This is a genomic window from Caldimonas sp., assembly GCF_046291045.1.
Lineage (GTDB): Bacteria > Pseudomonadota > Gammaproteobacteria > Burkholderiales > Burkholderiaceae_C > Caldimonas.
The window spans coordinates 1-55,386 of sequence record NZ_JBKBSL010000008.1; the positions used below are offsets into that span (position 1 = coordinate 1).

Here is a 55,386-nt window from a genome sequence, read left to right on the forward strand (position 1 = left end):
TCGGCCCAGATGTTCTGCGCCCAGTTCCAGGCGTAGATGCCTTCGAGTTCGGTGGGCCCGGTGGACACGCCGCCCGAGCCGGCCACGGTCTTGAAAGTCTTCTCGGCCGCCACGTACTCGTGCACGCTGGCCACGTGGATGACGTTCTTGCCGTCCACGAAGCTATAGCAGGTGTTGGTGAGCATGGGGGCGGGGTTGACCGGCCAGCCGCGCAGCTCGGCCACGATGGCCGCCGCTGCCACCTTGGCATGCGAATTGGCCATGTGGCCGCTCTTGGGCATCAGCGGGGCGGTCTGGATGGCATCGCCCAGCACGTGGATGTCCTTGACCGCGGTGGACTCGAAGTTGAGGAAGTTCACCAGGCACCAGCGCGCATTCGCATTGGCCAGGCCGGTGTCCACGGCGATCGTGCCGGCGCGCATCGTGGGCAGCACGTTGAGCACGTCGGCCTTCACGTCGTCGTTGACCTCGAACTTGATCGTGCGGGTCCTGGCGTCCACCGCCACCGCCTTGTGTTGCGGACGGTACTCGATGATGCCCTTGTACTGCTCGGCCCAGATCTTCTTGAACAGCGGGCCCTTGGAGGTCACGTCGGGGTTGGCGTCGAGCAGCAGCACCTTGGAGCGCGGTTTGGCGCGCTTGAAATAGTCGGCCACCAGGCACACCCGCTCATAGGGCCCGGGCGGGCAGCGGTAGGGCGCCTCGGGCACGGTCATCGCGAAGACGCCGCCATCGGGCATGGCCTCGAGCTGGCGGCGCAGCGCCACGGTCTCGGGGCCGGCCTTCCAGGCCTGCAGGATCTGGCCCGCGTCGTGGGCGGCCTTCAGGCCCTGGATGCTGTCGAACATCAGGTCGATGCCCGGCGAGAGGATGAGCTTGTCGTAGGCGATGGTGGGACCGGAGGCCAGCACCGCCACCTTCTTCGCCGGATCGACGCGGGCCACCGTGTCGCGCACCAGGCGCACGCCGTGGCGGCGCACGAGGTTGTCGTAAGGGGTGGTGATCTCGGCCATCGTGCGGTGGCCGCCCAGCACCAGGTTGGAGATGGGGCAGGACACGAAGGCGCCGTTGGGCTCGACCAGCACGACCTCGATCTGGTAGTCGGACAGCAGGCGCACGTACTTGGCCGCCGTGGCGCCGCCGTAGCCGCCGCCCACCACCAGCACGCGGGCCTTGGACGGCACGCCGGTGGTCGCGCAGGCGCTCAGGCCGAGCACGCCCGCGGCGGCGGCGCCTTGCAGGAAGGAACGTCGTTGCAACATCGCGGGCCTCCTCACTTCTTCTGCGCGGCAAAGTAGGCCGCAATCTGTTGGATCTGCTCGTCGCTGTAGCCCTTGGCGAGCTGGTGCATCACCGTGGCCGTGCGCGTGCCGGCCTTGAAGGCCTTCATCTGCTCGACGATGTAGACCTGCGGCATGCCGGCCAGCGTGGGCACCTGCGAGCCCTGCACCGCACGGCCGTCGGTGCCGTGGCAGTTGGCGCAGGTGGCCGCGAGGCTACGCACGTACAGGGCCTGCGCATCCTGCGCGGCCGCACCGCCGGCGGCCATGCAGGCCAGCGCCGCGGCAATCAAGGGTTTCGGGCTCATCGTGCTTGCTCCTTCTCGTTGTTCCCATCAAGTCACTTCGATGTACTGGTCGGCCAGCGCCTGCGGCAGCGGCACGCCCAGCAACACGGCAGCCAGCCTCAAGGCGTCGGCCGCTTCGTCCGCCAAACGCGCAGTCCCGGCCTGACGCACCGCCGCATCGACCCAAGCCCGCAACAGCACCGGCCGCTGCATGGCCGAGAGCTGCGCGAGCCGCGCCCAGGCATGGGCCACCGCGTCGGCGTCGGGCGCCACCCACATGGGCACGGCCTGGGAAGTCCACAGCCCCTCCATCACCACGAGGTACCACGCCGGTGGTTGGCCGCTCGCACAGGCGGACGCAGCGACCATTCTCGCCAGAAAGGCGGTGGCCGTGGTCACGTCTTTAGCCAGATGCGCAATATCGTTATCACCCGCAGGCGGAGGAAGTCGTTGCGCGGCCCCGCTGAGCAGATGGCGCATCACCAGCCAGCGCAGGCGGTCCATGGGGCTGACCTGGCCGTCGGCCTTCATGATGCGGCGTGCCGCCTCCACCAGGCTCCGACGCTCGGCCAACGGGGCCTTGGCACTGCGACGCAGCATCGCCTCCCACACCGGCAGCCGCGTGGCATGGGTGAGATGGGCAAGCTCGGCGCGCACGGCCGCAGCCACGGTCAGCCCGGCGGTCTCTTCGGCCCAAGCCTGCCATTCGCGCTCCTGCCCGGGCGTGACCAGCAGCCCCAGCACCGCGGCGCGGCGCTCGCCCGGGCCCTGCCAGCGCGCGATGCGGGCCAGGGCCTCACGTTCACGCTGGGCGGCGCCGGCCAGGGCCGGGGCCTGCATGGCATCGTGGCGCGAGGCGTCGGACCCCTCGCCCGCGGCCGGAGTCTCGACGGGCAGCACGAGATCCACCGCGCCGTCGCCGCCGTCCGCGCCGGCCGCAGCGTCTGTGCCGATGGGCACCAGACCGGCCATCGGCTGAGTGAGCGGGGCGTCATCGTCCTCGGGCGGCAGCACGCGCGCAGCCAGGGGCACCACCTCGAAACCGTAGATGCGGCGGATGCGCTCGGCCAGCGGCGGGTGGGTGGCGAACAGATCCCAGCGCACACGCGAGACGAAGAACAAGTGCGACAAGCTCTCGGCCTGGGCCTGGTGGATGCGGTCGCTGCCGCGCCAGGCCTGGTCGGCGACCTTGCGCAACGCCCCGCCGATGCCCTCGGTGCTGCGCGTGTACTTCACCGCCGAGGCATCGGCCAGGAACTCGCGCTGGCGCGACACCGCGGCCTTGAGCACGCGCCCGGCGATCCAGCCCAGTGCCCCCACGACGATCAGGGCCAGACCGAACAGGACGGCCGCCCCGCGCCGACCCCGATCATCGGGCTCCACCAGCGAGCGGCCGAAGTTGTAGATCATCTGTAAACCCCACACCAGGCCGATCAGGCGCATGTTGAGCCGGGTGTCGCCGTGGAAGATGTGGCTGAACTCATGGGCCACGACGCCTTGCAGCTCGTCGCGTGTGAGCCGCTCCAGCGCCCCGCGGGTGACGGCAATGACCGCATCGTCGCGGTTCCAGCCCGCGGCGAAGGCATTGATGGCCTCCTCGCGTTGCAGCACGTAGACCGCCGGTGGCCTCATGCCCGCTGCCAGGGCCACCTCGTCGACCACGTTGCGCAGGCGCTTTTCGTACAGATCACCCACCCGGCCCTCGGGCGGATCGATGGGCGTGCCGCCGGCCAGGCGGGCCACATGGGCGCCGCCCTCACGCAGGCGCAGCATCTCGAACCAGCAGCCCCCCAGCACGAACAGCAGGGTCAGCGCGGTGTTGGTCTCGAAAAACAGGTGTGGAAAGCCCTGCATCCAGGGAAAGCTCAGCCGGTAGATCAACGCCAGGGCGCCGTTGATGGTCAGCACCAGCAGCACCAGCACGAGAGCGAACAGCCACAGCAGGCGCCGCGAGGCGGCCTGCGCCGCCTCCTGGTGTTCGCGAAAGCGCATCGCCATGGGGTCAGCGCCTCAGGGCGGGAACCCGTTCAGAACTGGACACGCAGTGTCTTGCGTTCCTCGTCGCTGGCGGTGGACTGCAACATGCCCGCCTCCTTGAAGCCGAAGATCCGGGCGATGAGGTTGGTGGGAAACTGCTGCGCGGCGTTGTTGTAGTCCAGCGCAGCATCGTTGAAGGCTTGGCGCGCGAAAGCCACCCGGTTCTCCGTGCTGGTGAGTTCCTCGGACAGCTCGCGCAGGGTCTGATCGGCCTTGAGCTCGGGGTAGTTCTCCACCACCGCCATCAGGCGCGCGAGCGTGCCTTCCAGGGCCTGCTCGGCCACGGCCAAGGCACCGACCGATCCGGCGCTGGTGGGTCGCACGCGCACGTGCTCGGCTGCGGTGCGGGCTTGGTTGCGCGCGGCGATCACGGCCTCGAGGGTCTCGCGCTCGTGGGCGATGTACTTGCGCGCCGTCTCGACCAAGTTGGGGATGAGGTCGTAGCGCCGCTTGAGCTGCACGTCGATCTGGGCAAAGGCATTGCCGATGGCGTTGCGCAGCCGCACCAGCCGGTTGTAGGCCCCGACGGCCCAGAACACCAGCACGGCGACGACCACCCAGCCAAGGATTTGTGTCGTGCTCATCCGCAACCCCCCAAGGCCTGACTTGACCCCCGCGACTCTACTACGACCCCGCCGCACAGGGCGCGATGATGGCGCCGACACGGATCCCGGCGCCTGCGCCACGCTCACGGCCCATGGAGCCGCCACGCCTCAGCCCTGCGTTGCGTCTCAAGCCAATGCAGCGGCAGGCGAGCCCGCGGCATACTCGGCGTGCCCGCGTGCGCGCAGCTCGCAGGCCGGGCAGTGCCCGCAGCCCCAGCCCCACCGATGGCGCAGCACCCGCTCGCCCAGGTAGCAGGTGTGGGTGTGCTCGATGATCAGATCGACCAGCGCCACACCGCCCAGCCGCTCGGCCAGGGTCCAGGTCTGCGCCTTGTTGAGCCACATCAGCGGCGTCTCGACCGTCATCGGCGTGTCCATGCCGAGGCTGAGCGCCACTTGCAGGGCCTTGAGGGTGTTGTCGCGGCAATCGGGGTAGCCGGAGTAGTCGGTTTCGCACATGCCCCCCACCAGCACGCTGGCACCGCGGCGGTAGGCCAGCGTGGCGGCGAAGGTCAGGAAGAGCAGGTTGCGGCCGGGCACGAAGGTATTGGGCAGGCCGTTGGCCTGCATCTCGATGGCCCGTGCCTCGGTGAGCGCGGTGTCGCTGATCTGACCCAGCAGTTGGAGGTCGAGCACATGGTCGTCGCCCAGGCGGTCGGCCCAGGCCGGGAAAGCCCGGCGCAGTTCGTCGCGCATGGTGTGGCGACAATCCAGTTCGACACGGTGACGCTGGCCGTAGTCGAAGCCGATCGTCTCGACGCGCTGGAATCGCGACAGCGCCCAGGCCAGGCAGACGGTGGAGTCCTGGCCCCCGCTGAAGAGGACCAGGGCGGTGCGGGGGGCGGTCATGGATGGATAGTAGAGGCTTTCGTCTGATCAGGGGAGCACAACGAAGGCTCTCTAGTCGAAGTTCCCTTCGTTTTCGCGGTCCGCTTGCGTCACCTGTTCACCGTGCGGCTGCGCCGCACGAAACAGTTCCGCCAGCAAGTCAAGCTTTCCACGTATCTCGTCCTCCGCCGCAGCCGTGAGTTCAGCAAGCGGGACCAAACGATGCAATTCGCCCTTACTCAGAAGCATTGGTACGCCAAGCCTCTGCGCCAGCTCTCGAAAGAACGCCTCGGCGATCTCACTCAGTTTGCGTCTCTCTGTCTTTGCCTCCCACACCAGCCGAGCAGCCTCGCTGGGCAACTCACACCATGCACGGTAGTCCACCTCGCTGCCGTCGAAAACATCTCTTGTCAGCACGGCGCCGAGCGCTTCATCCACAACCGCATAGGTCTGCGAGGCAAACAGGTCATCGGCCGGATACTGCTGGATTGCATAGCGTCGCAAAAGATCCGGCGTGATGAAGTAGTTCTCTGTCTCATAGCGGCGCCAGTAGCGAATCTTCAGTGCGCCTTCATCGCGATCCTGGCGATTCCGCCCGTCGTTGTCCAGAATGGCCAAGCCCTTCAACCCAGGTAGCAGATTGCGCAAGCCGCTGAAGTGCTCGCGTGGCGTCACACCGAAGCCTCCCTCGACGCGCTCCAGTTCCGCATCCGCATCTTGCTGTGGGTAGTTGTTTTGCACGTAAAACGTGTTGATACGTTCGTCCCAGATTGCCGCTGCGGGATGCCCCAGGCGATCGGCCAGCGCCCGCAACATAGTGACGTCCGTTCCGCCCTCCACGTACAAAACGTAGCCCCGTTCGCGAGCCTTCACGTAGTGCTCGGCGCCAAAGTGCTTGAGCGCGTTGCGGATGTCCTGCTTCTTGGCCAAATCATCTGCCTGACCTTCCAGGAGAAGGGTCAAATTGTTGTCAAGAGCCTCGTCAAGGATCACCTCCGAATGCGTCACCATCACCACCTGGGATCCGTTCTCCGTGGCGATATCGCGCAGCAAGACGTAGACCTGCTTCTGGCGCAGGATCTCCAAGTGAGCGTCGGGCTCATCCACCAGGAGCACACTGCGCTTGTGCGAGTAGAGGTATGCGAACACGAGCAGCATCTGCAACATGCCTCTCCCCGCCGATGAGATGTCCAGCGCCTCCTTGACGCCCGGCTGGCGGTAGGCCAGCATGATGCTGCCGCGAGTAGTTTCTTCAGGGACGCTCAGATCCACATTGAAGAGCCGCTTCATCAGGCCAACGATTCGCTTCCAGTCGTCGGACGAGGCCTTGGCGACGGTCAAGCACAGGTTGCGCAGCACATCTGCGGTGCGCCCCTGCCCCAAGAGTACGTCGACGCGGCCAGGCTGCAAGATAGGCTCCTCCGTGTCCAACCCGGACATCGGGTAAAGCAACTCTACGTTCAACTTCGCGGCATAGGCGATCAATTCCATGTCTGTGATCACCGACTCGTCAGGCGTGCAATACACCAACTCGTCGCCTTGGTTACGGAAGCGCATGGGCAGCGGACGCACCTGCCCCTTGAACGCGACGCCTACGGTGATGACCAGAGGGATATCCTTGTTGCCTTTGCGGACCTGGGTGTTATGCCAGAAGAACCGGGTGCGCTGCACTGGCACTGCAACGATGTTGAGACGGTTCATCGAAGTGGCAGTACGCTCTTTCCCCGCAGAATCGTGCCTGGCGTCGAACCAAGCCTGCACCGCCTGGGCCCACAAAGCCAGCGCCTGGATGGCACTCGTCTTGCCACAGTTATTCGGACCGATAAGAACCGTCGGGTGATCCAGTTCGATCCGCTGGCGAGAACCGAACCGCTTGAAATTCTCGATTTCTAGGTAATGCAGCAAGCGCATGCTCGTGCCCCTCGCTTCTCTCGTTCTCGTTGGGTTGCGACCGACAACGATCCGAACACAGACGCAGGCCGAGAGGCAGTCAGCCGCGGGTCTCGCCTTGCCCTAGAACGATGTACTTGAGCGACGTCAGCCCCTCCAGCCCCACCGGTCCGCGGGCGTGGAACTTGTCGGTGGAGATGCCGATCTCGGCGCCCAGGCCGTACTCGAAGCCGTCGGCAAAGCGCGTGCTGGCGTTGACCATCACGCTGGCCGAATCGACTTCGCGCAGAAAGCGCATCGCGTTGGGGTGGTGCTCGGTGAGGATGGCGTCGGTGTGGTGCGAGCCGTAGCGGTTGATGTGGGCGATGGCCTCGTCCACGTCTTTCACCAGCTTGATGCTGATGATGGGCGCCAGGTATTCCTCGGCCCAGTCCTGCTCGGTGGCATCCGCGAGCTTCGCGCCCGGGACGGCCGCCAGAAGCGCCTTGGCGCCAGCGTCGCAGCGCATCTCCACCCCCTTGGCGGCAAAGATCGCGCCGATACGGGGCAGAAAGGCCGGGGCGATAGCCTCGTGCACCAGCAGCGATTCGGCCGCGTTGCAGGGGCTGTATTTCTGTGTTTTCGCGTTGTCGGTGACGGTGACGGCCAGGTCGAGATCGGCCGACGCATCGACGAAGACGTGACAGTTGCCGTCCAGGTGCTTGATCACCGGCACCGTGGCCTCGCGGCTGATGCGCTCGATCAGCGACTTGCCGCCGCGTGGGATGATGACGTCCACGTACTCGGGCATCGCGATCAGCCGGCCCACGGCCTCGCGGTCGGTGGTCTCGATGAGTTGCACACCCTCGGGGGGCAGGCCGGCCGCCTGCAGGGCCTGCTGCACGAGCTTCCACAGCGCCAGATTAGAGTGCAGGGCCTCGGAACCGCCGCGCAGCAAGCAAGCATTGCCGCTCTTGATGCCCAGCGAGGCCGCCTCGATGGTGACGTTGGGACGGCTCTCATAGATCATGCCGAACACACCGATGGGCACGCGCATCTGGCCCACCGTGATGCCGGTGGGGCGGCGGCGCAGGTTGATCATCTCGCCCACCGGGTCAGGCAACGCGGCCACCTGCTCGCAGTTCTCGGCCATCTGCGCGACGACCTTGTCGCTGATGCGCAGGCGATCGACCATCGGCGCGGCCAAGCCGCGGGCTTCGGCAGCCGTCAGATCCTTGGCGTTCTCGGCCTGCAGGCGCGGGCCGTGTTCGCGGATCAGCGCGGCCAGGCGGCGCAGCGCGTCGTTCTTGGCGGCCGTGGAGGCCGCGGCCATGCGCGTGGCGGCCGCACGGGCGGCGGCGCCCACATGGGCCATGTAAGCCTGGAGGTCGGTGGCGGTCATGCCCGGAATTGTCGCAAATCCGGGCCCCGGCCGCTCAGATCACAGCCGCGACACCAGGGTCAGCCACAGCGGCGCCGTGAGCACGAAGACCAGGGTGGACAGCACCACCGTGGCCGTGGTCTCGGCCTCCTGGCTGCGGTAGCGCTGCGAGAACATCAGCGCATTGGTGCCCGAGGGCAGTCCCGCGCACATCACGATCACCGTGAGCGGCAGGCCCGACAGCCCGAACACGAAGTACCCCATGGCCAGCACCAGGGCCGGCTGGGCCACGAGCTTGGCCGCCGTGAGCCAGCCGGCGCCGCGCAGCGAGCCCTGCAGGCCGTAGTGGGCCAGCGACATGCCGATGGCCACCAGGCACACCGGCACCACGGCCTGGCCCAGCATCGACAGGATCTCGTCGGCCGCGGGTGGAATCGGCAGGCCGGCGACGTTCCAGCCCATGCCCGCGAGCACCGGCAGCACCACCGGGTGGATCAGGGTGTTGCGCACCGTGAGCTTGAGCGTGGTGGCCAAGCGGGGCCGACCGGCCTCGGTGCGCGAGGCGGCGCGCGCCAGATCGAGCTCCACCAGCACCGTGAGCAGGCTCAGCAGGATCAGCGCATGCAGGCTGACGATGGCCAGGTGGATGGACAGGCCGGCCTCGCCGAACAGCGCCATCGCGATCGGGATGCCCAGCTGCACCGTGTTGCTGAAGGTGGCGGTGATGGCCCGCACGCTGGGCTCGGCCGGAGAGCCTTCGGCCGGACGGCTCTGCCGGCGCCGCCACCCATAGATGCCCAGCAGCAAGCCCACCACCGGCACGAAATAGGCCACGATCACCGCCCAGGGCAAGGAGGCGAAGTCGATGCGCGCCGTGGTGCGGAACAGCAGTGCCGGCGCGAACAGGTAGAAGGCGGCGTTCGACAGCGCCCGCGCCGTCTCGCCCCCGCCGAAGAACTTCGCCCGTCCGGCCAGCCAGCCGATCGTGACGACGGTGAAGATGGCCAGCAGCTTGAGGAAGACGGCGGGAGTCATTCCTTGGCGGCCACCTTCTTCGCAGCGGCCTTCTTGGCGGCCGGCGCCTTGGCCGCGCGCGGCTCGAACTCGAAGCCGACCTTGCCTTCCTTGTGGTCCCAGACCAGGAAGGCCTTGAACTTACGGCGCGTCTTGTTGGAGACGAAGTTCTCCAGCAGGTCGGTCTTGCCGGTGGCCAGCAGCTTGCTCATCTGCTCGCGTGCCACCGGTTGCTGCAGGATGATCTTGCCGCTCTTGAAGTCGCAGGTGATGTGCGAGCCCACCGCGTGTTCGCAGACATAGCTGGTGCCATGCTCGTAGACACGGCCTTTGCACTTGGGGCAGGCCCCCAGCGACTCCTGGCCGCTGAAGTCCACCGGCTCGCCGTCCTCGGCCTTCTTGGCGTCGTCGCCAAAGTCGAACTCGAGCTTGTAGTTGCGGATGTCCTCGTCGTAGGCCAGCTTGAGTTCGGCCGAAAACGGCCAGCCCGCCTTGGATCGGAAGCCCTCCAGCGGGCCGATCTTCTTGTGGGCCAAGAACTGCTCGACCTCGTGCAGCTCGAAGCTGCGCCCGCCCGGAATCTTGCTGATCGAAAAGCCGCAGCCCTCCTCGTCCCCGGTTTTGCCGGTGCAGGTGAAACGACGGTAGTTCTCTTTGACCACACCGCCGCAGTTGGGGCATGGGGTCTTGAGCGTGGCGTAGTCGCCAGGAATGGTGTCGCGGTCGTATTCCTTGGCTTTTTGCACGATGCGCTGGGTCATCGCGGCGATCTCGGCCATGAAGGTGTCGCGCGAGAGTTTGCCCTTTTCCATCTGTGCGAGCTGGAACTCCCAGTTGCCGGTGAGCTCGGGCTTGGTGAGGTCTTCCACGTCCAGACCGCGCAGCAGCGTCATGAGCTGAAAGGCCTTGGCGGTGGGAACGAGCTCGCGCCCCTCACGCACGATGTACTTTTCTTGGATCAGGCCCTCGATGATGGCCGCCCGCGTGGCCGGCGTGCCCAGGCCTTTGTCCTGCATCGCGGCCTTGAGTTCCTCGTCGTCCACCAGCTTGCCCGCGCCTTCCATGGCCGACAGCAGCGTCGCTTCGGTGTAGCGCGCCGGCGGGCGGGTCTTGGTGGCATGGATCGCCACGTCCTCGGTGCGCACGGTCTCGCCCGGCGCGACCGCCACGAGGCTGGCGTCGTCTTCCTGGGCCTCCTTGCCGTACACGGCCAGCCAGCCCGGCTTGACCAGCACCTTGCCGTTGGTCTGGAAGCTGTGGGACTGGCCCTTGGCCTTCACCGTGGTGATGCGCGTGGTGACCAGGTACTCGGCGGCGGGGTAGAACACAGCCAGGAAGCGCTTGACCACCATGTCGTACAGCTTCGCCTCGGCCTCCGTGAGGCTCTTGGGCGCCTGCAGCGTGGGGATGATGGCAAAGTGGTCCGAGACCTTGGTGTTGTCGAACACCCGCTTGTTGGGCTTGATGTAGCCCTCCCGTATCGCCGTGGCCGCATGCGGCGCCAGCTCGCGCAAGGGGCCGGGCAGATCCTCGCCGGCGATCATCTCCATCGTCTTCTTGACCACGCCGAGGTAGTCTTCGGGCAGGGCACGCGAGTCGGTCCGCGGGTAGGTCAGCACCTTGTGCTTTTCGTACAGGGCCTGGGCAAGCGCGAGCGTGGTCTTGGCCGAAAACCCCAAGCGCGAGTTGGCCTCGCGCTGCAGCGTGGTCAGGTCGTAGAGCAGCGGGCTGCTCTGGGTGCTGGGCTTGGCCTCCTCGGTGACGGTGCCGGCCTGGCCACGCACCGCCTCGGCAATGGCCTGGGCTTGGGCGGCCGTCCACAGCCGGTCGGCACGCAGCTCGGGGTCGGTCTCGTTTTTCTTCCAAGCCGGGTCGAACCACTTGCCTTCGTAGGTGCCGGCCTGGGCACCGAAGGTGGCGCGCACCTCCCAGTAGTCGCGCGGCACGAACTTGCGGATCTTCTCCTCGCGCTCGACCACGATGGACAGCGTGGGCGTCTGCACCCGGCCCACGGTGGTGAGGAAAAAGCCACCGTCGCGTGAATTGAAGGCCGTCATCGCGCGCGTGCCGTTGATGCCCACGAGCCAGTCGGCCTCGCTGCGACTGCGCGCGGCTTCCGACAGGCCGCGCATCTCCTCGTCACTGCGCAGCCGTTCGAAGCCCTCGCGGATGGCCTGGGGCGTCATGCTCTGCAACCACAGGCGCCGGATGGGCTTGTGCAGCCCCCCCTTGGCCGGGGTGGCGTACTGCACGATGAGGCGGAAGATCAGCTCGCCCTCACGTCCCGCGTCGCAGGCATTGATGAGTTCGGTGACGTCCTTGCGGCGGATGAGCTTGACCAGGGCATTGAGCCGGCCCTTGCTCTTGTCGATGGGATGGAGATCAAAGTGCGGAGGGATCACCGGCAGGTGGGCGAAGCTCCACTTGCCGCGCTTGACGTCGTATTCCTCGGGCGCCTTGATCTCGACCAGGTGGCCCACGGCGGAACTGACGATGTAGTGCTCGTTCTCGAAGTACTCGTCATGCTTATCGAACTTGCCGCTCGAGGGCGTGAGCGCGCGCACGATGTCCTGTGCGACGGACGGCTTCTCGGCGATGACCAGGGCTTTGCTCATGGATCTCGGTTGGGTCAGGAAGGGTGGGACACCGGGACGCCGCGCCCGCGCGGCCGGGCGGCCCCTACAATGCCGCTGCCTCGCGCGTGCGCGCACGCACGCGCGCGCTCCCATTTCAATGTACCCAAAGTCGACCATGACGCAAGCTCGGCCCTCCCGTTCCCCCCGCACCGCCGCGGGGTCTGCTGCTCCGTCCCGGGGGCGGCGCATCCAGGTGCGCCGCTCAGGAGTGCACGGCAAGGGCGTGTTCGCGGTGGCGCCGATCCGCTGCGGCGAGCGCATCATCGAGTACAAGGGCGAGGTCATCACCTGGGCCGAGGCCCTGCGCCGCCATCCGCACGACCCGACGGACCCGCACCACACCTTCTATTTCCACATCGACGACGGCCACGTGATCGACGCCAAGTACGGCGGCAATGCGGCGCGCTGGATCAACCATGCCTGCAACCCCAACTGCGAGGCCGACGAGGTGGACGGCCGGGTGTTCATCAAGGCCCTGCGCGACATCGCCCCGGGCGAGGAACTGTTCTACGACTATGGCCTGGTGATCGACGAGCGCTACACGCCCAAGCTGAAGAAGCAGTACGAATGCCGCTGCGGCGCCCCAAACTGCCGGCGCACCATGCTCGCCCCGAAACGATGACCGCCCTGTCCTGGCCTGCCGAAGACCTCTGGGAACGGCTCGAGCCCCAGTTGCCGGGCTTGAGTGTGGAGGTGTTGGCCGAGGTTGACTCCACCAACACCCGGCTGCTGGAGCGTGCACGCCAGGGCGACACCGCCCCCTGCCTGCTGGTGGCCGAGCGCCAAAGCGCAGGACGGGGCCGCCAGGGGCGTCCCTGGCGGTCGGCACCGGGGGCATCACTCACCTTCTCGCTAGGCCTGCCGATGTCGCCGCAGCGCTGGGGCGGGCTGTCGCTGGCCGTGGGCGTGGCCCTGGCCGAGGCGCTGCACCCGCAGCTTCGCATCAAGTGGCCCAACGATCTGTGGACGGCCGACGCCGGCGATGCACCGGCCGGCAAGCTCGGAGGCATCTTGATCGAGACCCAGGGCCATGCCGGCCCGAGCCGCCATGTGGTGGTGGGCGTGGGTTTGAACATCGATGCGCCCCCGGCCCTGCCCGACCCGCGCAACCCGGTGGCCTGGCTGCGCCAGCTCGACCCAGCCGCCACGGCCGCCGGCACACTCACGGCAGCGGCCACGGCCCTGGTGGGGGCGCTCAGGCTGTTCGAGCTGCGCGGCTTTGTGGCCTTTGCCCGGCGCTTCGAGGCGCGTGACCTGCTGCGTGACCGGCCGGTGACGACGACGAGGCCCGACCTGCCCGAGGGCCGGGCCCAGGGGGTCGATGAGGACGGGGCCTTGCTGCTGCGCGATGCGCGCGGCCTGCACCGCGTGGACAGCGGCGAGGTGAGCGTGCGCCCATGCTGAGGCTCCTGGTGCTCGTGCTGCTGCTGGCCAATCTGGGCTACTACGCCTGGACCGCCGGCCATCTGGAGGGGCTGTTGTCGATCCCTCCCTCCTCGCGTGAGCCCGAACGCCTGCAACGCCAGGTGCGGCCGGAGATCGTGCAGATCGCCCCCCCTGCGGACTCGCCGCGAGTCCCCTCGCCCGCGGCGACCTCGGCCCCCACCCCGCAAGAAGCGCCAGCCTCGCCAGCCTCGCCAGCCTCGCCGGCATCGGCCCTGCCGGCCAGTGCGGTCGCGGCCGCCCCGGCGGTGTGCCTGGAGATCGGCCCCTACACCGAGGCCGAGTACGCGGGGGTGGAAGCCACCGTCACCCAGGCATTGCAGGGGGTTGATTGGAGCGTGCGCCGCCAGGAGCGCGGCGGGGTCTTCCTGGTCTATCTGGGCAAGTACCCCAGCCGGGAGGCGCTGCTGCGCCGGCAGGAGGAGCTGCGCGCAGCAGGCATCCGGGCCGAGGAGGTGCGCAGCTCGCCGCAGCTGGAGCCGGGGTTGTCGTTGGGCCGTTTCACCTCGCGCGACAGCGCCGAAAGCCGGGCGCTGGACCTGGCCAACCGCGGCGTGCGGGCCGCGCGGGTGATCACCATCACACCGGCCGCCGTGCGCGTGCAGGTGCGCATCCCGGCAGCCGATGCCGCATTGCACAGCCGCCTGGACAGCCTGGCGCCGCGCCTGCTGGGGCGTCAGGCCTCCCCCTGCAGCGCCGACACCGGCGCAAGCACCTGAGCCCTGCAACAAAAAGGGCTCCCGCGGGAGCCCTGGCGTGCGCGGCCGACGTCGATCACTTCGCGGCGACCACGCGGGCCATCTCCAGCACCTTGTTGGAGTAGCCCCACTCGTTGTCGTACCAGGACACGAGCTTCACGAAGGTGGGGTCCAGTGCGATGCCGGCCTCGGCATCGAAGATGGAGGTGCGGGGGTCGCCGCGGAAGTCGGTGGCCACGACCTTGTCCTCGGTGTAGCCGAGCACGCCCTTGAGCGCGCCTTCGCTCTGGGCCTTCATCTCGGCGCAGATCTCGGCGTAGGTGGCGGGCTTTTCCAGTTCGCAGGTCAGGTCGACCACCGACACGTCGGAGGTGGGCACACGGAAGGACATGCCGGTGAGCTTCTTGTTCAGCTCGGGAATCACCACGCCCACGGCCTTGGCCGCGCCGGTGCTGGAGGGGATGATGTTCTCGAGGATGCCACGGCCGCCGCGCCAGTCCTTGTTCGACGGGCCGTCCACGGTCTTCTGCGTGGCGGTGGCGGCGTGCACGGTGGTCATCAGGCCGCGCTTGATGCCCCACTTGTCGTGCAGCACCTTGGCCAGCGGCGCCAGGCAGTTGGTGGTGCACGAGGCGTTGGAGATGATGGCCTCGCCAGCGTATTTGGTGTGGTTGACGCCATAGACGAACATCGGCGTGTCATCCTTCGACGGCGCCGACATGATCACTTTCTTGGCGCCGGCGGCCAGGTGCTTCTGAGCGGTCTCCTTGGTGAGGAACAGGCCCGTGGACTCGACCACGATGTCGGCGCCGACCTCGCCCCACTTCAGCTCGGCCGGATCCTTCACGGCGGTCAGGCGGATCTTCTTGCCGTTAACCACCAGGGTGCTGCCCTCGACGGCCACCTCGCCGTCGAAGCGGCCGTGCACCGAGTCGTACTGCAGCATGTAGGCCAGGTAGTCGGGCTCGAGCAGGTCGTTGATGGCCACGACCTCGATGTCCTTGAAGTTCTTCACCGCCGCGCGGAACACCATGCGCCCGATGCGCCCGAAGCCGTTGATGCCGATTCTGATGGTCATGATTGCGCTCTCCTAGGGAAAAGTCGGTAACGGAAATCCATGGACGAGCGGGAGCCCCGGCAGGCTCCCGTCAGCGGGGTCAGTGGCCAAGCACAGCGCGCACGGTGGCAGCGACGTTCTCGGGCGTGAAGCCGAAGTGGCGGAACAGCACGCCGGCCGGGGCCGATTCGCCGTAGGTGTCGATGCCCACCACTGCGGCGCAGCCATACTTCCACCAGAAGTCGGTGACGCCGGCCTCCACCGCGATGCGTGGCAGCCGCGCGGGCAGGACCTGGGTCTTGTAGGCCGCGTCCTGGCGATCGAAGACGGTCGTCGACGGCATGGAGACCACACGCACGGCGATGCCCTGCACCGCCAGAAGTTGCTGCGCGTGCAAGGCGAGCTGCACCTCCGAGCCGGTGGCGATGATCACGGCCTGGGGCTTCTTGTGCAGGCCCACCTCGCTGGGCTCGGCCAGCACATAGGCCCCGCGCGCGATGTCCTCCAACCCGGCCTTGGGCGCATAGGGCAGGTTCTGGCGCGACAGCAGCAGCGCGCTGGGGCGGTGTTTGCTCTGCAGCGCACAGGCCCAGGCCACGGCAGTCTCGGCGGTGTCGGCCGGACGCCAGACGTCCAAGTTGGGGATCAGGCGCAGGCTGGCGGCATGCTCGATCGACTGGTGAGTGGGGCCGTCCTCGCCCAGGCCGATGGAGTCGTGCGTGAAGACGTGGATCACGCGCTGCTTCATCAGCGCGGCCATGCGGATGGCGTTGCGCGAGTAGTCGCTGAAGGTCAGGAAGGTGCCGCCATAGGGAATATAGCCACCGTGCAGCGCGATACCATTCATGATGGCGGCCATGCCGAACTCGCGCACCCCGTAGTTGATGTGCCGCCCGCCGTTGGGCTCGCCGGTCGCAGCGTCGAAGCGCAGCGCAGGCGTGCTCTTGGTCTGGGTGAGGTTGGAGCCGGTCAGGTCGGCCGAGCCGCCCAGCAGCTCGGGCAGCGCGGCCGTGAAGGCCTCCAGCGCGATCTGGCTGGCCTTGCGGGTGGCCACGGTCTCGGCCTTGGTATGGGCCGCCACGGCCGCGTCCACCGCCACCTGGGCGAAGCCGGCAGGCAGCTCGCCGCGGATGCGGCGCTCGAATTCGGCGGCCAGCTCGGGATGCTCGGCCCGGTAGGCCTCGAACCGCGCCTGCCAGTCACGCTGCAGCGCGGCACCGGCCTCGCGGGCATCCCAGGCGGTGTAGGCCTCGGCCGGGATCACAAAGGGGTCGTGCACCCAGCCCAGGGCATCGCGGGTGGCGCGAATCTCCTCCACGCCCAGGGCCTCGCCATGGACCTTGGCCGTGCCGGCCCGGTTGGGCGAGCCCTTGCCGATCGTCGTCTTGCACACGATCAGGGTGGGCCGGTCGGTGCTGCGTTTGGCCTGGGCGATGGCCGCATCCACGGCCTGTACGTCATGGCCATCCACGTCGTCGATGACGTGCCAACCGTAGGCGGCGAAGCGCCGGGGGGTGTCGTCGATGAACCAGGGATCGACCTGGCCGTCGATGGAGATGCCGTTGTCGTCGTACAGCGCGATGAGCTTGTTCAGCTTCCAGGCGCCGGCCAGGGCGCAGGCCTCGTGGCTGATGCCTTCCATCAGACAACCGTCGCCCAGGAACACGTAGGTGTGGTGATCGACGATGCGGTGCGCGCCACGGTTGAATTCGTGCGCCAGCAGCTTCTCGGCCAAGGCCAGTCCCACCGCATTGGTGAGGCCCTGGCCCAGCGGGCCGGTGGTGGTCTCCACCCCCGGGGTGATGCCCACCTCGGGATGCCCCGGGGTCTTGCTGTGCAACTGGCGGAAGCGCTTGATCTCGTCGAGTGACAGGTCATAGCCGCTCAGGTGCAGCAGCGCATAGATCAGCATCGAGCCGTGGCCGTTGGACAGCACAAAGCGGTCGCGGTCGGCCCAGTGCGGGTCGGCCGGGTTGTGGCGCAGGTGGCGGCCCCATAGGGCCACGGCGATCTCGGCCATGCCCATGGGGGCGCCGGGGTGACCGGAATTGGCGGCCTGCACCGCATCCATCGCAAGCGCGCGGATGGCGTTGGCCATCAAGGTGGTGTTCTGGGAGGTGGAGAGGGTCGTGGCGCTCATGTCCATGAGGAAACCTGCCGCTGCGGCTGCATCCCGGCGCCGCAGACGGCGCGCGCAGGCGGGATGGGGGGTTGGAATCGGGGAACCCCGGATTGTAAGTCGGCGCGGATAATCCCCCCGTCAGGGGCCGCCGGGCCCCGAAGCCCCTTGGTGCGCATGGACAACCTGAAAGCCCTGATCCTGGCGGCCGGCCGCGGTGAGCGCATGCGCCCGCTGACCGACCGCACTCCCAAGCCCCTGCTGCCGGTGCGCGGCCGGCCGCTGATCGAATGGCACCTGGAGGCGCTGGCGCGCGACGGCGTACGCGAGGTGGTCATCAACACCGCCTGGCTGGAGGAGCAGTTCCCCGCCACGCTGGGCGACGGCTCGCGCTTCGGGCTGAGCATCCGCTATTCGATGGAAGGCCGCGACCACGGCGGCGCGCTGGAGACCGCCGGCGGTATCGCCAAGGCCCTGCCCTGGCTGGGCGAGTGCTTCTGGGTGGTCTCCGGCGACATCTTCGCCCCGGGCTTCCGCTTCGACGCCGCGCGGGCGCGGGCCTTTGCCGCAGGCTCGCGCCTGGCCCATCTGTGGCTGGTGCCCAACCCGCCCTACCACCCCCGGGGCGACTTCGGCATCGGCCCGGACGGCCTGGGTCTGAGCGATCCGCCCGAGACGGTGCCGCGGCACACCTACGCCAACCTGGCGCTGATGCGCGCCGGGCTGTGCCGCCACCTGCCGGTGGGCCGACGTGCCGCCCTGGGCCCCCTCTTGCACGAAGCGATGCACCGGCGCCAAATCAGTGTCGAGATGTATACGGGGCCCTGGGAAAACGTCGGGACGCCCGCACAATGGGAGGCATTGTCATCCCCCCCTTCGACCGGGAGGATGGCTGCCCAGGAGGACGCAACATGACGCAGCTGCTCGTCGGGGCCCTCGCCGCCGTGGCGGTCGGGGCCGTGCTGGAGGTGGGTGTGGTCAAAGCCCTGCGCGGGGTGCAGCTGGCGGCCGCGCCGCTGTCGGGCGACGCGCTGGACTCCTTCGTCTACGAACGCTCACTGCTCACCCCCGAACGGGATCTGGCGATCGTCTGGGCGGGGCTGGTTGCGGCGGGCAGCTTGTGCGCCGCGGCGTGGTCGCTCGACCTGCCCTGGCTGTGGGCGCCGGCGGTGCTCGCCTGGCTGGCCGCCCTGGGCTGGGACTGGTGGACCTGGGAGCGCGTTGCCGCCAGCGTCAAGTACGTGAGCTGGCGGCGCGGCTGGCGGCATTCCACCCGCCAGGTGCCGGTTTCCCATGTGGCCGAGGTGCACGTGGTGGAGAAGAGCCTGCTGGGCCCGCTGGGCACCTGCTACATCGCCCTCACCTTGGCCGACGGCAAAGCCGTCAAGCTGCCGCGCACGGCCACGCTGGGCAGCCTGGGTCGCGTGGAGGACGTGGCCAACTTCATCCGCCTGCAGATGCAGCAGGTGCGCGAACTGCGCGAGCGCCGCGCCAACGAGCGGCGGCGCGAACGGGCCCGCCGCGAGCCCAAAGACCCGGTGGAGCGGGAGCTGCGCCGCAAGCTGATCGCGCTGCGGCGCGCACGCGACCCCAAGGCCGAGGTTCCGCATTGACCGCGGCCGCCGGCACGCCCCCCTGGACGAGGACTGCCGCCCGGTCTATCTGAACATTGAAGATCCTGATGACCGCGCCGGCGCCCGTCGGCCTTGCCCCGGCGTGACACCGCCGCATCGACACAGTCTAGACTGTATCGATGAGCCTGCTCCCCCCCCTGACCGCCGACCCGGAGGCCCCCCGCCAGCGCCGTGCGCGGCTGGCCGAGGCGCTGCGTGCCGCCGGCGGCGGCGTGGCCGTGCTGCCCACCGCCCCGGAGCGTGTGCGCAACCGCGACACCCACCACCCCTACCGGCCCGACAGCCACTTCCACTACCTCACCGGCTTCGACGAACCCGAGGCCTGGCTGGTGCTCGACAGCAGCGGGCGCAGCACGCTGCTGTGCCGGCCCCGCCACCCCGAGCGCGAGGTGTGGGACGGCCACCGGCTCGGCCCCGAGGCCGCCCCGGCTGCATTGGGTGTGGACGAGGCGCTCAGCGTCGAGGAGATCGACCACCTGATGCCCGGGCTGATCGGGGGTCACGCCATCCTGTGGTTTCCCTTCGGGGTGCACGAAGGCCTGGCCGCCCGGGTGGAACGCTGGCTGGACGTGGTGCGCGCTCGCGAGCGCCAGGGCGTGACTTGCCCCACACAGTGCCGCGACCTGTCGGCGCTGCTCGACGAGATGCGCTTGGTCAAGGACGCGCACGAACTGCAGTTGATGCGCCGGGCGGGCACGATTTCGGCGCTGGCGCATGTGCGCGTGATGGAGCGCTGCGCACAGTGGGCGCGCGAAGGCCGCCTGGACGGACGCCGCGAGTACCACCTCGAAGCCGAACTGCTGCATGAGTTCCGGCGCCAGGGCGCCGCCGGCCCCGCCTACCCGAGCATCGTGGCCGCCGGCGCCAACGCCTGCGTGCTGCACCATCCGGCCGGCGATGCGCCGCTCAAGCCGGGCGAGCTGTGCCTCGTCGACGCCGGCTGCGAATACCTCGGTTATGCCGGCGACCTCACCCGCACCTTCCCTGTTGGTGGCCGCTTCAGTGCGCCGCAGCGCGAGCTCTACGAGATCGTGCTGGCGGCTCAGGCCGCCGCGATCGGTGCCCTGCGGCCGGGGGGGCGCCTGCGCGAGGCCCATGACGCCGCCCTGCGCGTGCTGTGCCAAGGGATGCTGGACACCGGGCTGCTCGACCGCAACCGCCACGGCGACGTGGACGAAGTGATCGGCACGGCCGCCTACCGTCCCTACTACATGCACGGCACCGGCCACTGGCTGGGCCGCGACGTGCACGACGTGGGCAGCTATCTGCAGGAAGACGAGCCCCCCATCGAGCAGCCCGACGGGGCGGGCGGGTGGGTGGTGAGAAAGCCCTCGCGCGTCCTGCGCCCCGGGATGGTGACCACGGTCGAGCCCGGCCTGTACGTGCGCCCGGCCGAGGGCGTGCCCGAACGCTACTGGCACATCGGCATCCGCATCGAGGATGATGCCGTCATCACCCCCACGGGCTGCGAGCTGCTCACCCGCGACGCCCCCGTGCACCCCGACGAGATCGAAGCCCTGATGCGAGGCAAGGCCCCATGACACACAAAGACGCCTTGGAAGCCCAGGCCTACGCCGACATGTTCGACCTGGCCCCCGTCTCGCTGTGGCTGGAGGACTACAGCGGCGTGCGCGCCCTGTTCGCGCAATAGCGCAGCGAGGGCGTGCACGACCTGCGCTCGCACCTGCGCGCCGACCGCAGCCGCGTGGTCGAATGCTCGGGCCGCATCCGCCTGCTGCGCGTGAACCGGCGCACACTGGAGCTCTTCGAGGCCGACAGCCAGGACCAACTGGCCGCCAATCTCGGCCATGTGTTCCGCGACGACATGTTCGACCAGCACGTCGAGGAGCTGCAGGCGCTGTGGGAAGGCCGGGGCGGCTTTGGCGGCCCCACCGTCAACTACAGCCTGACCGGCCGGCGGCTGGACATCTGGCTGCGCGCCACCGTGCTGCCCGGTCACGAGCAGACCTGGGAGCGCGTGCTCGTGGCCATCGAGGACATGACCGAGCGCAGCCGCGCCGAGCGGGCCCTCAAGCGCAGTGAGCAGTACGCCGTGGGCCTGTTCGAGCACTCGCCGGTGTCGCTGTGGGTCGAAGACTTCAGCAACGTGAAGTTCCTGCTCGACGGTGCGCGCGTCCAGGGCATCCGCGACCTGCGCACCTTCATCGACGTGCACCCCGAGTTCGTCGAGCGCTGCATGCAGGAAATCCGCGTCATCGACGTCAACCGTCAGACGCTCACGATGTTCGGCGCGTCCGACAAGTCCACGCTGATGCGCCGCCTGCACGAGATCTTCCGCGATGACATGCGCGAGCACTTCGCCGAGCAGCTCATCGAGCTGTGGGAGGGCAAGCTCTTCCAGCAGCGCGAGACCATCAACTACGCGCTCGACGGCGAGCCGGTGAACGTGTACATGCAGTTCTCGGTGCTGCCCGGACACGAGGCCGACTGGAGCCTGGTGCTGGTCTCGCTCACCGACATCACCGCGCGCAAGAAAGCCGAGGCCTACCTCGAGTACCTGGGCAAGCACGATGTACTGACCAAGCTGCGCAACCGCTCTTACTTCGTCGACGAGCTCAACCGGCTGGAGCGCAAGGGCCCGTGGCCGGTGACCGTGGTGATGGCCGACCTCAACGGCCTGAAAGCCGTCAACGACCAGCAAGGCCATGCCGGCGGCGACGAGCTGCTGCGCCGTGCCGGCGAGGTGCTGGCCAAGGCGGTGGACAAACCCGCCAGCGCAGCGCGCATTGGCGGCGACGAATTCGCCGTGCTGCTGCCCGGCACCGACGAGCGCGGCGGCGAGCAGGTCGTCGAGCGCATCCACTCGCTGTTGGAGCTGAACAACCAGTTCTACCCCGGTGCCGCCCTCAGCTTTTCGATCGGCGTGGCCACCTGCCCGGCCGGCCAGCGCCTCGAAGCGGCTGTGCACCAGGCCGACCAACGGATGTACGAGGCCAAGCGCGCCTACTACGCCGCCAGCGGCCGCGACCGGCGACGCCCCTGATCCGCGCCGCCCTCAGAACCCCGCCGCCTGCGGGAGCTGCGGCGGTGTCCAGCCGCCGCCCAGGGCCTTGAACAGGTCCACGGTGGCGGCCAATTGGGCGCGGCGGTTCTCGACCACCTGCAGCCGGGTGGCATTGGCGCTGCGCTGGGCATCGAGCAGCTCCAGATAGGCCGAGTAGCCGGCCTCGTATCGCTGCTGAGCAGTCTGCAGCGCCCTTTCGCTGGCCTGCGCGGCGATCTCCACGTCGGCCTGCGCGGCCCGGGCGGCTTCGAGGTTGGTCAGGGCATCGCCCACGTCGCGGAAGGCAGATTGCACCGCCCCTTGGTAGGCCGCCAAGGCCTCGCGCTGGCGGGCTTCGGCCCGGGCCGTCTGCGCACGGCGCCGTCCGGCATCGAAGATCGGCAGATCCAGGCCCAAGCCCAGCGACCACGCGCGCGCGCCGCCCTTGAGCAGATCGGACAGCTCGGCACTTTGGCCGCCAAAGGCGCCGGTGAGCGAGATGCTGGGGTACATCGCCGCCCGGGCCACGCCGATCTGGGCATTGGCCGCAGCCAGCAGCGCCTCGGCCTGGCGCACATCGGGGCGGCGCTCCAACAAGGCCGAGGGTAGCCCCGCCGGCGGAGGCGGCGGCACAGGCAGATTGCGCACCGCCCCGGGCGCGAGGTTCAGGTCCGGCTGACCGGTCAGCAGCGCCAGTTGCGAGCGTGCCAGCTCGCGCTGGCGCTGCAACTCGCGCAATTGCAGCGCTGCTTGCGCGCGTTCGGCCTCGGCCTGGTCCACCTCCAGGCGCCCGGCCGCGCCACCCTGCAGGCGCAGGCGCAGCAGGCGCAGACCCTCCTCGCGCGACGCCAGGGTGTCGCGGCTCAGGGCGATCTGCTCGTCGAGCATGCGCAGGCTGAAGTAGCCCTGCGCGACCAGACCACTCACCGTCTGCCACACCACCTCGCGGGCATGGTCGGTGGCCAGGGCCTGCGCTCGGGCGGCCTCCGAGGCCCGCCGCAACCGCCCCCAGAAGTCGATCTCGAAACCGGTGGTGGCGGCCAGCTGGAAGGTGTTGAAGGTGGCGCCGTTGCCGGCGGCCGAGAGGTCGCTCGTGCGTTGGCGCGAAGCGGTGCCGCTCACGCCCACGGACGGCCAGCGCAGCGCGTCGGCCTCACGCAGCAAGGCCTCGGCCTGCTCGACACGCGCCACGGCCGCCTGCAGGTCGGTGTTGTTGCGGCGCGCCGCCTCCACCAGGCCGTCGAGCGTGGCATCGCCGAACAGCGTCCACCACGTCGCCGAAACCTCCGGCGCCGAAGTCGTCGGCATCGGCACGGCGTACTGTGTGGGCAGGTTCACCGCGGGGCGCTCGTGGTCGGGGCCCACCGCCGCGCAGGCACCGAGCAGGGCCGCACCCCACAGCGGCAGCAGCCGCAAGAGCTGGGACGGGTTCAGGTCGGTCATACCGGCACCTCCTCAGTCGAGCCGGGGGCATGGCTGTGCTGGGGCCGCGGCTTGCGGGCCAACAAGGTGAAGAACAGTGGGATGAAGATGGGCGCGACGAAGGTGGCCACCAGCATGCCGCCGAACACCCCCGTGCCCATCGACTGACGCGCGGCCGCACCAGCGCCGGTGGCCATCATCAGCGGCACCACCCCCAGGCCAAAGGCCAGCGAGGTCATCACGATCGGGCGAAAGCGCAGCCGCGCCGCCTCGCGGGCGGCTGCCACCGCCGACAGGCCGCGCTCCATGCCTTGCATCGCGAACTCGGCGATCAAGATGGCGTTCTTCGCGGCCAGGCCGATCAGCACCACCAGGCCGATCTGGAAGTAGATGTCGTTTTGCATGCCGCGCAAAAACACCAGCAGCAAAGCGCCGGTCACGGCGAACGGCACGGCCAACAGCACCGCCATCGGCACCCCCCAGCGCTCGTACAGCGCCGCCAGGATCAGGTAAACCATGATCAGCGCAAAGCCGAAGGCGAACACCGAGGCATTGCCGGTGCGCTTTTCCTGGAAGGCCTGGCCCGTCCACTCGATGCCGTAGCCGGGCGGCAAGGTTTCGCGCGCCACCTGCTCGACCGCGGCGATGGCCTCGCCCGAGCTGTAGCCCGGTGCGGCATTGCCAAAGATCTTGGCCGCGATGTAGCCGTTGTAGCGCTCCACCTGTTCGGGACCGACGATGTCATCCACGCGGATCAGCGCTTTGAGCGGGATCATCTGCCCGCTGGTTTGCGAACGCACGTACAGGCGACCCAGATCCTCGGGCTTGGCACGGTAGGCGGCATCGGCCTGCAAGGTGACGCGGTAGGTGCGCCCCTGGCGGTTGAAGTCGTTCACATAAAGCGAGCCCATCTGAGCCTGCAAGGCCGCGAACACCTCGTTGACCGGCACGCCCAGGGCCAAGGCCTTCTCACGATCGACCTCCACCCGCAGTTGCGGCACCGTGGGCCGGTAGAAGGTGTTCAGGCCCGTGAGCGCCGGATGCCGGCCCAGCGCGGCGATGAAGTCCTGCGTGACCTGCGCGAGCTTCATCGGATCGGGCTCGGTGCGACCTTGCACAAAGACCTCGAAGCCGCCAGCCTGGCCCAAACCCAAAATGGCCGGGGGATTGAAGGCGAAAGCGATGCCGTCGGGAAGCGCCATGCCCATGCCGGAGACGGCCTGGGCCAGCGCCTGGGAGCTTTGCTGGCGCTCCTCCCAGGGCTTCATCGGGATGAAGATGGTGGCCGCGTTGGCCTTGGCCCCACCGCCGATGAAGTCGAAGCCGTTGATCGCGAAGAAGCTGTGGATGGCCGGGTTGTCGGCGTTCATCTGGCGCAGCGTTTCGGTGGTGCGCTCGGTGCGTGCGAGTGTAGCGCCATCGGGCAGCACGGCCGAGGCGATGATGTAGCCTTGGTCTTCGTCGGGCACGAAGCTGCCGGGCACGGTGACCAGCAGCCACAGCGCCCCGCCGATCATGAGCACGAAGGCGACGAGCGCAGCCATGCGGCGCTTGAGCGCCAGGTCCACACCACCCAGGAAACGGGTCGTCAGCCAGTTGAAGCCCCGGTTGAAGGGCGCAAAGAAGCGCTCGCTGCGCGTGGGGCCGTCATGCTCGTGGGGCTTGAGCAGCAAGGCGCACAGCGCCGGTGTGAGTGTGAGCGCCACCACACCGGACAGCACCACCGAGATGGCCACCGTCACCGCAAACTGGCGATAGAGCTGCCCCGCGATGCCGCCCATGAACGCCACCGGGATGAACACCGCGCACAGCACCAGCACGATGCCCACCACCGCGCCCGAGACCTCCCGCATGGCCTCGATGGAGGCCGCCAGCGGGCTCATGCGCTCCTCGCGCATCAGGCGCTCGACGTTTTCGATCACGATGATCGCATCGTCCACCACGATGCCGATGGCCAGCACCATCGCAAACAGCGTGAGCGTGTTGATCGAAAAGCCCAGCAGCCACAGGCCGGCGAAGGTGCCGATCAGCGACACCGGCACCGCCAGCATCGGGATGAGCGTGGCGCGCCAGGTCTGCAAGAAGACGAACACCACCACCAGCACGATCAGCGCGGCCTCGATCACCGTTTTGGCCACCTCGCTGATCGACGCCGACACGAACAGCGTGGTGTCGTACGGGATCAGGTAATCCACATCCTCGGGAAAGCGTTCTTTCTTCAGCTCGGCGAGCTTGGCCTTGACCGCGTCGCCCACGTCCAGCGCATTCGCACCCGACTGCAGGAACACGCCGATGGCGATCGAGGGCATGCCGTTGACGCTGCTGGACTGGTCGTAGCTCTGTGCCCCTAGCTCCACACGGGCCACGTCCTTCAGGCGCAGCACACCTCCGGGGCCGCCCGAGCGCAGGATGATCTCGCCAAACTCCTCGGCGCGCAGCAAGCGGCCGCGCGCCGTGACCGTGTAGCCGATCTCCTGGCCCGGCGGCGCGGGCTCGGCGCCGATCTTGCCAGCCGCGTACTGCGCATTCTGAGCGCCGATGGCCGCGGCCACGTCGGCCGGCGTCACGCCCAGTTGCGCCATGCGGTCGGGGTTGAGCCACACCCGCATCGAATAGTCGCGCGCGCCGAACACCAGCACATCGGCCGCGCCGGGAATGCGCTTGAGCTCGTCGAGGATGTTGAGCGTGGCGTAGTTCGACAGGAAGAGCTCGTCGTAGGTCCGATTGGGCGAGTTCAGCGCGATGACCAACAGGAAGTTGTTCGAGCGCTTGGCCACCACCACACCGTTGCGACGCACCTCGTCGGGCAGCCGCGGCGAGGCGAGCTGCACGCGGTTGTTGACATTGAAGGTGGCCTTGTCGATGTCGGTGCCCACCTCGAAGGTGGCCGTGATCTCCACGGTGCCGTTGGATGACGCGCTGGAGTTGAAGTACTGCAGCCCCTCGATGCCCGAGAGCTGTTCCTCGATCGGCGCGGCCACCGTGGTGGCCAAGGTCTCGGCCGAGGCGCCCGGGTAGGACGCGGTGATGGTCACCGTGGGTGGGGCGATCTCGGGGTACTGCGCGATCGGCAGCGAGCGCATCGAGACCAGCCCGGCCAGCACGATGATGATGGACAGCACGGCCGCGAAGATCGGCCGTTCGATGAAGAAGCGGGAGTTCATGCGGACTCCTTCAGTTGCCCGAGGCCGGCGCCGAAGCGGCCGCAGCGGAGGCAGCCGGCGCCTGAGGCGTCACCGGCGCACCTGGCCGCAGCTTCATCAGGTTGTCGACGATGACCTGATCGCCCGCCTTCAGTCCCGCGGTCACCACCCAGTCGCTGCCCGACCAGCCGGCCGTCTGGATGGGAGCGGGCTGGGCCTGACCGTCGCGAACCACCCAGACCATGCGGCCCTGCTCGTTTTGCATCACGGCGGCCTGGGGCACCAGGAAGGCCCGGGCCTGCCCCGCCACCACCTGGGCCTTGACGAACTGCCCGGGCAGCACGCGCAGCCGCGGGTTGGCAAACTCGGCACGCAAGGGCACCGTGCCCAGGGCCGGGTCCACGGTGGAGCCGGAGAAGTTCAGCTTGCCCTGATCCAGCAGCGGCTCCCCTTCGGCGCTCAGCAGCCGCACCTGCGTGCCGCCAGCGGCCCGCAGGCGGGCCAGCTCCGATTCGGACAACGCAAAGCGCACCCAGATCGGATCCGTCTGGGTCACCGTGGTCAGCAAGCTGTCAGTGCCGGGGTTGACCAGCGCCCCTTCGGACTTCAGCGAACGCCCGCTGATGCCCGAAATAGGCGCCGTCACCGTGGTGTACGACAGGTTCAGCTCGGCTTCGCGCACCTGAGCCTGGGCCAGGGCCACGGCGGCCTGCGCGAGCTGCAGCGCCGACTGGGCGTTGTCGGCCTCACGCCGGCTGATGGCCTGGGCCTCGGCCAGCGGACGCAGCCGCTCGTGCTCGCGACGGGCCTGCTCGAGTTGGGCCTGTTGCTGGGCCAACTGGGCCCGCGCCTGCTGCAGCGCAATCTCGAAGGGAGCTCGCTCGATCTGGTACAGCGCAGCGCCCGCGCGCACCGGCTCACCTTCCTGATAGCGCTGGCGCTCGATCAGGCCAGTCACACGCGCGCGCACCTCGACCTGCTTGGAGCCCTCGGCCTGGCCCACAGCCTCCAGCGTGATCGGCAGCACTTGCTCTTGCATGTGCCGAACCTGCACCGGCAGCGCCGGCATGGCGTGGTCCGGCCCGGGGGCCGTTTGCGCAGGGCCGCAGGCCGCCAGGACCAGCCCCCCTGCGCCGAGCAGGGCAGCCAGCGCGGCACGCCGCCAGAGCGCGGGGCCGGCTTCGGCCGCACCGGTACCGGTCGGATGGGAGGAAGCGGACGAAATCGCCTGAAGGGAAGCTCGCATGTCGGGGCTCGCAACGAAAAGGGCGGGGCGCCCCTCTTGAGGGCTCCCGTCCGGACACGAGAGATCGACGAGGACAATCGCACGGAAAGCATGCCTCTCCTCGTCAACCCGGGGTTGAACGCTGGAATGCGGCGCTATCATACATACATTCTTGAATGTATGCTTGTCATGGTTCGACGCACCAAAGAAGAAGCCGAACAGACCCGCTGCCTGATCCTGGCGGCCGCGCGCCGCTGCTTCCATGCCCGCGGCGTCTCGGCCACCAGCCTGGAGCACATCGCGCAGGAGGCCGGGGTCACGCGCGGGGCCATCTACTGGCACTTCGCCAACAAGGAAGAGCTGTTCAAGGCCATGTGCGACGAAGTCGAGTTGCCGCTGATCGACCGCACCGATTTCACCTTGCTGCAGGACAAGGCGACCGACCCTCTGCAGCGGCTGCGCAACTTCATGGTCGAACTGGCCGAAGCCGTGCTGCAGGCCTCACCGCTGCGCCAGACAGTGGAAATCCTGAACTACAAGTGCGAGCTCGTCGGCCCGATGGGCCACGGGCTGGACCAACACCGGGCCGAGCTGCGAGAGTTCCGAGATAAGCTGCAGCGTGTCTACCGAGACGCCGAGCGCGCCGGCCAATTGCGCGCCGGGCTGGAGCCCAGGCTGGCCGCGATGGAATCGATGTATTTCCTCATCGGGCTGCTGCGCGTGGCGCTGATCGACGAGCAAGGCGACCTGGTGCGCCGAGACCTGCGCGCCCTGATCGACGCGCACGTGCAGGGGCGGCGCCCCACCGCCTGAACCGCATCAGCTCCAAGCCCCCGCCAGACGCTCCACCTCGGCGCGGTCGCGGCCGCTGCGGCGAGCCAGATCCTCGATCTGGTCGGGGCCGATGCGGCCGACGTTGAAGTAAGCGGCCTGCGGATGGGCCAGGTAAAAGCCGCTGACGCTGGCCGCCGGGGTCATGGCCAGGCTGTCGGTCAGGCCCATGCCGATGTCTTGCGCGCCCAGCACGCGGAACATCTCGCGCTTGACGCTGTGGTCGGGGCAGGCGGGATAGCCCGGCGCAGGGCGGATGCCGCGGTAGCGCTCGGCGATCAGCTCCTCGTTGGACAGCGCCTCGTCCGGGGCATAGCCCCACAGCTCGGTGCGCACGCGCTGGTGCATGCGCTCGGCCAGGGCCTCGGCCAGGCGGTCGGCCAAGGCCTTGAGCATGATGGCCGAGTAATCGTCGTGATCGTCGAGGAAGTACTGCTCCTTCTTCTCGACGCCGATGCCAGCCGTCACCGCGAACAGGCCCACGTAGTCGTTGTTGAGCGGCGAGACGAAGTCGGCCAGGCAGCGGTTGGGACGGCGCACCCCGTCGACCACCGGCCGCTCGGTCTGCATGCGCAGGCCGTGCCAGGTCATCAGCGGCTGGGTGCGCGCCTCGTCGGCATAGAGCACGATGTCGTCGTGGTTCACCTGGCAGGCCGGGTACAGGCCGATCACCGCGTGCGCGGTGAGCCAGCGGCCCTCGATCAGCCGCTTGAGCATGCGCTGGCCGTCGCTGTAGACGCGCCGCGCCGACTCGCCCACGACCTCGTCGGTGAGGATGGCCGGGAAGGGGCCGGCCAGATCCCAGGTCTGGAAGAACGGGCCCCAGTCGATGCACTGGGCGATCTCGGCAAGATCGTAGTTGCGAAAGACACGTCGGCCGAGGAACTTGGGTTTGGGCGGCACATAGGAGGCCCAGTCGATGGGAGTCTTGTTGGCGCGAGCCTGGGCCAGGCTCACCAAGGGGGTCTGCTTCTTGCCGGCATGCTGCTGGCGCACCCGCTCGTAGTCGGCGCGCAGCTCGTCCAGGTACTTCGCCGCGCGCTCGTCGGACAGCAGGTCCGAACACACGCCCACGCTGCGCGAGGCATCGGGCACGTAAACCACCGGGCCCTCGTAGTGCGGGGCGATCTTGACGGCGGTGTGCACGCGACTGGTGGTAGCCCCGCCGATGAGCAGCGGGATCTTCTTCAGGCGGAAGTACTCGTCACGCTGCATCTCCGAGGCGACGTACTGCATCTCTTCCAGGCTGGGCGTGATGAGCCCCGACAGGCCGACGATGTCCGCCCCTTCGACCTTGGCGCGGGCGAGGATGTCTTGGCAGGGCACCATCACCCCCATGTTGACCACCTCGAAGTTGTTGCACTGCAGGACGACGGCGACGATGTTCTTGCCGATGTCGTGCACGTCGCCCTTGACGGTGGCAATCACGATCTTGCCCTTGGGCTTGACGTCGCCTCCGGCCGCCTCGAGCTGGCGCTTTTCCTCCTCGATGTAGGGCACGAGGTGCGCCACGGCCTGCTTCATCACGCGCGCACTCTTGACCACCTGAGGCAAGAACATCTTGCCCTGCCCAAAGAGGTCGCCCACGACGTTCATGCCGGCCATCAGCGGGCCTTCGATCACATGCAGCGGTCGCCCTCCCCCGGCACGGATTTTCTGCCACATCTCCTCGGTGTCTTCGACGATGAAGTCGGTGATGCCGTGCACCAGGGCATGCGACAGGCGCTCTTCCACCGGCAACGCGCGCCAGGCCAGGCGGGCGCTGTCGTCCTTGGCCGAACCCTTGACCTGCTCGGCAATCTCGAGCAGCCGCTCGGTGGCATCGGGGCGGCGGTTGAGCACCACGTCTTCCACGCGCTCGCGCAGCTCGGGCTCGAGATCGTCGTAGACACCGATCATCCCCGCGTTGACGATGCCCATGTCCATGCCGGCCCGGATGGCGTGGTACAGGAACACGGTGTGGATGGCTTCGCGCACCGGCTCGTTGCCGCGGAAGGAGAAGCTCACGTTGGACACGCCGCCCGAGACCTTGGCGCCAGGCAGGTGCTGCTTGATCCAGCGGGTGGCTTCGATGAAATCGACGGCGTAGTTGTTGTGCTCCTCGATGCCGGTGGCGATCGCGAAAATATTGGGGTCGAAAATGATGTCCTCGGGCGGAAAGCCCACCTCGTCGACCAAGATGCGGTAAGCCCGCTCGCAGATCTCGATCTTGCGCTGGAAGGTGTCGGCCTGCCCCTGCTCGTCGAAGGCCATCACCACGGTGGCCGCGCCGTAGCGCTGGATCAGCTTGGCCTGCCGCTTGAACTCCGCCTCACCCTCTTTGAGCGAGATGGAGTTGACGATGCCCTTGCCCTGAATGCATTTCAGGCCGGCCTCGATCACCTCCCACTTGGACGAGTCGATCATGATCGGCACGCGCGCGATCTCGGGCTCGGAGGCGATGAGGTTCAAGAAACGCACCATCGCGGCCTTGCTGTCGAGCATGGCCTCGTCCATGTTGACGTCGATGATCTGCGCGCCGTTTTCGACCTGCTGGCGCGCCACCGCCAAGGCCTGCTCGAACTGGCCGTTGAGGATCATCCGCGCAAACGCCTTGGAGCCGGTGACGTTGGTGCGCTCGCCGATGTTGACGAACAGCGTGCCTTCGCCGATCAGCACGGGTTCCAGCCCCGACAGTCGCATCGGGGCCACGGGGGCAGCAGTGAGGGGGGCAGAGGTCATGGCCGGTCCGACAGTGGGCCACGGCTCACCCGTGGCGCGGGTGAGCGTCGTTGCGAAAATAATCCAAGCCTGACACACGACGCCCGATGCGCCGGTGCTGCAACGCTCCTTGGAGGGAACGCATTTTACGCCAAGCCCCTCCAAACATCGGTGAGCCGGCGGATGCACTGTCGGCGGACCGGGCCATCGTTACATTTTTCAACGCCCTGGCCTTGCCAGCCGGCCACACATCGGCTCGAATCAGTACTTTAACCTTTGTCGCAGTAAGGAACGATCATGAAACGCAAAGTCGTGGCTGTGTGCGCCCTGGCCTTGGCGGCCGCGGGCTGCGCCAACATGAGTGAAACCCAGCAAAACACCGCCAAGGGCGCCGGCATTGGCGCGGCCGCCGGCGCGGTGATCGGCCTGGCCACCGCCGGGGGCAACAAGGGCCGCAGCGCGGCCACCGGCGCGGCCGCTGGTGCGGCCGTCGGCGCCTTGGGCGGCTACATCTGGTCCAAGCGCATGGAGGAGCAGCGCGCCAAGATGGAGCAAGCCAGCGCAGGCACCGGCATCGGCGTGGAGCGCACCGCCGACAACCAGATCCGCGTGCAGATTCCGTCCGACGCTGGCTTCGACGTGGGCCGATCGGCCATCCGGCCGCAACTGGCCGGCGTGCTCGACAAATTCGCCCAGAGCATGCGCGAGCATCCGGCCACCGAGATCCGCATCGTGGGCCACACTGACAGCACCGGCTCCGATGCGGTGAACAACCCCTTGTCCATCGAGCGAGCCGCCAGCACGCGCGACTACCTGGTGGCCCGTGGCGTGGCCGTCTCGCGCATCGCGATCGACGGCCGCGGCAGCCGCGAGCCCGTGGCCAGCAACGACACGGCCGAGGGCCGCGCCAAGAACCGTCGCGTGGAGATCTACGTGGCCGAGCGCGAGCAGACCGCCCAGGCCCGCTGAGCCCGCCCCCTCTCCCAGCCCGCCCCGGCACCGCGCCGGGGCTTTTGTTCGTCAACACAACCGATCTCAGGAGGAACTGACATGATGCTGCGCCCCCATCGACTCTGGCCCTGGGTGGCCGCAATCGCCCTGCTCGGCGGATGCGCCACCCCCCCCTCGACCGAGCCGCCACCGGCGCCGCCCAGCGCTTCGGTGGCCCCACCGCCACCGCCCGCCCCGGCCGCGCCCGCCGTCTCAGTGATCGACGGCCATGCCTGGACGGCCTCGATGGAGGCCCTGGCCCAGCGCCTGCTGGGGGCAGCCCAGGCCGGCCAGGTGGACGTGCGCCGCACCGAGGACAACCGGCTGCTGGTGCGCGCCACCGGCGACAATGCCTTCGAATCGGGACGCAGCGCGGTGTCGGCGGGCTTTCGTCAGACGCTGGACCTGGTGGCCGCCGCCTTGCTCGAAGCCCCCGATGCCCGGGTGCTCATCCTCGGACACACCGACAACCGGGGCTCGGAGGCGCTGAACAACCGCCTGTCGAAGGAACGCGCGGAATCGACGCGCGACTACCTGGTGGCTCGCGGGATCGCCGTCGAGCGGCTGCGGGCCGAAGGCCGCGGCAAGACCGAGCCGCTGGCCGACAACGCCACCCCGCAAGGCCGGGCCCTGAACCGCCGGGTGGAGCTGCTGATCAGCGTGCCCGCGCCTTGAGCGCCGTCCGGCGCCAACCTCAGGCGGCCCGGGGCACCAGGCCGCTGAACAGTCCCTGGGCTTGACAACGAGGCTGGTAGCGGCCCACCCGTTGGGCGATCGCCGCGATGTGTTCGGGCGTGGTGCCGCAGCAGCCCCCAGCGATGTTGAGCAAGCCGGCGCGGGCGAAGTCTTCCATCAGCGCGCCGGTGACTTCCGGTGTCTCGTCGAAGCCGGTCTCGCTCATCGGATTGGGCAGGCCGGCGTTGGGGTAGCAGGAGATGAAGGTATCGCCGGCAGCCTTGGCCAGTTCTTCCAGATAGGGACGCATCAGCGCCGCACCGAGGGCGCAGTTCAGGCCCACCGCGATGGGCCGGGCGTGACGCACCGAATGCCAGAAAGCGCTGACCGTCTGGCCCGAGAGGATGCGACCCGAGGCATCGGTGACGGTGCCCGAGATGATCACCGGCAAGCGCTCGCCGGTGACTTCGAACAGCTCGTCGATCGCGAAGATCGCCGCCTTGGCGTTGAGCGTGTCGAAGATGGTTTCGACGAGGAAGATGTCTGCCCCGCCCTCGAGCAGGCCCTGGGCTTGCTCGTAGTAGGCCGCTCGCAGGGTGTCGAAGTCGATGTTGCGCGCCCCAGGGTCGTTGACGTCTGGGCTGATGCTGGCCGTGCGCGGCGTGGGGCCGAAGGCGCCGGCCACGAAGCGCGGCTTGTCCGGCGTGCTGTACTTGTCACAGGCCGCGCGCGCCAGGCGAGCCGCCTCGACGTTCATCTCGCGCGCCAGGGCGGCCAGGCCATAGTCCTCCTGGGCCACCGAGGTGGCTCCGAAGGTGTTGGTCTCGATGATGTCGGCACCCGCGGCCAGATAGGCCTCGTGGATCTCGGTGATGACATCGGGCCGCGTGAACACCAACAGCTCGTTGTTGCCCTTGAGGTCCTGGGGGTGATCGGCAAAGCGTGTGCCGCGGTAGTCGGCCTCGCCCAGCTTGTAGCGCTGGATCATGGTGCCCATTGCGCCGTCGAGGATGACGATGCGCTGGCGCATCAGGGCCGGCAGCGCGGCGGCGCGGGTGTAGGGTCGGGCGTCCATGGGCACATTGTAGGCATGGGCGTCGGGCCGGTGTTCCCCGGCGGGCATGGACGCTGCGGGACAATGCCGCCACGACCGATCACCGACGTCATGAAAGACCTCACCCCTCATCAGGCCTGGGCCTACTTGCAGACCCATCCCGACGCCCTCTTCGTGGACGTGCGCATGGAGATCGAGTACCTGTACGTGGGCCACCCGCCGGGCGCGGTGCACATCCCCTGGTACGAGTACCCCGAGATGGAGATCGACGAGGCGCGCTTCGTCGAGCGCATGCGGCGCGAGGCCGCCAGCCCGCACCGCCCGGTGGTGCTGATCTGCCGCTCGGGCAATCGCAGCGTCGAGGCCGCGCAAGCCCTGGAGGCCGCCGGCTTCACCGAGGTGGTCAACGTGCGACACGGCTTCGAGGGTGACCTCGACGAGCAGTTGCACCGCGGCACGCTCAACGGCTGGCGGCACGACGGCCTGCCCTGGGAACAGATGTAGGGCCTGGTCGCCCGCAGGCAGCTTCCTGCTCGCCGCCTGCGGGCGAGGGCCCGGGGCTGACGGGTCAGCGCGTGAAGCCGATGCCGCGGCGCAGGCGCACCTCGGGCTTGGCGCGGTGCTCGGCTTCGAGCTGGGACAGGAATTCGTCGGGCGTGAAGGCCGTGCCCAACAGGTCGGCCTGGCGGCACACGGCCGCAAAGTCGCCGGGCGTGAGCTGGTCGAGCTGGGCCAGGCGTTCGCGATGCTCGAATGGCAGGGCGGCCCGCGCGTCACCGAGGGCCTCGGCGGCGAACATGCGCTCACGCTGCGCCGGCAGGAGCGGATGGAAGCGGATCTTGAACGTAAAGCGGCGCAGCGCCGCCTCGTCCAGATCCTCGAAGAGATTGGTCGTGCAGATGAAGATGCCGGCGAAGCGCTCCATGCCTTGGAGCATCTCGTTGACCTCGCTGACCTCGTAGTGGCGCTCGGCCATGCGGCGGCTGCGCAGGAAGCTGTCGGCCTCGTCGAGCAGCAGCACCGCGCCCTCGGCCTGGGCCTCCTCGAACATGCGGGCCATGTTCTGCTCGGTCTCGCCGACGTACTTGCTCACCAGATCGGAGGCCTGGCGCACCAGCAGGGGCTGTTGCAGCTCGGCGGCGATGTGCTCGGCCAGCGCCGTCTTGCCGCTGCCCGGCGGGCCGTGGAAGCACAGCGTGCCGAGCTGGCGGCGGCGCAGGGCCTCGACGATGCGCGGCACCGGGAAGCGCGACTCGGTGTGCAGCAGGCCAAGGTCGTAATGCGTCACGCTCACGCGCGGGCCGCGCTCGCCGGCCCCGACGCCGAGCGCCCGGTCGGCGTTGGCCAGCTGGCGCTCGATCAGCGGCTCCAGCCGGGCGTCGTCATCGCCCTCGCGCGCCAGGCAGGCAAAGCGCACCGCGGTGCGGATCTGCGCGGGGGTGAGCCCCTTGCGAGCGGTGAGCCGGGCCACGAAGCCCTCGCCGACCGGCACCCCGGCCAGGGCCTTGCGCACCAGGCCCTCACGGGCTCCGGGCGGGGGCGAGCGCAGTTCGAGATGGTACTGAAAGCGGCGCCGGAAGGCTGGGTCGATTTGTTCGATGCGGTTGGTCACCCAGATCACCGGCACGGGGTTGCTCTCGAGCACCTGGTTCACCCAGGCCTTGCCACTGACCGATCCGCTGGGCGGGCCCTCGCCGGCGTCGAGCCGGGCCATCCATTGCGCGGCGTCGGTGGACAGCGGCGGAAAGACATCCTCGACCTCGTCGAAGAGCAAGGCCACGTTGGGGCTGCCCTTGAGGAAGACATGGCTGATCTGCAGCGAGCGGTAGCGGTCGCGGCCCGACAGGGAGTTGCCGTCCCGGTCGGCGTACTCCACCTCGTAGAGCTCGAGTCCGGCGGACTTGGCCATGACCTTGGCCAGTTCGGTCTTGCCGGTGCCGGGCGGGCCATAGACCAGGATGTTGACGCCGGCCTCGCGGCGCGCCACCGCATTGCGCAGCAGGGCGACCATCACGCGCGCGTCCTCGGCCACGTAATGGAAGTCGGCCAGCGTGAGCTCGGTGGGCGTGGCCGGCCGGGTGAACACGGCCATCAGGTCGGCCGGATCGCGGTATTCGCGCATCAGCACCGGGGGCAGTTGCTCGGAGACTTTCATCAAGTCGGCCAGGTCGGTGATGTTGTGCTCGGAGATCAGGTTCTCGACCATGCCGATGCGCTCCAGGCGCGATCCGGCGCGCAGGGCCTCGGCCACCTCGCGTTCATCGACCTGGGCCACCTCGGCCAGCAGGGCATAGGCCTCCTGGGCATTGGCCACCTTGAACTCCACCAGCAGGCCGCGCAGCTCGCGCTGGTAACGCGCGAGCGTGCCGTACAGCAACAGGGCCCGCTCGGCCGGGTTGAGCTGCAACAGCCCGCCCAGGGCGTCGATGTTGCGCTGCACCAGGGTCGATGCCCGCCGCAGATCGCGGTCGAGCCAGTCGCGCGTGGCGCCGAGCACGGCCATCAGATCCTTGGGCGCGTCCTTGATGTACTCGTCGAGGTAGAAGAACAGTGTGCCCTCCTCGTAGGGGCCTCGCCAGGCGCCATGACGCAGGAGAAAGGCCTCGTCGTCCAGCCGTTCGTGGCCCCGCCACAGGGCGTTGCCGGCGCAGCGCCGGCCGAGGTACTCTCGCAGCCGTTGCAACACCGGCGCAGGCCAGACGAGATGGCGACCGGTCAGGCCCAGCAGGGCGTTCCAGTCGCGCCGCACGTTGAAGCGCCCCGGATGACGCAGCGTGAGCGTGAGCACGAAGTGCGAGCACATGCGGTCGAGCACGGGCGCCTCGCGCAGCCCAGGGGAAGGCCATTCGCGTGCCTGCGCCAGACGTCGAACCATGGACACCTCCTTGTCGCCAAGGATGGACGTGCGGCCACCATAACGCAGGCCAGGCGGCATGGGAAGCCCGCCGCCGCCGCGGCAGGCCCGGGGTTTCAAAGGGCAGATGCCGTGGCCTGCGGCCTGCCGCGGTCAATTTGCTGGATCGAGGCTCAGTGCAGCACCACCGGCTGGTGCATCAGCGAGGTGAATCGCTCGATATAGGCGTCGATCTCCTCGACGCTGGGCGAGGTCTGGATCAGGGCTTCGACGCCGGCCTTGAAGCTTTCGGCCATCGCCCCTTCAAGGTAGATCTCCTTGCGCGAGAACTTGTCCACGATCTCGTAGCCCCCGCGAGTGAGCGCCCCGGTCGTCTCGCCGGCCCGGGATGCAGGCTCGCTTGCGGGCACCTCAAAGGCCACGACGGCGAAATTGTCCGAGTTGTAGAGCATTTGCATGGAGCACTCTCCTTCACGGGCCGGGCTTGGCGCGGCCTGTGTGGCTGTACCGCCCGGTCCCTGCTGTGGGTGAGATCTGGGGATGCCGCTGCAAGTTTCAAGCCCGCCGTCCACCCCCTTGCCGGAGGTATCGGCGGCCCGGGCGGCGGCTTGAGAACCTCAACCCCCCGCCAGCACGAGCTCGAAGGGCTCGTCGCGGCCTTCGACGAGGCGGGCGCGCACCGGCAGGTGGTGGCGCGAGGGATCCAGCCACACCTCGGCGCGAGTGCCACTGGCGGAAGCGTTCAGGCGCTCCAGGCGCAGGGCACGCACACTGCGCCCGTCGGTCAGGGCGATCGTCTGGTCCCCGTGCGAGAGGAACACCCAACGATCCAGATCGGCGCGCGCGCTCACGACGAGCAAGCTCAGCTCGCGGCCGGCTTGGTGCCAGCTGGCATCGGCCTGCACGATGGCCGGCAGCTGGATCATCCAGCTCAGACGGTCCTGCAGGCCCGGTTGCAGCGGCCGGGTGTCCTCGCGGCCGCTGAAGGTGATGGGGCCGCGCGGCCGATGAAAATCGGCCACCCTCGGCGGGCGCTTCAGGCGTTCGTCGGTGAAGCGCTCAGGCACCAGGCCCGAGGCCTCGAGCAGGCCGGTGCTGGTCTGGGTCAGGATGGTACCCAGCAGCGGCACGCGCGCCTGCAGTTGCAGCTCGTACCGGGGCGGCCGGGGATCCCAGCTCAGGCGGCCCTGGCCGGACAGGATGCCGCGGCGCACCTGGTAGTCCAGCGTGGCCGGCGGCGGCCATGCGGTGCGATAGACCGGCGGCGGGCCATCGGGCTGCCCGGCCCAGGCCACCGACGGGCCAGCCCAAACCAGGGTCTGCAGCAGGCGGCGCCGGCTGCGGTCAGGCGCCATGGCGGGCCCGCTCGCCCAAGGGGCGCTGCCTACAATCGTGCATTCTGCGTTTCCCTCTCCCGGCATGAAACTCGCCACGTACAAGGATGGTTCGCGCGATGGACAGCTCGTCGTGGTGTCGCGCGACCTCACCCAGGCCCATTATGCGGCCGGCATCGCCACCCGCTTGCAGCAGGTGCTGGACGACTGGAACTTCCTGTCGCCGCAGTTGCAGGATCTGTACGTGACCCTCAACCAAGGCCGTGCCCGCCACGCCTTCCCCTTCGATCCGGCGCTGTGCATGGCCCCCCTGCCCCGCCCGGTGCAGGCCTACGACGCCTGGGCCAGCGCCGCGCACCTCGAGCGCCTGGGCTGGCCGGTGCCGGCCAAGGTCGATGGCCCGCTCGTGCGGCCCTGGGTCGGCGACGTGCTGGGGCCGACCGATCCGCCGCCCGGGCCGACGGCGCAGGCTGCTGCGGACCTCGGGCCCGGGCTGGCGGTCGTCACCGGCGACGTGGCCCCGGCGTGCAGCCCCGCCGAGGCGCTGGAGGGCGTGCGGCTGCTGATGCTGGCCTGCACCTGGACGCTGCCGGCCCGGCTGGAGGAGGAGCGGGCGCTGGGCCTGGGGCTGCTGCACGGCCGCCCTGCCACGTCGTACGGCCCGGTGGCCGTCACGCCCGACGAACTGGGCGAGGCCTGGCGGCGCGGCCGCGTGCACCTGGGCCTGAAGGTGCAGGCCCAGGGCCGGCGCCTGTGTCGTGGCGATGCCGGGGCCGCGATGGCCTGGCACGTGGGCCGCTGGCTGGCCCAGGCCGCCCGCACACGGGCCCTGCCCGCCGGCACCGTCGTGCACAGCGGGCCGCTCAGCCCGGTCGAGCCCTCTGGCGGGGTGGCCTGCCTGGCCGAGCGGCGCGCCCAGGAGACCCGCGAGCACGGCGAGCCGCGCAGCCCCTGGCTGCTGGCCGGCGACCGCGTGCACATCGAGCTGCAAGCCGACGACGGCAGCCCCCCGATGGGCGCCATCGACTGCGAAGTGCCCGCTCAAGGATAAGGAATGCGTTCCGTCTCGCCGGGCACCGGCGGGAAGGCCTGCGGATCCTGGCGGGCCCAGGCCTGGACGGCCTGCTCGATGCGTTCCTGGCGCGAGGAGACGAAGTTCCAGCGCATGTGACGCGGGTGCTCGGCGGTATTGCCCGGGCCCAGGTCGAGCGGGTCGCCGCCGATCAGCATGAAGCGCACCGCCTCCAGCGCCCGCAGGCGCACCGGCCGCGGCGGCAGCACGAGCATGTCGCCGGGGTTCAGCGGCTCGCCGTCGGCCGTGAGCGAGCCCGAGACGACGTACAGCGCCCGCTCCTCGTGCTCCAGCGGGACCTCCATGTGAGCGGTCGATTCGATCTCGCCGGCCACATAGAGCGTGCGGCTGCGCACCGGCACTGGCGAGGTCTGGCCAAAGGCGTCGCCGGCGATCACGCGCAGGTGCACGCCGGCCGAGCGCACCTCGGGCAGGCCGGCCGCGCTGACGTGAACGAAGTCGGGCAGGGCCTCCTCGTCGGCCAGCGGCAGCGCCACCCAGGTCTGGATGCCATGCAGGCGGTGCCCAGCCGCGCGCAGCGCCTGCGGCGAGCGCTCGGAATGCACGATGCCGCGCCCGGCGACCATCCAGTTGACGTCGCCCGGACGGATGTCGCGCACCGTGCCCAGGCTGTCGCGATGGGTGATCACGCCCTCGAAGAGGTAGGTGACGGTGGCCAGACCGATGTGAGGGTGGGGCCGCACGTCCAGTCCCTGGCCCGGCGCGAATTCGGCCGGGCCCATGTGGTCGAAGAAAACGAAAGGGCCCACGGCCCGGGCGGCGGCGGCCGGCAGCAGGCGGCGCACCATGAAACCATCGCCCAGGTCGTGGGTGTGGGAGGCCAGCCGGATGAATGCCATAGGGGGTCGTCCTCACGATGCGGCAGGCATCTGCCGGGACTTCAGCCTACCACCACCGGCGAGATCCAGGGCAGCCTGCGCCCCAAACCCCGAGTGCCGATGCGCTTGGCCGCTGCGCACCGGCAGCGCACAATGGCCCTCAGCGCAGCAACCACGGAGCCCCCGCGATGAGCGACCCCCTGCAAGGCATCGGCAAGCTGGTGCCCGGTTTCGACTTCCTGCAAGGCCTGGTGAAGAATGCCGGCTCGGCCCTGCCCAACTTCGGGCAGTGGGTCGCCCCCACGCTCAACCCCGAGGAGCTGGAAAAACGCATCGAGGAACTGCGCACCGTGCAGTTCTGGCTGGAGCAAAACGCCCGCATGCTCGGCGCCACCATCCAGGCGCTGGAGGTGCAGCGCATGACGCTGTCCACGCTGAAGACCATGAACGTGCCGGTGGAGACCTTGCGCGAGTCGCTGACGCTGCGCCCGCCCGAGGCTGCCGCGAAGGCGGCGGACCGACCGAAGACGCGCCGGCGTCCGGCCGCGAAGGCGGCAGCCCTGGCGAGCGGGGCGGCCGCGGCACCGGCCGTCGATCCGGTGCAGTGGTGGGGCGCCCTGACCCGCCAGTTCACCACTCTGGCCGCCTCGGCCATGAAGGATGCCGCCAGCGAATCGGCGCGCCACCTGGCCGGCGAACTGGTCCGTCAGTCGTTCACGGCCGCCGAGGATACCCTGCGCAAGAGCGTGGCCACCGCGGGCAAGGCCGCCCGTCAGGTCAAGGCCGGCGCCGCCGGCGCTGCCGGACTGGCCGCACGGGCGGGCCAGGCCGCCGGCCAAGTGGCGATGCAGGCCGCCACCCCGAAGCCACGCGCATCGGCGCCCCGCCGGCCGTCCGCCAAGGCCCGCAAGGGCTGAGCCTCAGGACCGCCGATCCCGTTGCCGGTGCTGCCAGGCGCCCAGGGCCACCAGGAATGCCAGGGCCAGCTCCATCACCTCCTCGATGGCGGTCTGCCAGGCCCGCACGGCGGCCCCGAGCACGATGCCCAGCTCCTCGGCCAGGATGGCCGGGGCGCGGTCGGCCACCTTGCCCACCACCAGCGTCACCGCGAAGGTGAGCACCGTGACGGCCACCGGATCGCCGCGCCGCAGGCCGCGCAGCACGCCCGGCCCCCGCCGCACGACGAGGTGGGCGCAGGCCAAGGCCACCGGGGCCAGCACCAGTGCGGCCACCACGCGGTGCAGGGGGCGTCCGTCGCGCAGGAAGAAGCTGAACTTGAGCACGCTCGTGCCGGTGAAGGCCTTGTGCCAATCCATCTCGCGGGCCGCAAACGCCAACATCACGACGGCCAGCGAGGCCCACAGCCGCCAGTCGTCCTCGGGCCGGCGCCACGCCGCGATGAGGGCGGCCGTGACCACATACAGGGCAGCGTTGAGCCCCTCGACGGGCCCATGCTCACTCATCAGCGCCATCGTGGCCGGCGCCGGCAGGACGATCCAGACCAGGTGGGCCAGCCCCAGGAAGGCCAGGGCCAGCCAGACGGCGGCGCCAGGCCGCAGGGCGAAGGAAGAAGAAGAGGGGGGCATGGGCATGTCGGACGGCCGTGACGGCCCCAGGGCCGCGCATCTTTGCGTCCTGAGCAAAGCCGAAATGATGCCTCAAAGCGCGCAGTGTTCAGCCCACGCTCAGCCGGCCGCGTTACATTGGCGGCACACGAGGAGACCCCCGATGAACGCTCCCCTGCGTCCCGACACGCTGGCCGCAGCCGACGAAGCGGACGAACGCACCCGGCGCCAGGCCGAGGTGGTGCAGGCCCTGTCGCAGGTGCTGCCCGCGCATGCACTGCTGTGGCACCGCGAGGACACCACACCCTACGAATGCGATGGGCTGACGGCCTATCGCGAGCAGCCGCTGGCCGTGGCCCTGCCCGAGACCGAGGAGCAGGTGGCCGCGGTGCTGCGCACCTGTCATCGACTGCAGGTGCCGGTGGTGGCGCGCGGCGCCGGCACCGGCTTGTCGGGGGGCGCCCTGCCCCACCGCCTGGGCGTGACGCTGAGCCTGGCCAAGTTCAACCGCATCGTGCGCATCGACCCGCATGCACGGATCGCCGTGGTGCAGTCGGGCGTGCGCAACCTGGCCATCAGTGAAGCGGCCGCGCCCTATGGCCTGTACTACGCGCCCGATCCGAGCAGCCAGATCGCCTGCACCATCGGAGGCAACGTCGCCGAGAACTCGGGCGGCGTGCACTGTCTGAAGTACGGGCTCACCGTGCACAACGTGCTGCGGGTGCGTGGCTACACGGTCGCAGGCGAGCCGCTGGAACTGGGCAGCCATGCGCTGGACGCGCCGGGCCTGGACCTGTTGGCTGTCTTCATCGGCAGCGAGGGCATGCTCGGCGTGGTCACCGAGGTGACCGTGAAACTGGTGCCCAAGCCGCAACTGGCGCGCTGCATCATGGCCAGCTTCGACGACATCCGCAAGGCCGGCGACGCCGTGGCCAACGTGATCGCCGCCGGCATCATCCCCGCCGGGCTGGAAATGATGGACAAGCCGATGACGGCTGCCGTCGAGGCCTTCGTGCATGCCGGCTACGACCTGGACGCGCAGGCCATCTTGCTGTGCGAGAGCGACGGCACGCCCGAGGAGGTAGCCGAGGAGATCGCGCGCATGATGGACGTGCTCGTCGCCTCGGGCGCCACGCGCGTGGAGGTGAGCAAGGACGAGGCGCAGCGGCTGAAGTTCTGGAGCGGTCGCAAGAACGCCTTCCCCGCCAGCGGCCGCATCAGCCCGGACTACATGTGCATGGACTCGACCATCCCGCGCAAGCGCCTGGCCGACATCCTGCTGGCGATTCAGCAGATGGAAAAGACATACGGCCTGCGCTGCGCCAACGTTTTCCATGCCGGCGACGGCAACCTGCATCCGCTCATCCTCTTCGACGCCAACGACCCCGACCAACTGCACCGCTGCGAGCGCTTCGGCGCCGACATCCTCGAAACCAGTGTGGCCCTGGGCGGCACCGTCACCGGCGAGCACGGAGTGGGCGTCGAGAAGCTCAACTCGATGTGCGTGCAGTTCTCGCCGGCCGAGCTGGAGCAGATGCGTGCGCTCAAGCGCGCCTTCGACCCCGCCGAGGGGCTCAATCCCGGCAAGGTGGTGCCCACGCTGAACCGCTGTGCCGAGTACGGCAAGATGCACGTGCGCAAGGGATTGCTGCCCTTCCCCGAGTTGGAACGCTTCTGACCCCTTTGCCCCTTCCTTGCGCATGAACCCGGATCCTGCCCTCGACCGCCTGATCGACCAGGTGCGCGCCGCGCTGGCCGACGGCCGCCCCTTGGCCATCCAGGGCGGCCGCACGAAGTCGTTTTACGGCGAACCCCTCGTGGGCGAGCCGCTGGAGCTGCGGCCGTTGGCCGGCATCTCCAGCTACGAACCCACCGAACTCGTCGTCACCGCCCGTGCCGGCACACCGCTGGACGAGTTGGAGGCCGCCCTGGCCGAGAAAGGCCAGTGCCTGCCCTTCGAGCCGCCGCGCTTTGCCAGCGGCGGCACCGTGGGCGGCATGGTGGCCGCCGGCCTGTCCGGTCCCTCGCGGGCCGCGGTGGGCGCGGTGCGCGATTACGTGCTGGGTGCCACGATGCTCAACGGGCGGGCCCAGGTGCTGAGCTTCGGCGGCCAGGTGATGAAGAACGTGGCGGGCTACGACGTCTCCCGATTGCTGGCCGGCTCGCTGGGCACGCTCGGGGTGATCCTCGAGGTCTCGCTGAAGGTGCTGCCGATGGCGCCGGCCACCGCCACCTTGCGCTTCGAGATGGACGAGGGCACCGCGCTGCAGCGGCTCAACGAATGGGCCGCGCAGCCCCTGCCCCTGAACGCGAGTGCCTGGTGGGATGGCGCCCTGCTGCTGCGGCTGCGCGGCGCCCAGGCCGCCGTGGCCGCCGCCAGCCGGCAACTCGGCGGCGACCCCATCCCGGCGATGCAGGCCGGCCCCTTCTGGGAGGGCCTGCGCGACCAGCGCGACGAGTTCTTCGTCAAGGCCCGCGCCGCGGTGCAGACCGGCGCCGGCCTGTGGCGGCTGTCCGTGCCGCCGACGGCCGCCCCGCTGCGCCTGCCGGGCGAGCAGCTCATCGAATGGGGAGGGGGCCAGCGCTGGTGGTGCACGCCGGCGCCGGCAGCCGCCGTGCGCGAGGCCGCCCGCCAGGCCGGCGGCCACGCCACGCGCTTCCATGGCCCGCCGGACGGCCCGGTCTTCACGCCCCTGCCGCCGGTGCTGGAGCGGCTGCATCGTTCGCTCAAGGCGGCCTTCGACCCGCAGGGCCTGTTCAACCGTGGCCGCCTCCTGAGCGGCCTGTGACCTCCGAGCCCCTTCGCATGCAGACCCATCTCGCCCCCGAATTCCGCGACACGCCCGAGGGCCGGGAGGCCGAGGCCATCCTGCGCAAGTGCGTGCACTGCGGCTTTTGCACCGCCACCTGCCCCACTTACCAGTTGCTGGGCGACGAACTCGACGGGCCGCGCGGACGCATCTACCTGATGAAGCAGGTGCTCGAAGGCCAGAGCGTCACGCGCAAGACGCAAGTGCACCTGGATCGCTGCCTGACCTGTCGCAACTGCGAATCGACCTGCCCCTCGGGCGTGCAATACGGGCATCTGGTGGACATCGGCCGCCGGATCGTGGAGGAGCGCGTCGAGCGGCCCGCCGGCGAAAAGCTCGTGCGCGCCATGCTGCGCGAGGGGCTGACCTCGCGTCTGTTCGGCCCGGCAATGAAGCTGGGCCAGATGGTGCGACCGCTGCTGCCCGGCGCGCTGAAGCACAAGGTACCGCCACGCGACAGACGCGCACGCGCCCACCAGTGGCCCACGCGCACGCACGAGCGCAAGGTGCTGATGCTCACGGGCTGCGTGCAGCCGGCCATGATGCCCAACATCAACAGCGCCACGGCGCGTGTGCTGGACGCCGCCGGCATCCAGACCCTGGTGGCCGACGGCGCGGGCTGCTGCGGCGCGATCCGCACCCACCTCAACGACCACGAGGGCGGCCTGGCCGACATGCGGCGCAACGTCGATGCCTGGTGGCCGCTGGTCAGCCGCGGCGAGGTCGAGGCGATCGTGATGAACGCCTCGGGCTGCGGCGTGACGGTGAAGGAGTACGGACACGCCCTGCAGCACGACCCCGATTACGCCGAGCGCGCGCAGCGCATCAGCGCGCTCACGCGCGATCTGAGCGAACTCCTGCCCGCCCTGGTGCCCACGCTGAAGTCGCGTTTGCGGCGCGACGTCGGCTCCGGCAGGATCGCCTTCCATCCGCCTTGCACGCTGCAGCACGGGCAGCAGTTGCGCGGCGGCGTCGAGCAAGTGTTGCGCGAGCTGGGCTTCGAAGTGCAGCTGGCTGCCAACGAATCCCACCTGTGCTGCGGCTCGGCCGGCACCTATTCGGTGCTGCAGCCCGAGCTGGCCTACCAGCTTCGCGACCGCAAGCTCTCGCACCTGCTGCCGCTGCAGCCACAGGCCATCGTCTCGGCCAACATCGGCTGCATCCAGCACCTGCAAACCGGCACGATGACGCCGGTGCGGCACTGGATCGAGCTGGTCGACGAGGCGTTGCACGGCACCTGAAGAAAAAGGCCCTGCGGGGAGACGCCGCAGGGCCATGAAAGGAAGGGGCCTGGTGGCTCCTTCCCGGCAGCTCAGCGCACGCGGCCGGCGCGCCAGGCGGCGAGCAGCTTCTCGTACTCGATGGTCTCACCCTTGGGCTTCTCGTTGGCCAGCTTGGCCCACGGAGCCCCCTTGTCGCTCAGCCACTTCTTCGGATCCTCCTTCTTGTTGAGCTTGGGCGCACAGCGGGCCATGCCGGCGCGCTCCAGGCGGGCCAGCACCTGGTCCATCTCCTCGGCCAGGTTGTCCATGGCCTGCTGCGGGGTCTTCTCACCCGTCACGGCCACCGCCACGTTCTTCCACCACAGTTGTGCCAGCTTGGGGTAATCGGGCACGTTGGTGCCGGTGGGTGTCCAGGCCACGCGGGCCGGGCTGCGATAGAACTCCACCAGGCCGCCCAGCTTGGGCGCGAGGTCGGTCATGGCCTTGGACTGGATGTCGCTTTCACGAATGGGTGTCAGGCCCACGATGGTCTTCTTCAGCGACACAGTCTTGGAAGTCACGAACTGGGCGTACAGCCAGGCAGCAGCGGTGCGGTTCGGGTCATGCTTGGCGAAGAAGGTCCAGGAACCCACGTCCTGGTAGCCGTTTTGCATGCCCTGCTTCCAGTACGGGCCATACGGTGACGGAGCCATGCGCCATTTCGGCGTGCCATCGGCATTGACCACCGGCAGGCCCGGCTTGGTCATGTCGGCGGTGAAGGCCGTGTACCAGAAGATCTGCTGCGCGATCTGGCCCTGGGCCGGCACCGGCCCGGCTTCGCTGAAGGTCATGCCCGTGGCTTCCTTGGGCGCGTACTTCTTCATCCAGTCCACGTACTTGGTGAGTGCGTAGACGGCCGCAGGCGAATTGGTGGCCCCGCCGCGCGCCACCGAGGCCCCCACCGGGTGGCAGCCATCGGGCGTGGTGCGGATGCCCCATTCGTCCACCGGCTTGCCGTTGGGGATGCCAATGTCGGCGGTGCCCGCCATGGACAGCCAGGCGTCGGTGAAGCGCCAGCCCAGGCTGGGATCCTTCTTGCCGTAATCCATGTGGCCGTAGATGGGCTTGCCGTCGATGGTCTTCACGTCGTTGGTGAAAAACTCGGCAATGTCCTCGTAGGCGCTCCAGTTCAGCGGCACGCCCAGGTCGTAGCCGTATTTGGCCTTGAAGCGATCCTTCAGATCTTTACGCTCGAAGAGGTCGGCACGGAACCAGTACAGGTTGGCGAACTGCTGGTCGGGCAGCTGATAGACCTTGCCGTCCGGTGCGGTGGTGAAACTCAGGCCGATGAAGTCCTTGAGGTCGAGACCCGGGTTGGTCCATTCCTTGCCCGCGCCGGCCATGTAGTCGGTCAGGTTCATGATGTGACCATAGCGCCAGTGCGTGCCGATCAGGTCGGAGTCGGAGATCCATCCGTCATAGATCGACTTGCCCGACTGCATCGAGGTCTGCAGCTTCTCGACCACGTCGCCTTCCTGAATGAGGTCGTGCTTGACCTTGATGCCGGTGATCTCCTCGAAGGCTTTGGCAAGCGTCTTGGACTCGTATTCGTGGGTGGTGATCGTCTCGGACACCACCGAGATCTCCTTCACCCCCTTGGCCTGCAGCTTCTTGGCCGCTTCGATGAACCACTTCATCTCGGCCATCTGCTGATCCTTGGTCAGCGTCGAAGGCTGGAACTCGGTGTCGATCCAACGCTTGGCCTCGGGCTCACCGGCCCAGGCGGCCTGACCAACCGCCAAGGCCATCGCAGCGAAGGCGATCGCCTTCATGTGCACTTTCATCACAGGTCTCCTCATGAGCGCGCCCCTCGTACGTCTGGATCCCGGCCCTGGGGGGCGAGGCGGGCCGGATCCGTCAAACCGATGTCGGCTCAGCCCTTGCGCATGATCAGTGCGACCAGGCCCATCGAAAGCACGAAGCTGATCCACACGGAGGGCGGATCCTCGAGTGAGAACCACTCGACGAAGCTCTCGCCCAGCCCCACCCAGGCCAGGTTCACGTAGGCCGCGCACAGCAGGCCGATGAACAGCCGGTCACCGCGGGTGGTGGGGATGGGCAAGAAGCCCTTGCGCATGACCGTGGGGGACTTGATCTCCCAGATCGTCATGCCCACCAGCATCAGCACGATGCAGATGAAGAACACGGCCACCGGGGTGGTCCAGACCATCCAATCCAACATGTCAGACCCTCCCCATCGCGAAGCCCTTGGCGATGTAATGCCGCACGAACCAGATCACGATGGCGCCGGGCACGATGGTGAGCACCCCGGCGGCGGCCAGCACGGCCCAGTCCATGCCCGAGGCGCTGACGGTGCGCGTCATCGTCGCGACGATGGGCTTGGCGTTCACGCTGGTCAGCGTACGCGCCAGCAGCAGCTCCACCCAACTGAACATGAAGCAGAAGAAGGCCGCCACGCCCACGCCGGCCTTGATGAGCGGCAGGAAGATCGTGAGGAAAAAGCGCGGGAAGCTGTAGCCGTCGATGTACGCCGTCTCGTCGATCTCTCGCGGCACGCCGCTCATGAAGCCCTCCAGGATCCACACGGCCAAGGGCACGTTGAACACCAGGTGCGCCAGGGCCACCGCCCAGTGGGTGTCCATCAGTCCCAGCGTCGTGTAAAGCTGGAAGAAGGGCAGCAAGAACACCGCCGGCGGCGTCATCCGGTTGGTCAGCAACCAGAAAAAGACATGCTTGTCGCCCAGGAAGCGGTAGCGCGAGAAGGCATAGGCCGCCGGCAGCGCCACGGTGATCGAGATCACCGTGTTGATCGCCACGTAGATGAGGCTGTTGATGTAGCCCGAGTACCACGACGGGTCGGTGAAGATCGTGCGGTAGTTGTCCCAGGTGAAGTCCTGCGGCCAGAAAGTGAAGCTCGACAGGATCTCGTTGTTGGTCTTGAAGCTCATGTTGACCATCCAGTAGATGGGCAAGATGGCAAAGACCAGGTAGGCGATCAGGAAGAGCGTGCGCTTTTGGAAGCGTCCGGTCGGGTTCATTGCCCGCCCTCCTTCGGCGTGGTGCCCACGCGCTGCATCCAGTTGTAGAGGATGAAGCACAGCAGCAAGATGATGAGGAAGTAGATCAGCGAGAAGGCCGCTGCCGGGCCGAGGTCGAACTGGCCCACGGCCTTCTGAGTGAGGTACTGCGACAGGAAGGTGGTGGCGTTGCCCGGGCCGCCGCCGGTGAGCACGAAGGGCTCGGTGTAGATCATGAAGCTGTCCATGAAGCGCAGCAGCACCGCGATCATCAGCACGCCGCGCAGCTTGGGCAGCTGGATGTAGCGGAAGACGGCGAACTTGCTCGCCCCGTCGATACGCGCGGCCTGGTAATAGGCATCCGGGATGCTGCGCAGACCGGCATAGCACAGCAGCGCCACCAGCGGCGTCCAGTGCCACACATCCATCACCAGCACGGTCAGCCAGGCATCGGTGGCGTCGCCCGTGTAGTTGTAGTCGAAGCCCAGCCATTGCAGCGCCGCACCCAGCAGGCCGATGTCGGTGCGGCCGTAGATCTGCCAGATCGTGCCGACCACGTTCCAGGGAATGAGCAGCGACAGCGCCACGATGACCAGCACGGCCGAGGCCTTCCAGCCCTGCGCCGGCATGGACAGCGCCAGCAGGATGCCCAGCGGAATCTCCACCGCCAGCACGGCCATCGAAAAGCCAAGCTGGCGCAGCAGCGCACCGTGAAGCTCCTCGTCGCGCATCACCATCGCGAACCACTCGGTGCCCACGAAAACGCGACGCTCGGGCGAGATGATGTCTTGCACCGAGTAGTTCACCACCGTCATGAGCGGCAGGATGGCCGAGAAGGCCACGCAGATGAAGACCGGCAACACCAGCAGCCAGGCCTTCTGATTGACCGGCTTGAGCTCGTCGTTCATGCCAGCAGCTCCTCGTTCTTGTAGTAGCAGGTGTGCGGTCCCACCAGGCGCAGCCACATCATCTCCCCGGCGGCAGGCACCCGGGCCTCGGGACTCAGCCGCGCCCTCAAGACGGCCTGATCCACCCGGCTCGTGAGCATCCAGTAGGTGCCGATGTCTTGCACCTGCTCGATGCGCACCGCCACGGCATCGGGGTGCCCCTCGGGGGCGGGCTCCACGTACTCCGGCCGCACCCCCAGCACGAACTCACCGGCTTGGCGCAGGGCTTCGACCTTGTCCGCAGGTGCCGCCAGCCGGCTGTCGCCGACCAGCAACTGCCCATCGGCATAGCGAGCCTGCAGGAAGTTCATGCCCGGCGAGCCGATGAAGTGCCCGACGAAAGTGTGCCGGGGCCGCTCGAAGAGTTCGTCGGCGGTGCCCACCTGCACGGCGCGGCCGCGCGTCATCACGACCACCTCGTCGGCGAAGGTCAGCGCCTCGACCTGATCGTGGGTGACGTAGATCAGCGTGAGCTTGAGTTCGTGGTGGATCTGCTTGAGCTTGCGCCTCAGCTGCCACTTCAGGTGTGGGTCGATCACTGTGAGCGGCTCGTCGAACAGCACGGCCGAGACATCCTCGCGCACCAGGCCGCGGCCCAGCGAGATCTTCTGCTTGGCATCGGCGCTGAGGTTGGCCGCACGCTGGTGGAGCTGACCGCTCAACTCGAGCATCTCTGCGATCACCCCCACGCGCTGCCGGATGCGATCGGGGCTGACGCCACGATTGCGCAAGGGGAACGCCAGGTTCTCGGCCACGGTCATCGTGTCGTAGATGACCGGGAACTGAAAGACCTGGGCGATGTTGCGCTCCTGAGGGCTCAGACGGGTCACGTCGCGCCCGTCGAACATCACCGTACCTTGAGACGGCGTGATCAGGCCCGAGATGATGTTGAGCATGGTCGTCTTGCCGCAGCCCGAGGGGCCTAGCAAAGCGTAGGCCCCACCATCGCGAAAGCTCATCTTCAGCGGCAGCAACGCGTAGTCGCTGTCTTGCGTCGGCCGAGGCTTGTAGGCATGGGCCAGATCGAGGTCGATGCGGGCCATCAGGCTTCCCTCCGATTCGTCCGCTCGGGCGCCACGAGCAAGGCGCCGGCCTCATTGAAGACATACACCTGAGAAGGGTGCAGGTAGAGCGTGATCGAAGCCCCCAGGGCGAAGTCATGCACCCCGGTGAGCTGCGCCACCACTTCACCCACCGGCGTGTCCACGTGCACGAAGGTATCGCTGCCCGAAATCTCGGCGAGTTCCACGGTGCCGGGCAGGGCCACGTCACCCTCGCGGCGCCGCACGCGCAAGGCGCTGGCGCGCACGCCCAGGGTCACGCTGCGCGAGCCGTTCGAGGGCAGTGGCACACCCACCTGCACATTGCCCGGCAACTGCACGCCCAGCGTCGCGGCCTCGCCCGGCAGCAGGTTCATCGGCGGGTCGCTGAAAGCACGCGCCACACGGATGGACTGGGGACGGTGAAACACCTCGGCGGTGGGGCCGTACTGCAGCAGCTCACCCGCGTCCATCACGGCGGTATATCCGCCCAGCAGCAGGGCCTCGGTGGGCTCGGTGGTGGCATAGACCACCGTCGAGTCGCCCGTGGCGAAGAGCTGGGTGAGCTCCTCGCGCAGCTCCTCGCGCAGCTTGTAGTCGAGGTTCACCAGCGGCTCATCGAGCAGCATCAGCGGCGCCTGCTTGGCCAGCGCGCGGGCCAGGGCCACACGCTGCTGTTGGCCGCCCGACAGTTCCGCCGGCAGGCGGTTCAGGAAAGGCTCGATGTGCAGCTTGGCAGCCAAAGCCCGAACTCGGGCGTCGATGTCCTTTTCGCCGCGCAGCTTCAGCGGCGAAGCGATGTTGTCGCGCACCGTCATCGAGGGGTAGTTGATGAACTGCTGGTAGACCATCGCCACGTTGCGCCGGCGCACGCTCAGCCCGGTCACGTCGCGACCATCGACCCTCACCCGTCCGCGCGTCGGGACATCGAGCCCGGCCATCACACGCATCAGCGAGGTCTTACCGGCTTGTGTGGCGCCCAGCAGCACCGTGACGGCCCCGGGCACCAGGCTCAGGTCCAGGGGATAGAGATGGGTCTGTCCGCCCACCCGCTTCTCGATGCCTTCAAGCATCAACTGCATGTCGTCTCCCAGCTTGTTGTGCACGGCTGTCGAACCACTGCGCCACCGCGCTTTTTTGGTCTGCGCTGAAATGCAGGCCCAGCTTGCTGCGGCGCCACAGCACGTCCTCGGCGCACGTCGCCCACTCGTGGGTCCACAGGTAGTGCAGCTCGGCCTCGTAGAGTCCGGGCGCGACTTCTTCCCCCAAATCTGACAAGCCGCTCGCTTCGCCCAGCACCCAGTCGATGCGTGAGCCGTAGGCCCGGGCCAGGCGGCGGCGCACGCTTTGCGGCAGCCAAGGATGGCGCTGCGCGAGGGCTTGATCGAATCTCTCGAAGTCCCTGTCCGGGCGATGCGGCGCGCCAATGTAGGCGCTGAGGTCGCCCCCAGGCAGATAGCGCCCTTCGGTCCACCCCCCGGGGGCGTGGGCCAGCGGTGGGCCGAGCAGGTCGGCCGCCTCCTCGGCCAGCTTGCGGAAAGTGGTGATCTTGCCGCCCCACACCGACAGCAGCGGCGCCTGGGACGTGTCCAGCTCCAGCAGGTAGTCGCGCGTGACGGCCGAGGGGTCGCCCGAGGCATCGTCGAGCAGCGGCCGCACACCGGCGTAGGTCCACACCACGTCCGTGCGGGTGACGGGCTGGGCGAAATACCGGCTGGCCTGCTCGCACAAGTAGGCGATCTCGCTCTCGTCGATCTGCGCGGCGCCGATGGGGCCGTGGTGTTCGACGTCGGTGGTGCCGATGAGGGTGTACTGGCCCTCGTAGGGAATGGCAAAGATGATGCGCTTGTCGGGGTTTTGGAAGATGTAGGCCATCGGGTGGTCGAACATCTTCTTCACGACGATGTGGCTGCCTTTCACGAGGCGCAGCGATTTGGTGTGGTGCTGCTGCGCCTGGCGGCGCAGGAAGTCCTCAGTCCAGGGACCGGCGGCGTTCACGAGGGCCCGGGCGCGCACCTGCAGGGCTGCACCACGGGCCGGCTGCAGCGTGGCTTCCCAGCCCTGCGGGCTGCGACGTGCCTGCGTGCAGCGCGTGCGCGTGAGGATCATTGCGCCATGGGCCTGGGCGTCGAGCGCATTGAGCACCACGAGCCGGGCGTCGTCCACCCAGCCGTCGGAGTAGACGAAGCCCTTGGTGTAGCGGCCCTTGAGCGGTGCACCGGCCACATGATGGCGCAGGTCCACCGTCTCGGAGCCGGGCAGAACCTCCCGGCGCGCCAAATGGTCGTACAGGAACAGACCGGCGCGGATCATCCACACCGGCCGCATCGCCGGATCGTGCGGCATCACGAAGCGCAGCGGCCACATGATGTGCGGCGCGCTCTTGAGCAGCACCTCGCGCTCTTGCAGCGCCTTGCGCACCAGTGAGAACTCGTAGTACTCGAGATAACGCAGCCCGCCGTGGATCAGCTTGGTCGAGGACGAGGAGGTGTGCGAGGCCAGATCGTCCTTCTCGCACAGCACCACCTTCAGGCCACGCCCGGCCAAGTCGCGGGCGATGCCCGCGCCATTGATGCCGCCGCCCACGACGAGCACGTCGCAGTGCAGGGGCGCAGCGCCGGCCGCGGCAGCCGCGGCGACGTCCGGACGGTCGAAACTGGCGTGAGGCACGCGGTCCAAGGGCATCTCCTGAGGGGCTCGGGCGGTGAATGCGCCCGCAAATGTTCGATTATGTTCGTTTTTTGCTCCTCTTTTTTCGTTTTAGACCCAATCCCGTCCAATGACAAGGCCTGGTAAACCCTCATTCCTTTTCGTTTTCGTTCGCTTAAGGTTCGCGGCGCCCCCGCCGTCCCACGCGGGACAATGCGCGGCATGTCGAGCCCACCCTTGATGACCCCCAACCCCCGCCAATCGCAGTTGCTGGACGAGGTGCGTCGCCTCGGTTCGGTGTCGGTCGAGGCCCTGGCCGAACGCTTCGGAGTGACCCTGCAGACCGTGCGGCGCGACGTAAAGCTGCTCAGCGAGGCCGGGTTGGTGGCACGTTTCCATGGCGGCGTGCGCGTGCCCAGCTCGACGGTGGAAAACATTGCCTACCGCCAACGCCAGAGCCTGAACGCGCAGGCCAAACGCCGCATCGCGCGCGCGGTGGCCCAGGCCGTGCCCGAGGGCTGCTCGCTCATCCTGAACATCGGCACCACCACCGAGGCCGTGGCCCACGAGCTGTTGCGCCACCGCGGCCTGCGCGTGATCACCAACAATCTCAACGTGGCGGCCATCCTCAGCGACAACCCCGACTGCGAGGTCATCGTCGCCGGCGGCGTGGTGCGCTCGCGCGACCGCGGCATCATCGGCGAGGCCACGGTCGACTTCATCCGCCAGTTCCGCGTGGACATCGGCCTGATCGGCATCTCGGGCATCGAGGCCGACGGCACGCTGCGCGACTACGACTACCGTGAGGTGAAGGTCTCTCGCGCCATCGTCGAGCACTCGCGCGAGATCTGGCTCGCCGCCGACCACAGCAAGTTTCACCGGCCCGCGATGGTCGAACTGGGGCACCTGAGCGAACTCGACCGCCTGTTCACCGACGCGGCGCCGCCCGAGCCGTTTCCGGCCCTCCTCGCCGAGGCCGACGTGCAATGCATCATCGCTCCTGAGGACACGCCATGAACTACCTCCTCGCGCTGGACCAAGGCACTTCCAGCTCACGCAGCATCGTCTTCGACCGCGACGGCCAGATCGTCGCGATGGCCCAGCGCGAGTTCCGTCAGCTCTACCCCCAGCCCGGCTGGGTCGAACACGACCCACGCGAGATCTGGGACACCCAGCTCGCCACCGCGCGCGAGGTGCTGGCCCAGGTGGGTGCGCGCGCCCAGGCGATCGCCGCCCTGGGCATCACCAACCAGCGCGAGACCACCGTGGTGTGGGACCGCGCCACCGGCGAGCCCGTCTACAACGCCATCGTCTGGCAGGATCGCCGCGCCGAGCCCACCTGCGAAGCCCTGCGCGCCGCCGGCCTGGAGCCGGTGGTGCAGGCCAAAACCGGCCTGCGCATCGATGCCTATTTCTCGGGCACCAAGCTCAAGTGGATCCTCGACCACGTGCCCGCGGCACGCGCCAGGGCGCAGCGCGGCGAACTCGCCTTCGGCACGGTGGACAGCTGGCTGGTGTGGCAGCTCACCGGGGGGCGCGTGCACGCCACCGACGTGAGCAACGCCTCGCGCACCATGCTCTTCAACGTGCGCGACAACCGCTGGGACGAGGAGCTGCTGCGTGCGCTCGACATCCCCGCCTCGCTGCTGCCCGAAGTGCACCCGTCCAGCCACCGCTACGGCGAGGTCATCCCCGGCCTGCTCGACGCACAGGGCCCCAAGCACCTGGCGATTGCCGGCATCGCGGGCGACCAGCAGGCGGCCCTCTTCGGCCAGGCCTGCTTCAAGGCGGGCCTGGCGAAGAACACCTACGGCACTGGCTGCTTCATGCTGATGCACACCGGCGAGCGCTTCCAGCTTTCACAGAACGGCCTGGTCACCACCAGCGCCGCACAGCCCTCGGCCACGCCCGAGTTCGCACTGGAAGGCAGCGTCTTCATCGGCGGCGCCGTGGTGCAGTGGCTGCGCGACGGCCTGCGCGCCATCCAGGCCTCGGGCGAAGTGGAAAGCCTGGCCGACACCGTGCCCGACTCCGGCGGCGTGATGTTCGTGCCCGCCTTCACCGGCCTGGGCGCCCCCTACTGGAAACCCAAGGCCACCGGCGC

45 protein-coding genes, 1 pseudogene and 1 riboswitch are annotated in these 55,386 nt (G+C 68.5%); of the genes and pseudogenes, 18 read left to right on the plus strand and 28 right to left on the minus strand.

Annotation, left to right across the window (positions count from 1 at the left end; translation table 11 throughout):
* The 9 genes from ACK4ZD_RS04260 to ACK4ZD_RS04300 all read right to left on the minus strand — a co-directional run.
* A partial coding sequence (locus ACK4ZD_RS04260) for an FCSD flavin-binding domain-containing protein (RefSeq protein WP_409659125.1) occupies positions 1–1,262 on the minus strand: 1,262 nt, incomplete at its 3' end.
* An 11-nt stretch (positions 1,263–1,273) separates the two neighbouring features.
* Positions 1,274–1,588 carry a c-type cytochrome gene (locus tag ACK4ZD_RS04265; protein ID WP_409659127.1) on the minus strand — a complete coding sequence of 105 codons (315 nt, stop codon included), beginning with the start codon at positions 1,586–1,588 and terminating at the stop codon, positions 1,274–1,276.
* A gap of 27 nt (positions 1,589–1,615) precedes the next feature.
* The gene (locus ACK4ZD_RS04270) at positions 1,616–3,565 is read right to left on the minus strand and encodes a M48 family metallopeptidase (RefSeq protein WP_409659129.1); all 1,950 of its coding nucleotides are present in this window, start codon (positions 3,563–3,565) and stop codon (positions 1,616–1,618) included.
* A 29-nt stretch (positions 3,566–3,594) separates the two neighbouring features.
* Complete coding sequence (locus ACK4ZD_RS04275; RefSeq protein ID WP_409659131.1) at positions 3,595–4,188, minus strand: LemA family protein; 594 nt, start codon at positions 4,186–4,188, stop codon at positions 3,595–3,597.
* A 147-nt stretch (positions 4,189–4,335) separates the two neighbouring features.
* Positions 4,336–5,058, minus strand: a complete 723-nt coding sequence (gene queC / locus ACK4ZD_RS04280; RefSeq protein ID WP_409659133.1) for a 7-cyano-7-deazaguanine synthase QueC — start codon at positions 5,056–5,058, stop codon at positions 4,336–4,338.
* Positions 5,059–5,109: 51 nt separating this feature from the next.
* Entirely contained in the window at positions 5,110–6,948 is a 1,839-nt protein-coding gene (locus ACK4ZD_RS04285; protein ID WP_409659135.1) for an ATP-dependent nuclease, read from the minus strand.
* 79 nt (positions 6,949–7,027) lie between these two features.
* Entirely contained in the window at positions 7,028–8,308 is a 1,281-nt protein-coding gene (locus ACK4ZD_RS04290) for a glutamate-5-semialdehyde dehydrogenase (RefSeq protein ID WP_409659137.1), read from the minus strand.
* A 39-nt stretch (positions 8,309–8,347) separates the two neighbouring features.
* Positions 8,348–9,322: an AEC family transporter gene (locus ACK4ZD_RS04295; protein ID WP_409659138.1), complete on the minus strand. Its 975-nt coding sequence runs from the start codon at positions 9,320–9,322 to the stop codon at positions 8,348–8,350.
* Positions 9,319–11,916 carry a DNA topoisomerase III gene (locus ACK4ZD_RS04300; protein ID WP_409659139.1) on the minus strand — a complete coding sequence of 866 codons (2,598 nt, stop codon included), beginning with the start codon at positions 11,914–11,916 and terminating at the stop codon, positions 9,319–9,321. The genes ACK4ZD_RS04295 and ACK4ZD_RS04300 overlap by 4 nt, the downstream gene beginning before the upstream one ends.
* A 136-nt stretch (positions 11,917–12,052) precedes the next feature.
* Between ACK4ZD_RS04300 and ACK4ZD_RS04305 the strand changes: the two genes are divergently transcribed.
* From ACK4ZD_RS04305 to ACK4ZD_RS04315, 3 genes are read left to right on the plus strand one after another with little or no spacing between them, the layout of a single operon-like run.
* Positions 12,053–12,559 carry an SET domain-containing protein gene (locus ACK4ZD_RS04305; RefSeq protein WP_409659141.1) on the plus strand — a complete coding sequence of 169 codons (507 nt, stop codon included), beginning with the start codon at positions 12,053–12,055 and terminating at the stop codon, positions 12,557–12,559.
* On the plus strand, positions 12,556–13,341 hold the full coding sequence (locus tag ACK4ZD_RS04310) for a biotin--[acetyl-CoA-carboxylase] ligase (RefSeq protein ID WP_409659142.1): 786 nt from the start codon (positions 12,556–12,558) through the stop codon (positions 13,339–13,341). The genes ACK4ZD_RS04305 and ACK4ZD_RS04310 overlap by 4 nt, the downstream gene beginning before the upstream one ends.
* Positions 13,335–14,099 (plus strand): hypothetical protein, encoded by a 765-nt coding sequence (locus ACK4ZD_RS04315; RefSeq protein ID WP_409659144.1) that lies wholly within the window; start codon positions 13,335–13,337, stop codon positions 14,097–14,099. Before ACK4ZD_RS04310 ends, ACK4ZD_RS04315 begins: the two co-directional genes overlap by 7 nt.
* A gap of 55 nt (positions 14,100–14,154) precedes the next feature.
* Here ACK4ZD_RS04315 and gap read toward each other — a convergent pair whose 3' ends face one another.
* The gene (gap, locus tag ACK4ZD_RS04320) at positions 14,155–15,156 is read right to left on the minus strand and encodes a type I glyceraldehyde-3-phosphate dehydrogenase (RefSeq protein ID WP_409659145.1); all 1,002 of its coding nucleotides are present in this window, start codon (positions 15,154–15,156) and stop codon (positions 14,155–14,157) included.
* Between the two features lie 79 nt (positions 15,157–15,235).
* On the minus strand, positions 15,236–17,281 hold the full coding sequence (gene tkt, locus ACK4ZD_RS04325) for a transketolase (protein ID WP_409659147.1): 2,046 nt from the start codon (positions 17,279–17,281) through the stop codon (positions 15,236–15,238).
* Between the two features lie 150 nt (positions 17,282–17,431).
* On the opposite strand from tkt, the gene murU reads away from it, so the two are divergent.
* The 4 genes and pseudogenes from murU to ACK4ZD_RS04345 all read left to right on the plus strand — a co-directional run bounded on the left by murU (position 17,432) and on the right by ACK4ZD_RS04345 (position 21,892).
* Positions 17,432–18,169, plus strand: a complete 738-nt coding sequence (gene murU, locus ACK4ZD_RS04330) for an N-acetylmuramate alpha-1-phosphate uridylyltransferase MurU (protein WP_409659148.1) — start codon at positions 17,432–17,434, stop codon at positions 18,167–18,169.
* Positions 18,166–18,867, plus strand: coding sequence for a hypothetical protein (locus ACK4ZD_RS04335; protein ID WP_409659150.1), 702 nt, complete (start codon positions 18,166–18,168; stop codon positions 18,865–18,867). The genes murU and ACK4ZD_RS04335 overlap by 4 nt, the downstream gene beginning before the upstream one ends.
* A gap of 140 nt (positions 18,868–19,007) precedes the next feature.
* Positions 19,008–20,429 (plus strand): aminopeptidase P N-terminal domain-containing protein, encoded by a 1,422-nt coding sequence (locus ACK4ZD_RS04340; protein WP_409659152.1) that lies wholly within the window; start codon positions 19,008–19,010, stop codon positions 20,427–20,429.
* Positions 20,426–21,892, plus strand: a pseudogene (locus tag ACK4ZD_RS04345) (diguanylate cyclase domain-containing protein). The gene ACK4ZD_RS04340 and the pseudogene ACK4ZD_RS04345 overlap by 4 nt, the downstream one beginning before the upstream one ends.
* Positions 21,893–21,904: 12 nt before the next feature.
* On the opposite strand, the gene ACK4ZD_RS04350 reads toward ACK4ZD_RS04345, so the two are convergent.
* Genes ACK4ZD_RS04350 through ACK4ZD_RS04360 form a run of 3 tightly spaced genes read right to left on the minus strand, consistent with a single transcriptional unit; the run spans position 21,905 to position 27,703 of the window.
* Positions 21,905–23,335: an efflux transporter outer membrane subunit gene (locus ACK4ZD_RS04350; RefSeq protein WP_409659154.1), complete on the minus strand. Its 1,431-nt coding sequence runs from the start codon at positions 23,333–23,335 to the stop codon at positions 21,905–21,907.
* Positions 23,332–26,478 carry an efflux RND transporter permease subunit gene (locus ACK4ZD_RS04355; RefSeq protein ID WP_409659156.1) on the minus strand — a complete coding sequence of 1,049 codons (3,147 nt, stop codon included), beginning with the start codon at positions 26,476–26,478 and terminating at the stop codon, positions 23,332–23,334. Before ACK4ZD_RS04355 ends, ACK4ZD_RS04350 begins: the two co-directional genes overlap by 4 nt.
* 10 nt (positions 26,479–26,488) lie before the next feature.
* On the minus strand, positions 26,489–27,703 hold the full coding sequence (locus ACK4ZD_RS04360; protein ID WP_409659158.1) for an efflux RND transporter periplasmic adaptor subunit: 1,215 nt from the start codon (positions 27,701–27,703) through the stop codon (positions 26,489–26,491).
* Positions 27,704–27,871: 168 nt separating this feature from the next.
* On the opposite strand from ACK4ZD_RS04360, the gene ACK4ZD_RS04365 reads away from it, so the two are divergent.
* A complete protein-coding gene (locus ACK4ZD_RS04365) occupies positions 27,872–28,495 on the plus strand; it encodes a TetR family transcriptional regulator (protein WP_409659160.1) in 624 nt (207 codons plus the stop codon).
* 6 nt (positions 28,496–28,501) lie between these two features.
* Here the strand turns inward: ACK4ZD_RS04365 and metH are convergent, their stop codons facing one another.
* Positions 28,502–31,234 carry a methionine synthase gene (metH, locus tag ACK4ZD_RS04370; RefSeq protein ID WP_409659162.1) on the minus strand — a complete coding sequence of 911 codons (2,733 nt, stop codon included), beginning with the start codon at positions 31,232–31,234 and terminating at the stop codon, positions 28,502–28,504.
* Positions 31,235–31,269: 35 nt separating this feature from the next.
* A riboswitch (S-adenosyl-L-homocysteine riboswitch) is annotated at positions 31,270–31,351 on the minus strand.
* Positions 31,352–31,510: 159 nt separating this feature from the next.
* Here metH and ACK4ZD_RS04375 point away from each other — a divergent pair.
* Both ACK4ZD_RS04375 and ACK4ZD_RS04380 read left to right on the plus strand, forming a co-directional pair.
* Positions 31,511–32,182: an OmpA family protein gene (locus tag ACK4ZD_RS04375; protein ID WP_409659164.1), complete on the plus strand. Its 672-nt coding sequence runs from the start codon at positions 31,511–31,513 to the stop codon at positions 32,180–32,182.
* 81 nt (positions 32,183–32,263) lie between these two features.
* A complete protein-coding gene (locus ACK4ZD_RS04380) occupies positions 32,264–32,878 on the plus strand; it encodes an OmpA family protein (RefSeq protein ID WP_409659166.1) in 615 nt (204 codons plus the stop codon).
* Positions 32,879–32,897: 19 nt separating this feature from the next.
* On the opposite strand, the gene ACK4ZD_RS04385 is transcribed toward ACK4ZD_RS04380, so the two are convergent.
* Positions 32,898–33,953: a homocysteine S-methyltransferase family protein gene (locus ACK4ZD_RS04385; protein WP_409659168.1), complete on the minus strand. Its 1,056-nt coding sequence runs from the start codon at positions 33,951–33,953 to the stop codon at positions 32,898–32,900.
* 90 nt (positions 33,954–34,043) lie between these two features.
* Between ACK4ZD_RS04385 and ACK4ZD_RS04390 the strand changes: the two genes are divergently transcribed.
* Positions 34,044–34,436: a rhodanese-like domain-containing protein gene (locus ACK4ZD_RS04390; protein ID WP_409659170.1), complete on the plus strand. Its 393-nt coding sequence runs from the start codon at positions 34,044–34,046 to the stop codon at positions 34,434–34,436.
* 64 nt (positions 34,437–34,500) lie between these two features.
* Here ACK4ZD_RS04390 and ACK4ZD_RS04395 read toward each other — a convergent pair whose 3' ends face one another.
* From ACK4ZD_RS04395 to ACK4ZD_RS04405, 3 genes are all read right to left on the minus strand, one after another.
* A complete protein-coding gene (locus ACK4ZD_RS04395; RefSeq protein ID WP_409659172.1) occupies positions 34,501–36,807 on the minus strand; it encodes an ATP-binding protein in 2,307 nt (768 codons plus the stop codon).
* 152 nt (positions 36,808–36,959) lie between these two features.
* Entirely contained in the window at positions 36,960–37,244 is a 285-nt protein-coding gene (locus ACK4ZD_RS04400; RefSeq protein ID WP_409659174.1) for a DUF3567 domain-containing protein, read from the minus strand.
* A 159-nt stretch (positions 37,245–37,403) separates the two neighbouring features.
* Positions 37,404–38,141 (minus strand): DUF3108 domain-containing protein, encoded by a 738-nt coding sequence (locus ACK4ZD_RS04405; RefSeq protein ID WP_409659176.1) that lies wholly within the window; start codon positions 38,139–38,141, stop codon positions 37,404–37,406.
* A 64-nt stretch (positions 38,142–38,205) separates the two neighbouring features.
* On the opposite strand from ACK4ZD_RS04405, the gene ACK4ZD_RS04410 reads away from it, so the two are divergent.
* Entirely contained in the window at positions 38,206–39,171 is a 966-nt protein-coding gene (locus ACK4ZD_RS04410) for a fumarylacetoacetate hydrolase family protein (protein ID WP_409659178.1), read from the plus strand.
* On the opposite strand, the gene ACK4ZD_RS04415 is transcribed toward ACK4ZD_RS04410, so the two are convergent.
* Complete coding sequence (locus tag ACK4ZD_RS04415; protein ID WP_409659180.1) at positions 39,162–40,052, minus strand: pirin family protein; 891 nt, start codon at positions 40,050–40,052, stop codon at positions 39,162–39,164. The genes ACK4ZD_RS04410 and ACK4ZD_RS04415 overlap by 10 nt on opposite strands.
* A gap of 167 nt (positions 40,053–40,219) precedes the next feature.
* On the opposite strand from ACK4ZD_RS04415, the gene ACK4ZD_RS04420 reads away from it, so the two are divergent.
* Positions 40,220–40,948 carry a PhaM family polyhydroxyalkanoate granule multifunctional regulatory protein gene (locus ACK4ZD_RS04420; RefSeq protein ID WP_409659182.1) on the plus strand — a complete coding sequence of 243 codons (729 nt, stop codon included), beginning with the start codon at positions 40,220–40,222 and terminating at the stop codon, positions 40,946–40,948.
* A gap of 3 nt (positions 40,949–40,951) precedes the next feature.
* Here the strand turns inward: ACK4ZD_RS04420 and ACK4ZD_RS04425 are convergent, their stop codons facing one another.
* Entirely contained in the window at positions 40,952–41,617 is a 666-nt protein-coding gene (locus ACK4ZD_RS04425) for a hypothetical protein (RefSeq protein ID WP_409659184.1), read from the minus strand.
* 142 nt (positions 41,618–41,759) lie between these two features.
* On the opposite strand from ACK4ZD_RS04425, the gene ACK4ZD_RS04430 reads away from it, so the two are divergent.
* From ACK4ZD_RS04430 to glcF, 3 genes are read left to right on the plus strand one after another with little or no spacing between them, the layout of a single operon-like run.
* Entirely contained in the window at positions 41,760–43,274 is a 1,515-nt protein-coding gene (locus ACK4ZD_RS04430) for an FAD-linked oxidase C-terminal domain-containing protein (RefSeq protein WP_409659186.1), read from the plus strand.
* 22 nt (positions 43,275–43,296) lie between these two features.
* The gene (gene glcE / locus ACK4ZD_RS04435) at positions 43,297–44,385 is read left to right on the plus strand and encodes a glycolate oxidase subunit GlcE (protein ID WP_409659188.1); all 1,089 of its coding nucleotides are present in this window, start codon (positions 43,297–43,299) and stop codon (positions 44,383–44,385) included.
* Positions 44,386–44,402: 17 nt separating this feature from the next.
* Entirely contained in the window at positions 44,403–45,647 is a 1,245-nt protein-coding gene (gene glcF, locus ACK4ZD_RS04440) for a glycolate oxidase subunit GlcF (protein ID WP_409659190.1), read from the plus strand.
* 71 nt (positions 45,648–45,718) lie between these two features.
* On the opposite strand, the gene ACK4ZD_RS04445 is transcribed toward glcF, so the two are convergent.
* The 7 genes from ACK4ZD_RS04445 to glpD all read right to left on the minus strand — a co-directional run bounded on the left by ACK4ZD_RS04445 (position 45,719) and on the right by glpD (position 53,318).
* Complete coding sequence (locus ACK4ZD_RS04445) at positions 45,719–47,452, minus strand: ABC transporter substrate-binding protein (protein ID WP_409659192.1); 1,734 nt, start codon at positions 47,450–47,452, stop codon at positions 45,719–45,721.
* An 89-nt stretch (positions 47,453–47,541) separates the two neighbouring features.
* Entirely contained in the window at positions 47,542–47,850 is a 309-nt protein-coding gene (locus ACK4ZD_RS04450; RefSeq protein WP_043700926.1) for a DUF2160 domain-containing protein, read from the minus strand.
* Position 47,851: 1 nt separating this feature from the next.
* Positions 47,852–48,667 carry a carbohydrate ABC transporter permease gene (locus tag ACK4ZD_RS04455; protein WP_409659195.1) on the minus strand — a complete coding sequence of 272 codons (816 nt, stop codon included), beginning with the start codon at positions 48,665–48,667 and terminating at the stop codon, positions 47,852–47,854.
* Positions 48,664–49,554, minus strand: coding sequence for a carbohydrate ABC transporter permease (locus ACK4ZD_RS04460; protein WP_409659197.1), 891 nt, complete (start codon positions 49,552–49,554; stop codon positions 48,664–48,666). The genes ACK4ZD_RS04455 and ACK4ZD_RS04460 overlap by 4 nt, the downstream gene beginning before the upstream one ends.
* Entirely contained in the window at positions 49,551–50,636 is a 1,086-nt protein-coding gene (locus ACK4ZD_RS04465) for an ABC transporter ATP-binding protein (protein ID WP_409659199.1), read from the minus strand. Before ACK4ZD_RS04465 ends, ACK4ZD_RS04460 begins: the two co-directional genes overlap by 4 nt.
* On the minus strand, positions 50,636–51,715 hold the full coding sequence (locus ACK4ZD_RS04470; RefSeq protein WP_409659201.1) for an ABC transporter ATP-binding protein: 1,080 nt from the start codon (positions 51,713–51,715) through the stop codon (positions 50,636–50,638). Before ACK4ZD_RS04470 ends, ACK4ZD_RS04465 begins: the two co-directional genes overlap by 1 nt.
* Positions 51,699–53,318 carry a glycerol-3-phosphate dehydrogenase gene (glpD, locus tag ACK4ZD_RS04475; protein ID WP_409659203.1) on the minus strand — a complete coding sequence of 540 codons (1,620 nt, stop codon included), beginning with the start codon at positions 53,316–53,318 and terminating at the stop codon, positions 51,699–51,701. The genes ACK4ZD_RS04470 and glpD overlap by 17 nt, the downstream gene beginning before the upstream one ends.
* A gap of 204 nt (positions 53,319–53,522) precedes the next feature.
* Between glpD and ACK4ZD_RS04480 the strand changes: the two genes are divergently transcribed.
* Positions 53,523–54,299 carry a DeoR/GlpR family DNA-binding transcription regulator gene (locus ACK4ZD_RS04480; RefSeq protein ID WP_409659301.1) on the plus strand — a complete coding sequence of 259 codons (777 nt, stop codon included), beginning with the start codon at positions 53,523–53,525 and terminating at the stop codon, positions 54,297–54,299.
* Positions 54,296–55,386 (plus strand): FGGY family carbohydrate kinase (locus ACK4ZD_RS04485; protein WP_409659205.1); only part of this gene is annotated, 1,091 nt, incomplete at its 3' end. The genes ACK4ZD_RS04480 and ACK4ZD_RS04485, both read left to right, overlap by 4 nt.

What these genes read in the sequence shown, in the direction of transcription:
- ACK4ZD_RS04355 (WP_409659156.1), bottom strand. Translation starts at nt 26,478, where the DNA reads ATGAACTCCCGCTTCTTCATCGAACGGCCGATCTTCGCGGCCGTGCTG.
- ACK4ZD_RS04390 (WP_409659170.1), top strand. Translation starts at nt 34,044, where the DNA reads ATGAAAGACCTCACCCCTCATCAGGCCTGGGCCTACTTGCAGACCCAT.
- ACK4ZD_RS04455 (WP_409659195.1), bottom strand. Translation starts at nt 48,667, where the DNA reads ATGAACCCGACCGGACGCTTCCAAAAGCGCACGCTCTTCCTGATCGCC.
- ACK4ZD_RS04290 (WP_409659137.1), bottom strand. Translation starts at nt 8,308, where the DNA reads ATGACCGCCACCGACCTCCAGGCTTACATGGCCCATGTGGGCGCCGCC.
- ACK4ZD_RS04270 (WP_409659129.1), bottom strand. Translation starts at nt 3,565, where the DNA reads ATGGCGATGCGCTTTCGCGAACACCAGGAGGCGGCGCAGGCCGCCTCG.
- ACK4ZD_RS04375 (WP_409659164.1), top strand. Translation starts at nt 31,511, where the DNA reads ATGAAACGCAAAGTCGTGGCTGTGTGCGCCCTGGCCTTGGCGGCCGCG.
- metH (WP_409659162.1), bottom strand. Translation starts at nt 31,234, where the DNA reads ATGACCTCTGCCCCCCTCACTGCTGCCCCCGTGGCCCCGATGCGACTG.
- gap (WP_409659145.1), bottom strand. Translation starts at nt 15,156, where the DNA reads ATGACCATCAGAATCGGCATCAACGGCTTCGGGCGCATCGGGCGCATG.
- ACK4ZD_RS04385 (WP_409659168.1), bottom strand. Translation starts at nt 33,953, where the DNA reads ATGGACGCCCGACCCTACACCCGCGCCGCCGCGCTGCCGGCCCTGATG.
- murU (WP_409659148.1), top strand. Translation starts at nt 17,432, where the DNA reads ATGGACAACCTGAAAGCCCTGATCCTGGCGGCCGGCCGCGGTGAGCGC.
- ACK4ZD_RS04430 (WP_409659186.1), top strand. Translation starts at nt 41,760, where the DNA reads ATGAACGCTCCCCTGCGTCCCGACACGCTGGCCGCAGCCGACGAAGCG.
- ACK4ZD_RS04420 (WP_409659182.1), top strand. Translation starts at nt 40,220, where the DNA reads ATGAGCGACCCCCTGCAAGGCATCGGCAAGCTGGTGCCCGGTTTCGAC.
- ACK4ZD_RS04405 (WP_409659176.1), bottom strand. Translation starts at nt 38,141, where the DNA reads ATGGCGCCTGACCGCAGCCGGCGCCGCCTGCTGCAGACCCTGGTTTGG.
- ACK4ZD_RS04415 (WP_409659180.1), bottom strand. Translation starts at nt 40,052, where the DNA reads ATGGCATTCATCCGGCTGGCCTCCCACACCCACGACCTGGGCGATGGT.
- ACK4ZD_RS04285 (WP_409659135.1), bottom strand. Translation starts at nt 6,948, where the DNA reads ATGCGCTTGCTGCATTACCTAGAAATCGAGAATTTCAAGCGGTTCGGT.
- ACK4ZD_RS04295 (WP_409659138.1), bottom strand. Translation starts at nt 9,322, where the DNA reads ATGACTCCCGCCGTCTTCCTCAAGCTGCTGGCCATCTTCACCGTCGTC.
- ACK4ZD_RS04380 (WP_409659166.1), top strand. Translation starts at nt 32,264, where the DNA reads ATGATGCTGCGCCCCCATCGACTCTGGCCCTGGGTGGCCGCAATCGCC.
- ACK4ZD_RS04460 (WP_409659197.1), bottom strand. Translation starts at nt 49,554, where the DNA reads ATGAACGACGAGCTCAAGCCGGTCAATCAGAAGGCCTGGCTGCTGGTG.
- ACK4ZD_RS04360 (WP_409659158.1), bottom strand. Translation starts at nt 27,703, where the DNA reads ATGCGAGCTTCCCTTCAGGCGATTTCGTCCGCTTCCTCCCATCCGACC.
- ACK4ZD_RS04470 (WP_409659201.1), bottom strand. Translation starts at nt 51,715, where the DNA reads ATGCAGTTGATGCTTGAAGGCATCGAGAAGCGGGTGGGCGGACAGACC.
- ACK4ZD_RS04275 (WP_409659131.1), bottom strand. Translation starts at nt 4,188, where the DNA reads ATGAGCACGACACAAATCCTTGGCTGGGTGGTCGTCGCCGTGCTGGTG.
- ACK4ZD_RS04450 (WP_043700926.1), bottom strand. Translation starts at nt 47,850, where the DNA reads ATGTTGGATTGGATGGTCTGGACCACCCCGGTGGCCGTGTTCTTCATC.
- ACK4ZD_RS04335 (WP_409659150.1), top strand. Translation starts at nt 18,166, where the DNA reads ATGACGCAGCTGCTCGTCGGGGCCCTCGCCGCCGTGGCGGTCGGGGCC.
- glpD (WP_409659203.1), bottom strand. Translation starts at nt 53,318, where the DNA reads ATGCCCTTGGACCGCGTGCCTCACGCCAGTTTCGACCGTCCGGACGTC.
- tkt (WP_409659147.1), bottom strand. Translation starts at nt 17,281, where the DNA reads ATGGACATGAGCGCCACGACCCTCTCCACCTCCCAGAACACCACCTTG.
- ACK4ZD_RS04305 (WP_409659141.1), top strand. Translation starts at nt 12,053, where the DNA reads ATGACGCAAGCTCGGCCCTCCCGTTCCCCCCGCACCGCCGCGGGGTCT.
- glcF (WP_409659190.1), top strand. Translation starts at nt 44,403, where the DNA reads ATGCAGACCCATCTCGCCCCCGAATTCCGCGACACGCCCGAGGGCCGG.
- ACK4ZD_RS04340 (WP_409659152.1), top strand. Translation starts at nt 19,008, where the DNA reads ATGAGCCTGCTCCCCCCCCTGACCGCCGACCCGGAGGCCCCCCGCCAG.
- ACK4ZD_RS04410 (WP_409659178.1), top strand. Translation starts at nt 38,206, where the DNA reads ATGAAACTCGCCACGTACAAGGATGGTTCGCGCGATGGACAGCTCGTC.
- ACK4ZD_RS04445 (WP_409659192.1), bottom strand. Translation starts at nt 47,452, where the DNA reads ATGAAAGTGCACATGAAGGCGATCGCCTTCGCTGCGATGGCCTTGGCG.
- ACK4ZD_RS04265 (WP_409659127.1), bottom strand. Translation starts at nt 1,588, where the DNA reads ATGAGCCCGAAACCCTTGATTGCCGCGGCGCTGGCCTGCATGGCCGCC.
- ACK4ZD_RS04425 (WP_409659184.1), bottom strand. Translation starts at nt 41,617, where the DNA reads ATGCCCCCCTCTTCTTCTTCCTTCGCCCTGCGGCCTGGCGCCGCCGTC.
- ACK4ZD_RS04465 (WP_409659199.1), bottom strand. Translation starts at nt 50,636, where the DNA reads ATGGCCCGCATCGACCTCGATCTGGCCCATGCCTACAAGCCTCGGCCG.
- ACK4ZD_RS04400 (WP_409659174.1), bottom strand. Translation starts at nt 37,244, where the DNA reads ATGCAAATGCTCTACAACTCGGACAATTTCGCCGTCGTGGCCTTTGAG.
- ACK4ZD_RS04395 (WP_409659172.1), bottom strand. Translation starts at nt 36,807, where the DNA reads ATGGTTCGACGTCTGGCGCAGGCACGCGAATGGCCTTCCCCTGGGCTG.
- queC (WP_409659133.1), bottom strand. Translation starts at nt 5,058, where the DNA reads ATGACCGCCCCCCGCACCGCCCTGGTCCTCTTCAGCGGGGGCCAGGAC.
- ACK4ZD_RS04315 (WP_409659144.1), top strand. Translation starts at nt 13,335, where the DNA reads ATGCTGAGGCTCCTGGTGCTCGTGCTGCTGCTGGCCAATCTGGGCTAC.
- ACK4ZD_RS04310 (WP_409659142.1), top strand. Translation starts at nt 12,556, where the DNA reads ATGACCGCCCTGTCCTGGCCTGCCGAAGACCTCTGGGAACGGCTCGAG.
- ACK4ZD_RS04300 (WP_409659139.1), bottom strand. Translation starts at nt 11,916, where the DNA reads ATGAGCAAAGCCCTGGTCATCGCCGAGAAGCCGTCCGTCGCACAGGAC.
- ACK4ZD_RS04350 (WP_409659154.1), bottom strand. Translation starts at nt 23,335, where the DNA reads ATGACCGACCTGAACCCGTCCCAGCTCTTGCGGCTGCTGCCGCTGTGG.
- ACK4ZD_RS04480 (WP_409659301.1), top strand. Translation starts at nt 53,523, where the DNA reads ATGACCCCCAACCCCCGCCAATCGCAGTTGCTGGACGAGGTGCGTCGC.
- ACK4ZD_RS04365 (WP_409659160.1), top strand. Translation starts at nt 27,872, where the DNA reads ATGGTTCGACGCACCAAAGAAGAAGCCGAACAGACCCGCTGCCTGATC.
- glcE (WP_409659188.1), top strand. Translation starts at nt 43,297, where the DNA reads ATGAACCCGGATCCTGCCCTCGACCGCCTGATCGACCAGGTGCGCGCC.